The 56,573-nt window shown below is 48.1% G+C and carries 59 protein-coding genes and 2 pseudogenes; 34 read left to right on the forward strand and 27 right to left on the reverse strand.

The window, feature by feature from the left end; genetic code table 11:
• Positions 1 to 272: 272 nt before the first annotated feature.
• Entirely contained in the window at positions 273 to 1,235 is a 963-nt protein-coding gene (locus G5S52_RS19795; protein ID WP_165017767.1) for a transposase, read from the reverse strand.
• 372 nt (positions 1,236 to 1,607) lie between these two features.
• On the opposite strand from G5S52_RS19795, the gene G5S52_RS19800 reads away from it, so the two are divergent.
• Both G5S52_RS19800 and G5S52_RS19805 read left to right on the forward strand, forming a co-directional pair.
• Entirely contained in the window at positions 1,608 to 2,162 is a 555-nt protein-coding gene (locus tag G5S52_RS19800; protein WP_165017770.1) for a GNAT family N-acetyltransferase, read from the forward strand.
• A gap of 316 nt (positions 2,163 to 2,478) precedes the next feature.
• Positions 2,479 to 2,946 carry a hypothetical protein gene (locus G5S52_RS19805; protein WP_165017773.1) on the forward strand — a complete coding sequence of 156 codons (468 nt, stop codon included), beginning with the start codon at positions 2,479 to 2,481 and terminating at the stop codon, positions 2,944 to 2,946.
• 103 nt (positions 2,947 to 3,049) lie between these two features.
• Here the strand turns inward: G5S52_RS19805 and G5S52_RS19810 are convergent, their stop codons facing one another.
• The 8 genes from G5S52_RS19810 to G5S52_RS19845 form a co-directional block, all read right to left on the reverse strand.
• Complete coding sequence (locus tag G5S52_RS19810; RefSeq protein ID WP_165017776.1) at positions 3,050 to 3,799, reverse strand: hypothetical protein; 750 nt, start codon at positions 3,797 to 3,799, stop codon at positions 3,050 to 3,052.
• A 14-nt stretch (positions 3,800 to 3,813) separates the two neighbouring features.
• A complete protein-coding gene (locus tag G5S52_RS19815) occupies positions 3,814 to 4,569 on the reverse strand; it encodes an SDR family oxidoreductase (RefSeq protein WP_368737485.1) in 756 nt (251 codons plus the stop codon).
• A 6-nt stretch (positions 4,570 to 4,575) separates the two neighbouring features.
• Positions 4,576 to 5,055, reverse strand: a complete 480-nt coding sequence (locus G5S52_RS19820; RefSeq protein ID WP_165017783.1) for a cupin domain-containing protein — start codon at positions 5,053 to 5,055, stop codon at positions 4,576 to 4,578.
• Between the two features lie 144 nt (positions 5,056 to 5,199).
• Positions 5,200 to 5,541, reverse strand: a complete 342-nt coding sequence (locus G5S52_RS19825; protein ID WP_165017786.1) for a DUF1428 domain-containing protein — start codon at positions 5,539 to 5,541, stop codon at positions 5,200 to 5,202.
• A gap of 217 nt (positions 5,542 to 5,758) precedes the next feature.
• A complete protein-coding gene (locus tag G5S52_RS19830; RefSeq protein ID WP_235956418.1) occupies positions 5,759 to 6,220 on the reverse strand; it encodes a BLUF domain-containing protein in 462 nt (153 codons plus the stop codon).
• A gap of 33 nt (positions 6,221 to 6,253) precedes the next feature.
• Complete coding sequence (locus G5S52_RS19835) at positions 6,254 to 7,177, reverse strand: YeeE/YedE thiosulfate transporter family protein (protein WP_165017788.1); 924 nt, start codon at positions 7,175 to 7,177, stop codon at positions 6,254 to 6,256.
• A 155-nt stretch (positions 7,178 to 7,332) separates the two neighbouring features.
• Positions 7,333 to 7,596, reverse strand: a complete 264-nt coding sequence (locus G5S52_RS19840; RefSeq protein ID WP_002538979.1) for a hypothetical protein — start codon at positions 7,594 to 7,596, stop codon at positions 7,333 to 7,335.
• A gap of 72 nt (positions 7,597 to 7,668) precedes the next feature.
• On the reverse strand, positions 7,669 to 8,151 hold the full coding sequence (locus G5S52_RS19845) for a MarR family winged helix-turn-helix transcriptional regulator (RefSeq protein WP_165017791.1): 483 nt from the start codon (positions 8,149 to 8,151) through the stop codon (positions 7,669 to 7,671).
• 122 nt (positions 8,152 to 8,273) lie between these two features.
• On the opposite strand from G5S52_RS19845, the gene G5S52_RS19850 reads away from it, so the two are divergent.
• The 9 genes from G5S52_RS19850 to G5S52_RS19890 all read left to right on the forward strand — a co-directional run bounded on the left by G5S52_RS19850 (position 8,274) and on the right by G5S52_RS19890 (position 16,398).
• Positions 8,274 to 9,137: a DMT family transporter gene (locus tag G5S52_RS19850; RefSeq protein ID WP_165017794.1), complete on the forward strand. Its 864-nt coding sequence runs from the start codon at positions 8,274 to 8,276 to the stop codon at positions 9,135 to 9,137.
• 311 nt (positions 9,138 to 9,448) lie between these two features.
• Positions 9,449 to 9,922, forward strand: coding sequence for a GNAT family N-acetyltransferase (locus G5S52_RS19855; RefSeq protein ID WP_062665082.1), 474 nt, complete (start codon positions 9,449 to 9,451; stop codon positions 9,920 to 9,922).
• Between the two features lie 29 nt (positions 9,923 to 9,951).
• Positions 9,952 to 10,440, forward strand: a complete 489-nt coding sequence (locus G5S52_RS19860) for a GNAT family N-acetyltransferase (RefSeq protein ID WP_165017798.1) — start codon at positions 9,952 to 9,954, stop codon at positions 10,438 to 10,440.
• A gap of 101 nt (positions 10,441 to 10,541) precedes the next feature.
• Positions 10,542 to 11,390, forward strand: coding sequence for a type 2 periplasmic-binding domain-containing protein (locus tag G5S52_RS19865; protein WP_165017801.1), 849 nt, complete (start codon positions 10,542 to 10,544; stop codon positions 11,388 to 11,390).
• A gap of 452 nt (positions 11,391 to 11,842) precedes the next feature.
• Positions 11,843 to 12,334, forward strand: a complete 492-nt coding sequence (locus tag G5S52_RS19870) for an ATP-dependent zinc protease family protein (protein WP_002538971.1) — start codon at positions 11,843 to 11,845, stop codon at positions 12,332 to 12,334.
• A gap of 4 nt (positions 12,335 to 12,338) precedes the next feature.
• Positions 12,339 to 13,247, forward strand: a complete 909-nt coding sequence (gene rimK, locus G5S52_RS19875) for a 30S ribosomal protein S6--L-glutamate ligase (protein ID WP_002538970.1) — start codon at positions 12,339 to 12,341, stop codon at positions 13,245 to 13,247.
• Complete coding sequence (locus G5S52_RS19880; protein ID WP_165017804.1) at positions 13,231 to 14,295, forward strand: succinylglutamate desuccinylase/aspartoacylase family protein; 1,065 nt, start codon at positions 13,231 to 13,233, stop codon at positions 14,293 to 14,295. The genes rimK and G5S52_RS19880 overlap by 17 nt, the downstream gene beginning before the upstream one ends.
• Before the next feature lie 270 nt (positions 14,296 to 14,565).
• Complete coding sequence (locus G5S52_RS19885) at positions 14,566 to 15,507, forward strand: lipase family alpha/beta hydrolase (RefSeq protein WP_165017807.1); 942 nt, start codon at positions 14,566 to 14,568, stop codon at positions 15,505 to 15,507.
• Positions 15,508 to 15,522: 15 nt separating this feature from the next.
• On the forward strand, positions 15,523 to 16,398 hold the full coding sequence (locus G5S52_RS19890; RefSeq protein ID WP_165017810.1) for a lipase secretion chaperone: 876 nt from the start codon (positions 15,523 to 15,525) through the stop codon (positions 16,396 to 16,398).
• 15 nt (positions 16,399 to 16,413) lie between these two features.
• Here the strand turns inward: G5S52_RS19890 and G5S52_RS19895 are convergent, their stop codons facing one another.
• Entirely contained in the window at positions 16,414 to 17,085 is a 672-nt protein-coding gene (locus G5S52_RS19895; RefSeq protein ID WP_165017813.1) for an HAD family hydrolase, read from the reverse strand.
• Positions 17,086 to 17,210: 125 nt separating this feature from the next.
• Entirely contained in the window at positions 17,211 to 17,855 is a 645-nt protein-coding gene (locus tag G5S52_RS19900) for a hypothetical protein (protein WP_165017816.1), read from the reverse strand.
• A 140-nt stretch (positions 17,856 to 17,995) separates the two neighbouring features.
• Here G5S52_RS19900 and msrB point away from each other — a divergent pair, with 140 nt between their 5' ends.
• Both msrB and G5S52_RS19910 read left to right on the forward strand, forming a co-directional pair.
• A complete protein-coding gene (msrB, locus tag G5S52_RS19905) occupies positions 17,996 to 18,439 on the forward strand; it encodes a peptide-methionine (R)-S-oxide reductase MsrB (RefSeq protein WP_002542438.1) in 444 nt (147 codons plus the stop codon).
• A 268-nt stretch (positions 18,440 to 18,707) separates the two neighbouring features.
• Positions 18,708 to 20,087: a sensor domain-containing diguanylate cyclase gene (locus G5S52_RS19910; protein ID WP_165017819.1), complete on the forward strand. Its 1,380-nt coding sequence runs from the start codon at positions 18,708 to 18,710 to the stop codon at positions 20,085 to 20,087.
• A 7-nt stretch (positions 20,088 to 20,094) separates the two neighbouring features.
• Here G5S52_RS19910 and G5S52_RS19915 read toward each other — a convergent pair.
• Positions 20,095 to 21,485 (reverse strand): annotated as a pseudogene (locus G5S52_RS19915) (class II fumarate hydratase).
• Between the two features lie 188 nt (positions 21,486 to 21,673).
• Between G5S52_RS19915 and G5S52_RS19920 the strand changes: the two are divergent.
• Complete coding sequence (locus G5S52_RS19920; protein WP_002542441.1) at positions 21,674 to 21,946, forward strand: hypothetical protein; 273 nt, start codon at positions 21,674 to 21,676, stop codon at positions 21,944 to 21,946.
• An 86-nt stretch (positions 21,947 to 22,032) separates the two neighbouring features.
• On the opposite strand, the gene G5S52_RS19925 is transcribed toward G5S52_RS19920, so the two are convergent.
• Together G5S52_RS19925 and G5S52_RS19930 are read right to left on the reverse strand one after the other, a co-directional pair.
• Complete coding sequence (locus G5S52_RS19925) at positions 22,033 to 22,494, reverse strand: DUF3429 domain-containing protein (protein WP_165017822.1); 462 nt, start codon at positions 22,492 to 22,494, stop codon at positions 22,033 to 22,035.
• A gap of 59 nt (positions 22,495 to 22,553) precedes the next feature.
• Positions 22,554 to 22,817: a DUF5062 family protein gene (locus G5S52_RS19930; protein ID WP_039850626.1), complete on the reverse strand. Its 264-nt coding sequence runs from the start codon at positions 22,815 to 22,817 to the stop codon at positions 22,554 to 22,556.
• Between the two features lie 567 nt (positions 22,818 to 23,384).
• Here G5S52_RS19930 and G5S52_RS19935 point away from each other — a divergent pair.
• The 4 genes from G5S52_RS19935 (at position 23,385) to G5S52_RS19950 (ending at position 27,679) form a co-directional block, all read left to right on the forward strand.
• Positions 23,385 to 25,334 (forward strand): PTS mannitol transporter subunit IICBA, encoded by a 1,950-nt coding sequence (locus G5S52_RS19935; protein WP_165017825.1) that lies wholly within the window; start codon positions 23,385 to 23,387, stop codon positions 25,332 to 25,334.
• Positions 25,335 to 25,400: 66 nt separating this feature from the next.
• Positions 25,401 to 26,549 carry a mannitol-1-phosphate 5-dehydrogenase gene (locus tag G5S52_RS19940; RefSeq protein ID WP_165017958.1) on the forward strand — a complete coding sequence of 383 codons (1,149 nt, stop codon included), beginning with the start codon at positions 25,401 to 25,403 and terminating at the stop codon, positions 26,547 to 26,549.
• Positions 26,550 to 26,625: 76 nt separating this feature from the next.
• On the forward strand, positions 26,626 to 27,156 hold the full coding sequence (locus tag G5S52_RS19945; RefSeq protein ID WP_165017828.1) for an MltR family transcriptional regulator: 531 nt from the start codon (positions 26,626 to 26,628) through the stop codon (positions 27,154 to 27,156).
• A gap of 55 nt (positions 27,157 to 27,211) precedes the next feature.
• Complete coding sequence (locus G5S52_RS19950) at positions 27,212 to 27,679, forward strand: ASCH domain-containing protein (protein ID WP_165017831.1); 468 nt, start codon at positions 27,212 to 27,214, stop codon at positions 27,677 to 27,679.
• Between the two features lie 78 nt (positions 27,680 to 27,757).
• On the opposite strand, the gene G5S52_RS19955 is transcribed toward G5S52_RS19950, so the two are convergent.
• Entirely contained in the window at positions 27,758 to 28,975 is a 1,218-nt protein-coding gene (locus G5S52_RS19955) for a diguanylate cyclase (RefSeq protein ID WP_165017834.1), read from the reverse strand.
• A 476-nt stretch (positions 28,976 to 29,451) separates the two neighbouring features.
• Between G5S52_RS19955 and G5S52_RS19960 the strand changes: the two genes are divergently transcribed.
• Entirely contained in the window at positions 29,452 to 29,616 is a 165-nt protein-coding gene (locus G5S52_RS19960; protein WP_165017837.1) for a hypothetical protein, read from the forward strand.
• Positions 29,617 to 29,670: 54 nt separating this feature from the next.
• Here the strand turns inward: G5S52_RS19960 and pepT are convergent, their stop codons facing one another.
• Together pepT and dcuC are read right to left on the reverse strand one after the other, a co-directional pair.
• Positions 29,671 to 30,918, reverse strand: coding sequence for a peptidase T (gene pepT / locus G5S52_RS19965; RefSeq protein ID WP_165017840.1), 1,248 nt, complete (start codon positions 30,916 to 30,918; stop codon positions 29,671 to 29,673).
• 85 nt (positions 30,919 to 31,003) lie between these two features.
• Complete coding sequence (gene dcuC, locus G5S52_RS19970; RefSeq protein ID WP_165017866.1) at positions 31,004 to 32,365, reverse strand: C4-dicarboxylate transporter DcuC; 1,362 nt, start codon at positions 32,363 to 32,365, stop codon at positions 31,004 to 31,006.
• 469 nt (positions 32,366 to 32,834) lie between these two features.
• Between dcuC and G5S52_RS19975 the strand changes: the two genes are divergently transcribed.
• Both G5S52_RS19975 and G5S52_RS19980 read left to right on the forward strand, forming a co-directional pair.
• Positions 32,835 to 33,428, forward strand: a complete 594-nt coding sequence (locus G5S52_RS19975; protein WP_165017869.1) for a LysE family translocator — start codon at positions 32,835 to 32,837, stop codon at positions 33,426 to 33,428.
• A 14-nt stretch (positions 33,429 to 33,442) separates the two neighbouring features.
• Positions 33,443 to 34,273 (forward strand): helix-turn-helix domain-containing protein, encoded by an 831-nt coding sequence (locus G5S52_RS19980; RefSeq protein ID WP_165017872.1) that lies wholly within the window; start codon positions 33,443 to 33,445, stop codon positions 34,271 to 34,273.
• Here the strand turns inward: G5S52_RS19980 and G5S52_RS19985 are convergent, their stop codons facing one another.
• Positions 34,274 to 35,062: a DODA-type extradiol aromatic ring-opening family dioxygenase gene (locus G5S52_RS19985; RefSeq protein ID WP_165017875.1), complete on the reverse strand. Its 789-nt coding sequence runs from the start codon at positions 35,060 to 35,062 to the stop codon at positions 34,274 to 34,276.
• A gap of 149 nt (positions 35,063 to 35,211) precedes the next feature.
• Here G5S52_RS19985 and G5S52_RS19990 point away from each other — a divergent pair, with 149 nt between their 5' ends.
• The 3 genes from G5S52_RS19990 (at position 35,212) to G5S52_RS20000 (ending at position 37,917) form a co-directional block, all read left to right on the forward strand.
• Entirely contained in the window at positions 35,212 to 35,841 is a 630-nt protein-coding gene (locus G5S52_RS19990; RefSeq protein ID WP_165017877.1) for a LysE family translocator, read from the forward strand.
• Positions 35,842 to 35,927: 86 nt separating this feature from the next.
• Positions 35,928 to 36,587 (forward strand): response regulator transcription factor, encoded by a 660-nt coding sequence (locus tag G5S52_RS19995; RefSeq protein ID WP_002538405.1) that lies wholly within the window; start codon positions 35,928 to 35,930, stop codon positions 36,585 to 36,587.
• Entirely contained in the window at positions 36,577 to 37,917 is a 1,341-nt protein-coding gene (locus tag G5S52_RS20000) for an ATP-binding protein (protein WP_165017880.1), read from the forward strand. The genes G5S52_RS19995 and G5S52_RS20000 overlap by 11 nt, the downstream gene beginning before the upstream one ends.
• Before the next feature lie 87 nt (positions 37,918 to 38,004).
• On the opposite strand, the gene G5S52_RS20005 is transcribed toward G5S52_RS20000, so the two are convergent.
• Together G5S52_RS20005 and G5S52_RS20010 are read right to left on the reverse strand one after the other, a co-directional pair.
• Positions 38,005 to 39,282: an LssY C-terminal domain-containing protein gene (locus G5S52_RS20005; protein ID WP_165017882.1), complete on the reverse strand. Its 1,278-nt coding sequence runs from the start codon at positions 39,280 to 39,282 to the stop codon at positions 38,005 to 38,007.
• 41 nt (positions 39,283 to 39,323) lie between these two features.
• Entirely contained in the window at positions 39,324 to 40,055 is a 732-nt protein-coding gene (locus G5S52_RS20010; protein ID WP_039849897.1) for a glycosyltransferase family 2 protein, read from the reverse strand.
• A gap of 214 nt (positions 40,056 to 40,269) precedes the next feature.
• Between G5S52_RS20010 and G5S52_RS20015 the strand changes: the two genes are divergently transcribed.
• From G5S52_RS20015 to gltS, 3 genes and pseudogenes are all read left to right on the forward strand, one after another.
• Positions 40,270 to 41,052, forward strand: coding sequence for a class I SAM-dependent methyltransferase (locus G5S52_RS20015; protein ID WP_205744001.1), 783 nt, complete (start codon positions 40,270 to 40,272; stop codon positions 41,050 to 41,052).
• A 78-nt stretch (positions 41,053 to 41,130) separates the two neighbouring features.
• Positions 41,131 to 41,462, forward strand: a pseudogene (locus tag G5S52_RS20020) (DUF4144 family protein).
• 164 nt (positions 41,463 to 41,626) lie between these two features.
• Entirely contained in the window at positions 41,627 to 42,856 is a 1,230-nt protein-coding gene (gene gltS / locus G5S52_RS20025; protein ID WP_165017885.1) for a sodium/glutamate symporter, read from the forward strand.
• 70 nt (positions 42,857 to 42,926) lie between these two features.
• On the opposite strand, the gene G5S52_RS20030 is transcribed toward gltS, so the two are convergent.
• Positions 42,927 to 43,475, reverse strand: coding sequence for a YbhB/YbcL family Raf kinase inhibitor-like protein (locus tag G5S52_RS20030; protein WP_165017888.1), 549 nt, complete (start codon positions 43,473 to 43,475; stop codon positions 42,927 to 42,929).
• A 127-nt stretch (positions 43,476 to 43,602) separates the two neighbouring features.
• Here G5S52_RS20030 and yqfB point away from each other — a divergent pair, with 127 nt between their 5' ends.
• Positions 43,603 to 43,923 carry a N(4)-acetylcytidine aminohydrolase gene (gene yqfB, locus G5S52_RS20035; protein WP_165017964.1) on the forward strand — a complete coding sequence of 107 codons (321 nt, stop codon included), beginning with the start codon at positions 43,603 to 43,605 and terminating at the stop codon, positions 43,921 to 43,923.
• 57 nt (positions 43,924 to 43,980) lie between these two features.
• On the opposite strand, the gene G5S52_RS20040 is transcribed toward yqfB, so the two are convergent.
• Both G5S52_RS20040 and G5S52_RS20045 read right to left on the reverse strand, forming a co-directional pair.
• Positions 43,981 to 45,219: a cysteine desulfurase-like protein gene (locus G5S52_RS20040; RefSeq protein ID WP_165017891.1), complete on the reverse strand. Its 1,239-nt coding sequence runs from the start codon at positions 45,217 to 45,219 to the stop codon at positions 43,981 to 43,983.
• On the reverse strand, positions 45,197 to 45,832 hold the full coding sequence (locus G5S52_RS20045; RefSeq protein ID WP_165017894.1) for a 2OG-Fe dioxygenase family protein: 636 nt from the start codon (positions 45,830 to 45,832) through the stop codon (positions 45,197 to 45,199). Before G5S52_RS20045 ends, G5S52_RS20040 begins: the two co-directional genes overlap by 23 nt.
• Positions 45,833 to 46,156: 324 nt before the next feature.
• Between G5S52_RS20045 and G5S52_RS20050 the strand changes: the two genes are divergently transcribed.
• Positions 46,157 to 47,311 carry a GNAT family N-acetyltransferase gene (locus G5S52_RS20050; protein ID WP_165017897.1) on the forward strand — a complete coding sequence of 385 codons (1,155 nt, stop codon included), beginning with the start codon at positions 46,157 to 46,159 and terminating at the stop codon, positions 47,309 to 47,311.
• A 44-nt stretch (positions 47,312 to 47,355) separates the two neighbouring features.
• Complete coding sequence (locus tag G5S52_RS20055) at positions 47,356 to 47,931, forward strand: DUF6151 family protein (protein ID WP_165017900.1); 576 nt, start codon at positions 47,356 to 47,358, stop codon at positions 47,929 to 47,931.
• Between the two features lie 6 nt (positions 47,932 to 47,937).
• On the opposite strand, the gene G5S52_RS20060 is transcribed toward G5S52_RS20055, so the two are convergent.
• The 3 genes from G5S52_RS20060 to G5S52_RS20070 all read right to left on the reverse strand — a co-directional run bounded on the left by G5S52_RS20060 (position 47,938) and on the right by G5S52_RS20070 (position 51,034).
• A complete protein-coding gene (locus tag G5S52_RS20060; protein ID WP_165017903.1) occupies positions 47,938 to 49,464 on the reverse strand; it encodes a GGDEF domain-containing protein in 1,527 nt (508 codons plus the stop codon).
• 180 nt (positions 49,465 to 49,644) lie between these two features.
• Positions 49,645 to 50,013 carry an NADH:ubiquinone oxidoreductase gene (locus tag G5S52_RS20065; RefSeq protein WP_165017906.1) on the reverse strand — a complete coding sequence of 123 codons (369 nt, stop codon included), beginning with the start codon at positions 50,011 to 50,013 and terminating at the stop codon, positions 49,645 to 49,647.
• 673 nt (positions 50,014 to 50,686) lie between these two features.
• A complete protein-coding gene (locus G5S52_RS20070) occupies positions 50,687 to 51,034 on the reverse strand; it encodes a hypothetical protein (RefSeq protein WP_039849896.1) in 348 nt (115 codons plus the stop codon).
• Between the two features lie 1,005 nt (positions 51,035 to 52,039).
• Here G5S52_RS20070 and G5S52_RS20075 point away from each other — a divergent pair.
• The 4 genes from G5S52_RS20075 to G5S52_RS20085 all read left to right on the forward strand — a co-directional run bounded on the left by G5S52_RS20075 (position 52,040) and on the right by G5S52_RS20085 (position 55,821).
• Positions 52,040 to 53,887: a diguanylate cyclase domain-containing protein gene (locus tag G5S52_RS20075; protein WP_165017909.1), complete on the forward strand. Its 1,848-nt coding sequence runs from the start codon at positions 52,040 to 52,042 to the stop codon at positions 53,885 to 53,887.
• A 184-nt stretch (positions 53,888 to 54,071) separates the two neighbouring features.
• Entirely contained in the window at positions 54,072 to 55,286 is a 1,215-nt protein-coding gene (locus G5S52_RS20080) for a glycosyltransferase family 4 protein (RefSeq protein ID WP_235956420.1), read from the forward strand.
• A gap of 116 nt (positions 55,287 to 55,402) precedes the next feature.
• A complete protein-coding gene (locus G5S52_RS24065) occupies positions 55,403 to 55,549 on the forward strand; it encodes a response regulator (RefSeq protein ID WP_235956422.1) in 147 nt (48 codons plus the stop codon).
• The gene (locus G5S52_RS20085) at positions 55,504 to 55,821 is read left to right on the forward strand and encodes a response regulator (protein WP_235956424.1); all 318 of its coding nucleotides are present in this window, start codon (positions 55,504 to 55,506) and stop codon (positions 55,819 to 55,821) included. Before G5S52_RS24065 ends, G5S52_RS20085 begins: the two co-directional genes overlap by 46 nt.
• Here the strand turns inward: G5S52_RS20085 and G5S52_RS20090 are convergent.
• The gene (locus G5S52_RS20090) at positions 55,808 to 56,515 is read right to left on the reverse strand and encodes a UTRA domain-containing protein (protein ID WP_165017915.1); all 708 of its coding nucleotides are present in this window, start codon (positions 56,513 to 56,515) and stop codon (positions 55,808 to 55,810) included. The genes G5S52_RS20085 and G5S52_RS20090 overlap by 14 nt on opposite strands.
• Between the last annotated feature and the right edge of the window lie 58 nt (positions 56,516 to 56,573).

Genomic DNA, 56,573 nt, shown 5'->3' on the forward strand with positions numbered 1-56,573 from the left:
GGGACAGGCACCTTAAAAAAGACTCTGTCCATTCCCCTATCGGTTTATACCTCCTTTCCGAGAAATGCGAACTACCGGGAACTACAGGGACAGACACCTTAAAAAAGACTCTGTCCCTCACCCTATCGGCTTATGCCTCTCTCCTGATAAGTCCGGAAATCAGCACTAATTTCCAGTGTTTTTACCACTTTCAGTAGGATTAGCTCAATTTGCGGACAACAAAAACATCAGGCATTGGCCTGATGTTCAAGGTGCGGGTAGAAACAGGTAAATTAACTATCGGGCAAACGTATACCCGACGCTCTTTGACGATGAAGAAGTGGCAAAGCCGCTTTGACTGATGCCTCACTACCCACCATATTTCCGAGTTCAATATATGATGCTGTTTTTAGCCAAAGCTTAGGCTCAATCCCAAGCCGCTCCAGTAATGGCGGGAGGGTGGAATCGATTTGTCCCCGCTTATCATCACGAACTTGTCGGCCAGTCCAGTCGACTAACTCCAGATAATCCAATAAACGAAAGGGAACGCCTTCTGGCTGATCTTTGCGGGGATATCCTGCGAAAACATGCAGACCTTTGGGGGTAATTTGGTCATTTCTTAACGCTTCAATTCGAGCTTTAACCGACGTGTACTCAGAGGTTTCTGGAGCATCAGCAATTGCTGCTCGTATGGGGTTGAGATCTACATACGCCATGGCTGCCGCAAGAGCCTTTTCATCCAGCAATGCCTGGCTTTTAAAGCGACCTTCCCAGAAGTGTCCTGTGCATTGATCTTCTCGATTCGCTTCCGCCGCAATGTGTTGATTCAATAGCCGCATAAACCAACTGATGCTCGTCAGCCGCTCTCGCCAAATTTCAATGATTTCCATGCATCGTTCTTGTTCCGCTTCTGATAAAACCTCGCCGTGTATAAAACGTTGAATCAATAGAGGACCTTGATGGAACGTCAGCCAGCGTTCGATAACCTCAATCGGTGATAATGTTTTCGCGCAGCCCTCGTTAATGTGCAAAACAACATGATAGTGATTGCTCATGATGGCATAGGCACATACGTCGATGCAGAATGCGTTAGCTAGCTTCATCAGACGTTGCTCTATCCAGCCCCGCCTGTGTTCAAAACACTTCCCCTGTTCATCGTTATAGCCGCAAAGAAACGAGCGACGGACACAACGTGAAACGCAGTGATAATAGGGAGTAGCATCGACGTTAATCAGTGAAGCACGCGCTGTGGTCATCGTGGGTCAGAAAAATATGGCTTAAGGATAGATTTAACCTACCCCAGCAAATACATCATTGCATGTTGAATGGTTGGTAACAGGGAGATGTGCACGGATGTATGAAACTGATAAGTTGGTCTTTTTCTTAAAGTGTCTGTCCTCTCTTTGCCTGGCTTACTCAGCTGCACTTTCCCTCTACTCAGAAGACATTGAGAGGACTTGGTAGTCGGTCATCATCGGTTTTTTAATCGCTCAACACCGTCATTGAGACAACACCAATACGGTGCCAGATGATGTGATAACGCGTGTGAATGCATACAATGACAAAGATGCTGCTCTGCTCCATCACGACCAGCTCTAACGTTAATCATCATCAAGGGGAACAAAGTTGTGATCGAAACAAACCGGCTCATTTTGCGGGATTGGAAAGAAGAAGACTTTGCGCCTTTTGCTCAGTTAAATGCTGACCCAGAAGTGATGCGGTACTTCCCTTCTACCCTTTCCCTGGAAGAAAGTAATGAACAGGCGATGCGGATACAGTCGCTGATTACTGAGAGAGGCTGGGGGTTTTGGGCCGTTGAACTGAAAGCCACGGGGCAATTTATCGGTTTTGTTGGACTTCACAGCCAAGATGAACGAAGCGGTATTCCTTGTGCGCCCTTTGTAGAGATTGGCTGGCGATTATCTTCTGAATATTGGGGAAAAGGTTATGCCCCGGAAGCGGCACTTAGCGCGTTGGAGTTTGCTTTTTGTAAGCTGGGTTCCCCTTCGGTTTATGCATTTACCGCGCTACCCAATAAGCCTTCACAACGTGTTATGTCGAAGCTGGGTATGGAAAACGTTAACCAGAACTTTGACCACCCAAAACTCCCTCAAGGACACGATTTAGAAAGACATTGTCTTTATAAGATCTCACGAGAGCAATGGTTTCAGAAGTCTAAATAGCCCGGTTAAACATTCGCTTTCACTACCCGAAATATCTTCCCTCTCAGCGCAAGAAATCATTACCACCGTGAGCCTGCGGGTAAAGGGTGAGAAGCGACTCACGGTTTTGTGCTTCGTGCTCTTCTAGCCATCAGTTGAACATCTGGTTTACATCTCAATTGGGGCGACGTTCTACATTCCTCTGGTAATAATTCTCAATCGCTTTTGTCATGCTATGCCTTTGGTTTTTGCTGTGGCTTCGGCAGAGCGATACGCAATAGGCTGTCAGGCCACTTTGATGGGTGCCCACTAGTCAATGCATGTCAGGAGAAGATAGATGTACTTTTGGAATATTGAAGCGCTAAAAAGCAACATCAAGCAAGGCGGTTTCTCGGAGAAAGATCGCTTTCGCTATGTTTTGATATATATCGTGCTGGGTTTGTTTGGCATGTCATTTGGTGCTTACTTTCCTATGGAAAGCCCAAACCTTTGGGACAAAATTGATGACTTCGGTTTGCTTGTCATTACGATTGTAGGAACCTTTTTCGCTTATAAAGCCAATGGCGGAGACAAAGGTACAGACTTTCTTGGGCGCTATTTCAGTATCAATTTTGTCGTGACGCTGAGGTTATTGCCTTGGTTGATACCGATGCTGATTGGCTTAGGGGTTTACTATTTCTATGTGTTTCCTTTAGAGGAAGACATCGTCACGACTCCCTTTGAAGTGATACTTTTTCAAGTTTGGTATGCGCTTCTTTACTTCCGTATGTGTAAGCATATCGGTGATCTGAAAGAGGCAGGCTGAAACAGAGGATCGGGACAGACGCTATGAGAAAGGTCATGCCTAATTGCCTTAAAGGTTAATGGCTCCTCTTCAAAACAGTGTCTTTCCCGTTTAATTTCATTCTCTACCCCTCAAACTCTTCCATCTCAATCAAGAGCAACGTGATCTTTCTTTCGAGATCAACATCATAACTATTAATGCCTTGCATGCCTTTTGCTTCTATTTCGAGCTCTCTGACAATATCCACGACTTTTTGTGTCACATTGAAAACCTTGTTTGGGCTGCTGATCCTCAACTCACAAGCATTAACTCGGCATTCCGCTTTGTCTAACTGGGCGTCTTGGGAAACCACGTAAAGATCAAAGTAGTCCTGAAAGCCTTGGGCAATATGAGCATGTTCATCGGTCTTTTCTTGCTTGGCGAACTCTGCATGCCTCTCTTGGAAGCGATTGAAGACCTTATTGGACTCTGACGGCATGAGAAGCCGCTCGTAAGGGTCGTCACTTTCTTGGGCTTCGACATCAGCTTCTGGGGAATTGGCATATGCGTCAGAGGTTTCATCTCCTATGCCGTTTTCTTCAATGTTGTCATTGGCAGGTAAAAGGTCATCCGTTACTGGTTGCACGGAGGCGGGTTTAGCCGCAGACAAAGGTTCAGCATTAGGGAGTATTTCTGTAACGGGGTTGAGTACCTCGCTTGGCGCCAAAAGGATAGCGGGAGGAACCCCAATTGGCGCTTGCTGGCCGAGGTCTTTGTGGACTTCAGTCGTTTGAATGTGAGCACGGGTGGCGTGATAGGTGACCAAAGACCCGCCACTTGCCCCGATAACCACACCCAACAATAGGACAAGAAACCCGTTCGCTCTGTTTTTCATCTCTCAACTCAGTATCAAACCACTCCACCCGTGGCGTCCAAAATACTGCCTGTTGTGTAAGACGCATCTTCAGAAAGTAAAAAGCATATGGCTCTCGCAACTTCTTCTGGCTCTCCACCACGTTGCATAGGGATGCGCGGCGCAAGTCTCTCTACTCTGTTTGGCTCTCCGCCGTCGGCATGAATATCGGTGTGAATGAGACCCGGTCTGACACCGTTTACGCGAATACCTTCCGCCGCCACTTCTTTGGCAAGCCCAATGGTTAAGGTATCTACCGCACCTTTGCTGGCAGCATAGTCAACATATTCACCTGGTGAGCCAGTACGTGATGCGCCAGAGGAAACGTTAACAATCGCTCCGCCTTTTCCGCCGCGTTCGGTGCTCATGCGTTTTACCGCTTCGCGGGCGCAAAGAAAACTGCCGGTGACGTTGGCTGCCAGCACTTTGTTGATACGCTCTGCGGTTAGCTCCACCAGCTTGCTTTGTGTGAAAAGGATACCTGCGTTGTTCACCAATCCCGTCAGCGGCATTGTATTGGCATCTATCGCGGCAAAGAGCGAGGCAACGCCCTCTTCCGTTGAAATATCTGCTTTTACCGCAAAGGCGCTGCCGCCGTTCTCTTCAATTTCTTTGACCACTTGGTCTGCTGCATCAGTGCGGGAGTGATAATTCACGCACACGGTATAGCCCTGCGCTGCCAGCAATTTTGCGGTGACTGCCCCAATGCCGCGGCTCGCGCCTGTCACCAATGCAATTTCGTTTTTCTTTATCACGGCTTACTTCTTCCCTGCATTTGGAAAATCTATGTTGTCGATATCCACAACCTGCCAAGGGCGGTTTTTGTTTCTAAAGATACGTTTATTCTGCTTGGGGTAATCCGCTTCATCATGGTCGAGACGCTGACCCACCACAATGCAACGAAGGGTTTCGTTGCCTGTGTTGGTCATGATGTGTGGCATCCCGCCTGCCGGGTAACCAATGAAGTCGCCCTCACCCACCTCGAAGTCTTCATCATCAATCGTGACAGTCGCAGTGCCGGAAAGAATGTAGACACACTCATCCTCAAAGTAGTGAACGTGATATTCAGTCGAATCAAACCCCGGCTCAATCTCGACAATGTGGAAACCTAGACCGGTCAAGCCTGCCAGATCACCGAGGGATTTGCCCGTTCGCACCGCATTGGGGTTGAGGAAGTGGGTTTTGGTCTGCCCTTCCATGGATTCGATATCTTGCTTTTTGACGATGTACTGGCTCATTGCTTTCTCCTTTTTTTCATCACCATGCACTGCCCAACAGCAGGTGTAATGGATTCAAAGGGAGAATTGGGATCTTTGTCTCGCAGCAAAGGGAAAGAAACCCGCTAGAGGTTCAGCGGGTTATCTGGGTTAGTGTACTTTCGGTTAGTGAAAGCTGGGAATGAAATCTTCGTCTAAATCCAGCCTTTCACCGTTAAGCGAGACGGGATTCATTACGTCGTCGATGCGAGGATCAGACAGCATCCGCTCCATTCCTTCATCTCTCGCCTCTCTCGAAGGCCAGATGATCCAGGAAAACAGCACCACGGACGGGCTATTTTCGTAGCCGGATGACGCCACGTTTCTTGAAGATTCCTGCTCATTACAGTGAACCACATTGAGTGCACCGTACGCGCGCATCAAGGGGATCGCGTCCTGAACCAGACGCTTGTAGGCTTCTTTATTGGCAACAGGCAACGCTGTCACCAGTCCATCAACATATAGCATGATCTACTACCTCCGCCGATTCAGTTCCACTCCTATAGCGACCCTGCAAACGGCTTTATGATCAAGCCACTGACTTTTATATTATTGAAATTATGGTTTATTTGGTGAGCACTGAGGGAGTACCCAGCGCTTTACCATCACTGTTCCTTGTTACGCGAATAGTACCTTTTGGGACTTGTCAGTGGATGACTCAGAAAGGAGACATGCAAAAAGTTTCTTATTTGTGTTTGATATTGAGAGGAAAATTTTTTTGATCTTTGTCGTCAGCAAATCGAACGGAAATGATCGATGAGACCGACGATTTCGTCACCCATCTCACCAAACTCTTCAGGGGAAAGATCGCGATCCAAAAGTCGTTGTAGCCACGAAGTTGGGATTTATCGAACGTTTCCAAATTACGGAACCCCATCGACCAGTCAGGAAATGCCCGCTTTTTAATTTCGGAGCGATCAAGGACAACCACTCTGTTGTGGCGGTCGTCCTGCTCAATCTTTTGATAGAGCTTGTCGACGTTGTGTTCTTCGCCTTCCAATACCTGAAAGAAGTTGCCTTTCGCATAAAGTAAAAGGCCACTGACACCGAGCTCTCCGTTGTTTTGACGAGCCTTGCCAAGCAGTTGCATTAACTTACTTTCCGTAAATTCCACGGTCGCTGAACTGGCATAGATTAATCGAATCATCCTTCCCCCACGTTGCTTGTAAGCAATGGATTATCAACTCACTATAGTTGTTCTTCTCAGTAGTCGGGGGGCACGTAAGCCTATGAATATACCGAACAACATACTCATAACAGCAGCAAAACCTGATAAGGAGAAAGCAGGCAGGGACAATAGCAATTGGCTATCGTTTCCGCCTCCGGCGAGAGAAGCACCAATGCCCATCAAGACACCCGCAAACAAGTGCCGCCAATACATATAGAAGGGTTGGAGGTTGAGTTTGAAGGAACGTGTTATCAGCGCCGCAGATGCCATGCCCGCCACCAGAGCAAAAAGCAGTAGGGAACGTTCAAAAGAAGGCATTCGTTCATCGGTTTCTTCCCAAACGGAAAGACTCAAATCTGAAAGATACCCGCTGGGTGTCCATTTGGGTTCGTAGAGAAACGTCAGGCTGCCCATCAACCCAATCGCCAACATGCTTAGCCAGAGCCGTGTATCCCATCTTTTGATCAGAAGAATGCCAGCGCCAATTAACAAGGAACTCACCAACAGGGCTGTAAAGTGCCATTGCGGTAAGGCAGAGGAAAGCCTTGGAGGAAGGCTATCGTCGACACTCGCCAGCAGAATCCAACCTATCAGCCAACCGGAAACGGTCGCAATCATCAGGGTGTCACCCCGTGACAATTTGCTGATGGTAGAAACACCGCAGCCCTGATTCATGGCTGCGCCGAAACCAAACAGCACGCCACCGATCAGCGCGGTCCACTGTATGGCATAAACGCGAAAAGGCACTTCAATGGTCATCATGTCTGCAACCAACAAAGAAACCCAAGCTAGTACGCCGCTGGTCAGAATAGCGATAAGAAACTGGGGGCGTTTATCTAACGCTTGATTGACCCCTTTCACCAGGCAAAGCCCCGTGGTCTGGGCGAGATAGCCGAGAACGAAAAGAAAAAAGATGGCAATGAGAAAGAAGGTCACGGACTGCTGAAACCTGAAAAATTTTCTTGGTGGTAGCCTTGATTGTAGTGAATAACAGGCGCTGGGTTTGGCTCAATGTTTAGATGAAAAACAAAGGACTACGCCGTATTAAGTACGGTTAAAATGCGCTGCGTTCGGAGCCAAAGAAGCATCCATTAAGGAATGGAGGATTGAAACAGGTTCACCGGAATGTCGATGTCTTTTCCTGTGTCCTGATAGATTTTAAACGCGGCACTGATTCGGTGACCACCGTCTTGCAACACGTAAGTTTTCCCGCAGGCACATCGGATAAGTTGGATCGCTTCGTTAATGTCTGCGCCCTGCTTCAGTTCTTTCAAGATGGATTTGAACCGGGCATCTTCTCCCCGCACCCAGTTCAAATTCATGGCGACCAGCTTGCTGACTTTCATCAATTCCATTCGCATACTCCTTTCTACTGAGAGTATGCACCGAAGGAACCAGGTTTTGCGTCTCAGCTTCAGTGCAAAGCACTATTCATTCGCCGCCAGCCATTTTCGTAACAGACCAGCCAACTGCTTTTGCTCATCGGTTGTCAGCGCTTCCAGAATGTGTCGTTCGTTGTCGATGTGCTGCTCCACCACCTTGTCGATCAGTGTCTGTCCTTCTTCGGTCAGGGTGACCAGACAGCTTCTTCTGTCGGTTTCGCTGGCTTGTCGAATCACAAGACCACGCTTCACCAAGCCATCGACGCGCGTGCTCATGGCTCCGGATGAGAGCATCAGGGTTTGATATAGGTCAGTCGGGGTAACAGGTTCGCCGGCACGGCGGAGAGAAGCCAGAATATCGAATTCGATATTGCTGAGGTCATTTTGCTTAAATACTTCTTCCAGTTTCGGGGTGATGATTTGTTTCGCCCTTCCAAGTCGCCCAATCACGCCCATTGGTGAGCAGTCTAAGTCCGGTCTTTGCGTCGCCCATTGGGCAATGATGGTATCTACATGATCGGCTTTCATTACGTCTTTCACTTCGGAACTGAATTTATCTTTTTCAAAAGATACTTGATCATAAGAGACAAAGTGAATACTTTATCTTTTGTAAAAGATACTTTTTGAAAAAACTTTGACCGGAGACACACGTGGCAAATTACCTGTTAGCTGCACTCGTTCCTATTTTATGGGGGAGCACTTACGCAGCCGTTAGCCTTTTCTTGCATGATCTCTCCCCTTTCTGGGTGGCGGTATGGCGAGCATTGCCAGCAGGTTTATTGCTTCTGTTATTGAAACCGGGTCGTCCACCGCTTCCGTGGTCCAAAATGACTTTGCTCAGCGTGTTTAACATTGCAGCTTTCTTTCCACTCCTGTTTATCGCAGCTTATCGCCTGCCCGGCTCTGTGGCAGGTACGCTTGGCGCAACATTGCCACTTCAACTGATGTTGATGCAGTGGCTCGTTGAAGGAAAACAGCCACAACTTAAAATGCTGCTGTTGGCATTGGTCGGCTTCTCAGGGATTGTGATGATCCTGAATCCTAGTGCTGACATTGACCCGATTGGTGCTGCTGCCGCCCTGGCGGCGACCGCGTTGGTCGCAAGGGCATCACTCTGGCTGAAAGACTGGCCTGTTACCGATATTTTCCGCCTGACAGCCTGGCAGTTAACACTGGGCGGTTTATTGCTGGTGCCATTGGCATTTATTGTGGAAGGCGCACCAAAACCCATTACCACCCATGAATTACCGGGTCTAATTTGGGTGAGCTTGCTCAACAGCTCATTTGCATACTGGGCGTTTTCACGCTCGATTAAGAAGATTGGCGCAGACAGCATGGCAATGATCAGCATGCTAAACCCCGTAGCCGCCGTGACGCTGGGTATTTTCCTTGTGGGTGAAGTGTTGGGGCCTTATCAATGGCTCGGTATTGCCATGGTGATGATGAGTTTGGTACTCATGGTTTACAGCAAACAAAGAACGCAACGAAAGCTGGCGTTGAAGCCCGCTCAGTAATCAAGTTTCCAAAGCCCCAGCAAAGGGGCTTTTTTATAGATAAGACAGCAGGGTGATTGAGATACATAAAAGGTTGAAGCAAATCTAATATTTACCCTCAAGCGGATGCATATCCCTCTAATGCTTTTTTGGATAAATACTCCTTCATATATATTAAATGCAGAATGAAAATTCACCCAACGTAAAACAGGTGGCGATTTAGCCCTATTAAGCTTCAGAACAACACACCAATACGCTTTTCAGCTCAACTTGAACAGCGCCTAAAGCCAATGCTAAATGTTCTTTCACTCAAAGGAATGGAGGAAGACATCATGGAAATTCGTATCGACGATCTCAGCGGCCCGGAAATCAAAGGCCTCCTCCAGGAACACTTGAATAATATGCACGAAATCAGCCCGCCGGAAAGTGTGCATGCACTGGACCTCAGCGCCCTGAAATCACCAGATGTGACGCTGTGGAGTGTGTGGATCGAGGGGGAGCTTGCGGGTTGTGGCGCATTGAAGAAAATTGGCCCTTCTCATGGTGAAATCAAATCTATGCGCACTTCACAAAATCACCTGAGAAAAGGTGTCGCTGCGAACTTGCTCGCACATATTCTCCAAGAATCACGCAGGCGTCAGTACACGCGTCTAAGTTTAGAGACAGGTACTGAACCAGAATTTCAGCCAGCGCATCGTCTCTACGAACGTTTCGGCTTCGAAGCTTGCTCGCCATTCGGGGAATATGTGGAAGACCCTAACAGCGTCTTTTATACCCGAGCACTGCAACAGTTCAGTCCTGCCTAACGTTACGGACAACGTAGATTCAGGGTTATATGAACAAAAGAATAGAAATTATTGATTACCACCCGCGCTACACAGAACAAACCATTTCCATGTGGCGCGCCAGCAAAGAGAGAGCCTTGGGTATTCCCGAGGTTCATGATTTTGAAGCGCACCGCTACTATCTCAACCGTATCCTTACCACGAGCAACCGCGTTTATCTCGCTGTCGAAAAACGCGCTGAACGGGTACTCGGTATGATTGCTTTTGATGAGAACTTTATTACCCAGCTTTATGTCGACTGCGATCACCAGAATCAGGGGATTGGCAGCACCTTGGTAGATCTGGCAAAAGAGACCACCAGCCAGAACCTTCAGTTATACACTTTCGAGATGAATGCCCCTGCCCGATGCTTTTGGCAAAAACACGGTTTTGAAGAGAAGCAGATTGGCCAGCATGACAATGAAGAAGGCTTAACCGACGTGCTTTGCGAATGGCAGCGCGAAGACGACTACTCAGAACTCCGCTACGCCTTTAGCTAACCTGTCGCGTTCCGTTTAGCTATCGACGATTTATCACTACTTCTGCTGAGAAAACTCACCTAATCTGAATGAAGATTCCATCAGGTTGGTGAGTTTACTTTATGCACGTCTCTCCCGTTCAGGGTTCGTTGGATGAAACCCAGCGAAGCGAAAGGTTGTTTCAAGGGGAGTTGCTAGTTTTCCAAGAACAGGAAGCCTGTAATCCATTGGTAAGCATTGCTCGGCAAATCATTCGCAAACACTTCGTTGTGCCAGATCCAGAACTTGCACACCTTTATCTCTCGCCGGAGCAATATCTAGACCTCGCCGCCGCCACACAGGATGCATTTAAACAAAGCACGGAAGTCAAAGAGGCAATCAATCATTTACTGCAAGCCTGTGGCGTGAACCCAGAACACAATTACATCGACTCGCGTGTGCTTCGCATCGTCCCTTGTCTCGATGCCTTCGATAAAGGAAACAATGCGACACTTCGCCATCACAGAGATACATGGGGCGCGAATATTTACTGCCAGCAGAATTGGTGGCTGCCTATATTCGAATTAGAAACGGGACGCAGCATGGCGTTTTACCCTGACTATTGGCGTCAACCCATCGCCAATACCACGGATAGCTGGTCGTTTTCTGACTTCTTACAAACAAGAAAATCCACACCATTACACACAAAAGTACCTTATCCCAGCTCACCACAAGCCACAGAAACTGTGGATGAAAGCAACCGATTCTGTCCGGTTATCGAACCCGGTGAGATCCTCTGTTTCTCTTCTGCACACCTTCACGCCAGCAGAATTAACCGAACGGGAAAAATACGCTTCAGTGTGGAGTGGCGAACCATCAATAAAAACGACATTCTCGCAAATCGCTACGCGCCAAATATCGATAATGCGGCTTCCACGCCTATGTATCAATGGTTTAAGCGAATCAGCGATGGTGAAACCCTGCGCATTTGAATCTTTGGCTGGAACGCGCGCTATACCGCTATTCCGCGTAGCTTCCCCTGTTTTAATCTCACTCTCAGGACACAAATTTCCCGTAAAACGTCCAATAAACCGACAAGCCAAGCACATGATATTTCATGAAATTGACGCCAATCATTCATCAATATCTTTTATCGTCACGAACGACAAATTGACTTGTCGCTAGCTTCGCAAAGCTGTAACTTGCGCGCTCTTTGGTGCGGTGCCGAGTAAGTGGAAGAAATGAGCGCCGCCGGAGCCTGGTACGCTGAGCAGTCGCCCTGTCTGGGCATTCAGCGATAACGATAGTCTTGATTATTCAATCAGTTCTTACAAATGTGAGCGGCATGTTCCCGCCGAGCTACTATCGTTTACTTGAGTTAGTGTCAACGACTGATGCGCTCACTCCATCCGTTCGAAAATCACTACCTGGGGCATTGACAGCGATGACTGACAAAAACACAGCTCGACCAGCAGTCGAGGACAATAACCAAGCTTTATCAAATGACCGATTGCTTGTTGGCTGGCGTGAATGGGTTGCCTTACCAGATCTGGGTATCACTGCGATCAAAGCGAAAGTGGACACTGGCGCGAGGACGTCGTGTTTACACACTTTCGGCATTACCGAATATGAAAAAGATGGCGAGAAATGGGTGAAGTTTATGATCCACCCAATTCAAGACGACAACATGACCGAAAAAGAGTGTCACGCAAAAGTGAAAGACATGCGCAAAGTACGCGACTCTGGCGGTCATGAGACCTTGCGTTATGTCATCGAAACAACACTGGTGGTTGGTAACTTGTCATACCCTATCGAAATGACACTGACCAAACGCGACACCATGGTATTTAGAATGTTGCTGGGTCGTACCGCAATGGAAAATCGACTGTTGGTCGATCCGGTTAAATCTTTCCTCGTTCAGGCGCAACAAGGTTAATTATATGAAAATTGGAATTCTCTCTCGTAACGAAAATCTTTATTCCACTCGCCGCCTGATCGAGGCGTGTGAGCAACGCGGCCACGAATATAAAATTATTGACGCGCTGCGTTGTTACATGAACATTAACTCTACCCAGCCTTCTATCCATTTGATGGGTGAAGACCTGGTGGGTTTTGATGCCATTATTCCACGCATCGGCGCCTCTGTGACCTTCTATGGCTGTGCAGTTTTGCGCCAGTTCGAGATGATGGGAATCTACACCCTGAACGATTCAGTGGCGATTTCCCGGTCACGTGACAAGCTGCGTTCACTACAGCTGCTGTCTCGTAAGAATATTGGTATGCCAATCACAGGTTTTGCGAGCAAACCGGGCGATATTAAAGACCTTCTGAACATGGTGGGCGGTACCCCTGTGGTCATCAAACTGCTGGAAGGAACCCAAGGTATTGGTGTGGTTCTGGCAGAAACCCGTAAAGCGGCAGAGAGTGTTATCGAAGCCTTTATGGGCCTGAAAGCCAACATCATGGTTCAGGAGTACATCAAAGAAGCGGGCGGCGCGGATATTCGCTGTTTCGTTATCGGCGATAAAGTGATTGCAGCGATGAAGCGTCAGGCACTGCCAGGCGAATTCCGCTCTAATCTGCACCGCGGCGGCAGCGCGTCTCTGGTACGCATTACCCCAACGGAACGTAAAACAGCGGTTGCTGCTGCGAAGGCGATGGGCCTTCACGTAGCAGGCGTTGATTTGCTGCGCTCTGAGCGCGGACCTCTGGTGATGGAAGTGAACTCTTCACCGGGTCTTGAAGGGATCGAGACTGCTACCGGTAAAGACGTGGCAGGCCTGATCATTGAACATATAGAGAAAATAGTCTCTTCTCCGAGGACAAGGACACGTGTCAAAAGCAAATAACAAAAATAATGCATTCGAAATTGGCGGGACGAGTATCCCGCCAGGTCAACGCGCAAGTGTTGAATTTGAAGTTGCTAAGCTTTACACACACTCTCCGCTATCTGTAACAGCGGAAGTTATTCATGGTAAGAAGCCCGGCCCTGTTTTGATGATAAATGCGGCCATTCATGGTGATGAGCTAAATGGCGTTGAAGTCGTTCGCCAAATCTTGGATCGTCTGAACCCTGCCACTTTGAAAGGCACGGTGATTGCGATCCCCGTGGTGAACGTTTTCGGTTTCATTCATAAATCGCGTTACCTTCCAGACCGCCGTGACCTGAACCGTTGTTTCCCGGGTTCTGAGCGTGGTTCTATTGCCGGTCGTATGGCGTACCAGATCTTCGAACAAATCGTTCGTCGCTGCACTCATATTCTTGACCTGCACACGGCTGCGATTTATCGCACCAACCTGCCACAAATCCGTGCGAACCTTTCCAACGAAGAAACCTATGACATGGCGTTGGCTTTCGGCACCCCTGTGGTTATCGATGCTGCACTGCGCGAAGGTTCTCTGCGTTCTGAAGCGGAAAAGATTGGTATTCCGGTACTGACTTATGAAGCCGGTGAAGCGCTGCGTTTCGAGCCTTACGCCATTACTGCAGGTGTGAAAGGTGTGAAGCGCGTGATGCAGCACCTTGGCATGATCCGCAAGGCAAGTAAAAAGACCAATGTCGAGCCTGTGATTGCCCGTGCCACCCGTTGGGTACGTGCAGAAGCCGACGGTATTCTGCGTTCCCATGTGCTGCTTGGACAGCGCGTGAGCAAAGGTCAGTCCCTGGCTTCAATCAGTGCGCCTACCGGTAGCGAAGAAATTCAAATCTACGCGCCACAAGGCGGCATTATCATTGGTCAGCAAACCCTGCCACTGGTGAACGAAGGTGATGCCATCTATCACATCGCTTTCTTTGAAGAGCCAGACAAACTGGTCGAGCAGCAAGTTGGAAACTACCTCGATGAAGTGGTTGACGACTCAAGCAATGAAATCAAATGGGGCATTGGCGTGCAATAAGCGCGGCGGTTCCCAGCGAGAAAGGAGCGCTATGCGCTCCTTTCTTATTTATCTAAAAAACCGAAATTTCAGCATGTTAAGACAATTCCACCTGCATTTTCCTTCCTTTGTCCGGTAAATCAGTTCTTCGCCTTTTCGATGCTTTCCCAACCACACAGATTTTACCTCGATTTAACAAAGTCCTTTCATTCTCATTTTTGAAACCTGACTCAAAGTTAACCACTGACTAAGATTTAATCGACATCAGAGGACTGACCAGAGGAAATTGAAATGAAGGGAATCGTTATAGCGATGTTGTTCACCATCACGTCGTTTTCAGTATTTGCTGGCTCCACCACATCAGGCACAACCACCACGGGTTACACCCAAACCAAATACCCTATCGTGCTTGTTCATGGCTTGTTCGGCTTTGACAGCATTGCGGGGATGGATTACTTCCACGCCATTCCACAAGCACTGACCCGCAGTGGCGCAAAAGTGTTTGTAGCGCAGGTGTCGGCGACCAACAGCTCCGAAAAACGCGGCGAGCAGTTGCTGCGTCAGGTACGTTGGGTGAAGGCTGTAACAGGGGCAAGGAAGGTGAACCTGATTGGTCATAGTCATGGCAGTCCAACCGCACGCTATGTGGCATCTGTTGCGCCACAGCACGTGGCTTCAGTCACCAGCGTCGGCGGTGTTAACAAAGGCTCTGAGTTCGCTGATGTTGTTCGCGGCACTTTCCCTCCCGGCTCGGCAGGCGAAGCGTTAGCCGTTACCGCTGCCCGCACCCTTTCTGGCTTAATCAGCCTGCTTTCAGGGGGGTCTAGCTTGCCGCAAGATCCGTTAGCTTCACTGCATTCGCTAACCACTAAAGGTTCTTTGGCGTTCAATGCCAAATACCCTGAAGGTGTGCCAACCAGCCGTTGTGGAGAGGGTTCTTACCGTGCAGCAAACGGTGTGTATTACTACTCCTGGTCTGGTACCAGCACTGTCACTAACGTATTCGATATCAGTGATCCCGTCCTTTTCGCCACTGGCCTTTTCTTCTCAGAAGCTAACGATGGCCTTGTAGGACGATGCTCAACCCATCTCGGTAAAGTTATTCGCAGTAACTACCGAATGAATCATCTTGACGAAGTAAATCAGCTGTTTGGCCTTCATCATCTTTTCGAAACCGACCCCGTTACCCTTTATCGTCAGCACGCCAATCGCCTTAAGCGTCAGGGGTTGTAAATAAGGAGACGTCTCATGCGTATCACGTTCACCAGCTATAAAATCGCAATTCTGATCATCGCCGGGATTTTGCTGTTCGCCGCGCTTTATCTTTTCTCCGGTTCAACGGAGCAAAACACGGTCGCGAGAGCACCTTCACACGAAGGGACAGAGGTCGATATATCTTCCGATCGTGATACGTTTGAGTACTTTCTTTCTACCTTGGGCGAGCGCGATCTCGCCCAGATCACCACAGATTACGAAGCCTTTGCTGACACCCTCAGTTTTGGCGAGAAGCAGAAGGTTCTTTTTGAAAAATACCAAGCCTATCGCCAGTCACTGGTGGGAATATCAATGCCTGATGGTTTATCCGGATTGAATTACCTGACATTCATTCATGAACAAACGCAGAAACTGCAATCCGAACACTTTTCCGATGCCGAGCGCCAACGCATTTTCTATGAGGAAAACCTCGCCAGAGAAATGACCATCAAACGCATGCAGTTAGAATCCATGGGGCTCGACCGGGATGCAATGAATGCACAGTGGCAGGCCGAGTTGGACCAACTGCCACCGGACATGAAAGAGAGTTACCAAAACGCGGCTTTACTGGGCGAGATGAATGCCCTATCAGCACTGGATGACGGCGAAAAAAATCAACGCTTGAATGAGTTAGTTGGGGAGGAAGCCACAATCAGGTTGCAGGCCTTTGAGCAAGAAGAGGCAGAATTTAACAATCAATTCCAGCAATACCTGACTGAGCGCCAGGGCTTACTGGAAGAGAGTTATTTGTCTGACACCGAACGCGAGCAGGCACTCAGTGCGCTGAGAGAATCCTATTTTTCCGATGAGGAAAGACGCCGTGCTGCCGCCTTAGAGCGCATTCACGACGACGAATCCAACGCTATTTAATTTGCCCGGGGCTCCTTATTCCGCGTGCGAGCCCCACTTCAGCACAGGCCATTGATATTCACCCGCCTTTTTGAAGAGCTGACTGCAAGGATTCACCACGTACACTTCATCGGCAAACAGACACATCGGCAGATCATTGATTGAATCCGAATAGAAGCTGATGTGCTCGAAATCCTCTTCTAGCGTTGCTATCCATTGCGCCAGACGGTGCACCTTGCCTTCACGAAAGGATGGAATGCCATCAGGCTTTGGTTGATATTGATCGTTCTCCACCGCCAAATCGACCCCCATCGACACATCCGCCCCCAGCACTTTAGCAATGGGATGCACAAGAAAACCGAGTGATGCCGAAATGATGGCAATACACGCACCCGCTTCCCTCAAGGTTTCAAATCGTGCTTTGGCTTCGGGATAGATATGTTCCAACATCCGCTCTTGGACAAAGCGCGCTGCCAGCGCATCTACATCCGCGACAGAGCAAGATGCTAACGGCGACAGGCTATACGCTAAATACCCATCGAGCTCCAACGTGCCTGCGAAGTAGGCATCCATGTACTCTTCATCTTTCTTGAGAAAATCAGGATCGCTCACCATGCCAATATCAATCAGATATTGGTGCCAGCGGGACATGGAATCGCCTTCCACCAGTGTGTCGTCCAAATCAAACACAGCAAGATGTGCGGCCATGGTTATCTCCTTGATTTAATGGGCAATGAATGGCGTGCTGCTGACAATCATCTTGGCACAATTTGATGACAGTGTGGCTACCGAGTGCACGATTGTGAGAAGTGAGTGAGTTAAAACCTAGGGGCTCAACGAAAGTAAGCTTCCTTGGCCATCAGCGAGACGCGTGGCCGAACTGATGTACCAAATCTACGTTGGAATGTTGCAATAGCTGACACGGACTCATCGACCACTTCCAATGCCACTATCTGATCAAACTCGTCCACATAGAGCCTGAGATTGCCAATGTAAATGGCTCTGTCATCAACGCGCACCAGATACTTCATCACTTCCGGTAAAGCTAAGGGCAAGTAAACAAGTTCATCGACTTCCCCCTTTGCGCGCTCAAGTTCCGTTACCTGCATAGTTTGCCTGGGCAACGCAAAATAGAAGGGCTGACCCCAGTCAGCCAATATGCCTATGCTTTCTCCGTTGTTTCCGACATCGGCAGAAAGCCACAAAAGTACCCTTTCGTTCGCGAAAGGCTTAAAAGTATCAGTCTCTTGCTTAAGATCTTGCGCTATCACGGCAGGGATTATCGATATTTCCCCCACTATCATCACTTGATCATCTTTGATCTGAGAAAAGTCCACCAGCGTATCTGATCTAGTGTTATTCGACGCGCAACCAGAAAGCAGGAACAGCGGAAAAACCAGCCATACCAAGCTTCGACGGAGCAAGGTTGCAGCCAGCTCGAGGTATTTGGGTTGAGGAATGTAATGTTCTAAAGCCATGGTTCAACCTTAGTACACGCACACTAAAACGCCGCCTAATTGGTGAGATGAAATTAATTTCTGGTACTTGCGGTCAATTACTCCACTAACGTGGACTTTCTCCATGTTGGTCGCTCAAAAACTACGATAAGGTAACGATTATGCTTAACTGGGATTCTGTGATTACCACTGCCAAAAATGGCAACCCTGTTCCACCCCGCCGGGTTGAAAAATCAGAGGTGGAGTGGCAGGCCGAGCTAAGCCAAGAGCAGTTTTATGTGACCCGAAAACATGGCACCGAACGCCCTTTCAGTTCTGAAATGTGCGGCCTGTTTGAACCGGGCATTTACACCTGTGTGTGCTGCGGAGAACGACTGTTCAACGCGAATGAGAAGTTTGACTCAGGCACAGGCTGGCCTTCTTTCACTGCACCACTCGAAGACAATGTGGTGGCCTACAACATGGATATTTCTCACGGTATGACGCGGGTAGAAGTCACCTGCAATGTGTGTGACGCGCACCTTGGGCATGTGTTCCCAGATGGACCACTTCCAACCCGTTTGCGTTACTGCATCAATGCCGTGGCTCTCGCAAAAGAGAAGTAAGAATATCAGCACAAATAACGGGGCGCCCTTAGGGTCTGTTGACTTTGGGTGGGCGCCCTTTTATTACCAGACAGACAAACCAGCTTGTGCATAACTTCCCATACACAACCTCATCAAGTTCAAATAATTCCCTACTTTTCATGATGTTTTCGCACTAAAGCCACACTTCGACAGCCTTAAGGCTCTTATAATGAAACAATTCAATTTGATAACCATTTCCTTGCTGGGAAAGCATTGCACACTTATTAGCACGTGGAGTAGTTGATTCATGACAAGAGGTTCATCGGCATGGTCAGCGATCGTCATATTCATTTTCTTTGTTGCCACCTTTACCGGCACAACGCCATTTAATCTTCATGATGCAAATATCGCTCAGGTGAGCATTGCCTCCGGAATTGGGATGATTGGCTGCCTCTATGGCGGCATTCGCACCCTCGTCGCGTTGATTGCAGCTTCCACATTGGCCTTTGGTCTCGCGATATACCGCTGGGATCCGAGCGCGCCTCTCGCACCTGCGCTGATCACTGGCGCCATCACGCCCATGGCCTGTTACCTTTCAGCGCAAATCTGGGAAAGGCTGTTCATAGGTAGCGGCGTACGGTTTGAAACGCTAAAACATTATGTGCTGCAAGTGTGTATTCTGCCGGGCTTTCTCGTGGCACTCGTTACTGCTTCCGACTCGCTGTACGGCGGTTACACGGGTGACGGCAACTACTTTTACGACCTTTACGAACTCACTTCGACCTATGCCCTTGGCATTCTGCTTGTCGCGCCTTTCTATCAACTCTGGCGGCTCGAAAGGAAACCTTTCAGGCAATTTACGCGCAACACTATGCTGGCAATCATCTCCTATCTGGCGTTAACCGTTCTTGCTTTTGTTGGCAGCGCACCGGGGCTGATATTCGTTGCTCCTGTCATCCCCGTTATTTTGGCCTTTAAAGGGGAAGAACTGGCGTCGTTAGCTGCCCTTTTTGGTATGGGCATCATCGTCACCACCATTGCCCCCTACAATCTCGGCCCCTTTGATTTGCCTGACAAGGTGGAAGGCCATGCTTCGTTGATGACCTATGTGCTAATGAGTGTGATCATGCCGTTAGCTATTGGCCTTCACGTCCGACGATTGAATGTGGTTTCACGCTCAAGGGATAAATGGCAAACCAAAGCCAATACTGACCAACTGACTAGGCTGCCAAACCGCTATGCGTTTTTCCCTGAACTCGCGAAACAGTTTGAAGATGCTGCCCAGAATCAGGGGAAATTGGTGGTCGCCATGATCGACGTAGATAACTTCAAAATGGTGAATGACACCTATGGTCATGCGGTGGGTGATGTGGTGCTAATGGAAATCGCCTTACTGATGCAAGAAGAAATGCGCGATTCAGATTTGGTTGCGCGGATTGGTGGTGAAGAGTTTGCCATCCTGTTTCCCGGCAGCAATGAGGAGCAGGCACTCAAGGCACTCGAACGTTTACGCCTGCGCTGCGAAAACCACATTTTCCGTTATCAGGAGTTTGAACTGAGTGTCACCATCAGTATTGGTGCCGCGGTGTATCAATCACCTGAATCAAAAGATGCGCTTTTGGGTCGCGCAGACGGCCTGCTTTACCAAGCCAAACATGGCGGAAGAAACAGGACTGAGATCGCGTAAGCTGGCATCAACGATCAGCAATGCCGCCGCGGGTCAGAAGATAAGGATCCAATAACGCTTCAAGCTTTTCGCGCGACAGCTCGGTTTCTTCTTCAGCCACATCAATAATCGGACGGTTCTCCGCATACGCTTTTTGGCAATCGCTGCCGCTTTGGCATAACCGATCACCGGGTTCAATGCCGTTACCAAAATCGGGTTTCTCGCCAACGCGGCTTCTACTTCATCTTCTCTGACTTTGAAGGTAGAAATCGCTTTTGTAGCAAGCATGGTTAAGCCGTTTGAAAGCAGGTTGATACTCTCCAACAGCTTATCTGCCACCAACGGTAGCATAACGTTCAGCTCGAAATGCCCTGACTGACCCGCCAAACCCAGCGTTGTGTCATTCCCCATCACTTGAGCAGCCACCATAGCAGTTGACTCAGGAATGACTGGGTTCACTTTCCCCGGCATGATAGACGAACCAGGTTGCAAGCCTTCCAGCTCAATTTCTCCCAGCCCAGCCAAGGGACCAGAGTTCATCCAGCGTAAGTCATTACTCACTTTCATCAACGCCACTGCCAGATTTCTCAGCTCGCCCGAAAGTGCCATGGTCGCATCCAGACTTCCCATGGCGTTAAAGGGGTGCGGGTTGGCTTCAAACCGGATACCGGTAAGTGCAGACACTTCGGTCGCAAACAATGCGGCAAATTGCGGATGTGCATTCACACCGGTCCCTACAGCTGTGCCTCCCTGAGCCAGTTTCTTCATCCCTTTCAGGCTGAATACAACGCCTTCGTAGCAGCCTTCGAATTGATGTCGCCAAGCCTTAAGCTCTTGCCCAAAGGTGACGGGCATTGCGTCCATCAGATGGGTGCGACCCGTTTTGACGATATGCCCAATCTCATCTTCTTTCACGCTGATGGCATCCATCAACACACTAATAGCTGGCAACAAACGGCTTTCTGCTTCAAGAACAGTGCTGATTTGAATAGCAGTCGGAATGGAATCATTGCTGCTTTGGCTCATGTTCACATGATCATTCGGCGACACCGCCATCCCACATTTAATGGCTGACAGTGTAGCGACCACTTCATTCATGTTCATGTTGGAGCTGGTACCTGAGCCTGTCTGGTACACGTCGACCGGAAAATGCTTCAGGTGATCACCCGCGATGACTTCATCACAACTCTCGGTTATCGCTTCGGCGATCTGTGGGTCAAGTAATCCCAGACTGCTGTTGATACTGGCGGCACAATATTTCACCATCGCCAGTGCTTGGATAAATGGCACCGGCATGGTGCGTCCGCTAACGTTGAAATTATCCACTGCACGTTGAGTCTGCGCCTGATAGAGCGCATTCTGCGGTACATCGACCACACCCATACTGTCCCGCTCGGTGCGGGTAGCGTTGTTCTTCATCGCGTTATCCCTACAGACTGGATCTCAATACCAGGATGACCCCTAACTTCCAGTATGACCCCAATACTGAAATTTACTGTCTCACTGGCGCATGGCACTTTCTTTCTGACATTGGAAAGCCCTGTGAAAGACACATTATTTCGCTTAACATACGCCGTAATCTCGACTCTAACGCAAGGCGTAAAAACATGAATGATGACGATATCCTGACCAGTGAGAATCTGATTGAGATCGTTGAAAACCAATTGGCCGACAACAACCCGAAGAAAGTGAAAGAAACGCTGATGCGTCTTCGCATGACAGGCTCAACACAAGAAGAAGCGCTGGAATACATCGCCTGCGCGCTGATGGTTGAGATTTATGACGTGGCAAAAGGCGAAGGGGAATTTAACCTCAAGCGCTACGAAGAACACTTGGACATGCTGCCAGAAATGCCTTGGCAGGATGATCTGGAAGACTAAGGTCTTTACATTCATTACCTCCAACACTAAAAAAAGCGCCCTCTGGCGCTTTTTCGTTATTTGGTGGTAGTAACGACGATGTGTGCCTAAACCTGCATGGGTGAAGAAATTACGCTCAGATCATTCAGCCAGTACAACAAGAAGATATGGCAAACCACCACTACTGCCGTCAACATCGCACGCATCATTGTGTACCAGAAGGGGTAAATACCTTTAAACATCAGCACCACTTCCAGAATAAACAGCACGGCAAACGACACAATCAATAAATAGATGGAATAAGGCAACGGCATCAGCAATGCACCGACTGCCACCAGTGAAAAGACGATACCTACCGTTAAGCCGTTGGTTGGTTTATCCGGTCTGGCGCCGCTGATGGTCATGCCCCAAACGGCACCAGAAAGGAATGCCAGAATCATTGCACTGTAGCTATTAAAGGCATACACCAGCCCGTGCTGCCAGGCATCCGGCCAGACAGGGAGTAAAATGCCGAAAGCAATGAACGGGATAAGTCCCAATGCACCGTATATCAAAGCTGTTTTCTTCATATTTGGCTCGCTCGTTTCTATTCCTTGTTTCTCGCTACGCAATGGGAGAAGTAAACCGATCAGTCCTGAAGCAATGGGTGTCCTTCGGGAAGCTGTTTGTGGATCCAAAGCACCAGTTTGTGCTTCATATTCGGTCCATCTTCTTTATCCGACGCCAGGGGCGTTAGCACCTTATCTTCCACTAACAACCTGTAAATGCACTCAATTTTTATTTTATTCGACGTTCCCTCGTCGAAGGTTGCGAAACCACGTTTACGGGCATATTGCTCACCGATCTGGAGCGCTTTTTTGAGCAACTGTGCCTCATGCTTAATTTTTTTCATGGTGTTACTCCGCTGTTGTTTTCGCCAGCATAGCAGAGTCACTTCTTCAAAACGGTCTCAAGATGCACGTTTTGGAAGACAAAAAGGGTATGCGCTTAGTGACAATAAACGTGTCCCGGATCACTAAATCTGAGGCGTATAAAAATTACAGAAAGATTAATGCGGGCAAGTTCAATTTATTCGAGAGGTGAATTAACAATTTTAATGTGACTTAAATCACTTTAAATTTTCATGAAGGATTTGAATTAATCAATTAAGTGATCTTTATCACAATAAATATTAAGTGGCGCAGTGTGAAAAAAGAGACTTAGATCATCATTAGTTATGACGGTTTTTATTGACTTTTAAAATAGTTGCAATTTGAAAGAAAACTACAGGGTCAATGTGAGATTGTTCTCACTTTTTTGGTGGGGTGTCACTGAGGTTTTAGAGATCAAAGTCACAAAAAACCCGTCATCAGTGCCTTCGGAGAAGAGTGTGGTAATTTGTAGTTGTGCAAAAACAAACCAGCGGTTTTGGCGAACCGCTCCACACAAATTCTAAAGAGACTTCAGACGGGTAATTCTTATGATATCACCAGATGCGAAGATCAAAGTACAAAATTTTGGTCGGTTTCTCTCAAACATGGTTATGCCCAACATTGGCGCGTTTATCGCGTGGGGTATTATCACAGCGCTTTTTATTCCAACAGGTTGGTGGCCAAATGAAACATTGGCGGCACTTGTTGGCCCAATGATCACCTACCTGCTGCCATTGCTCATCGGTTATACCGGTGGTCGACTGGTTGGCGGCGAGCGCGGCGCTGTAGTGGGTGCCGTCACCACGATGGGTGTGATTGTCGGTTCTGACATTCCCATGTTCATGGGTGCAATGATTGTTGGTCCTATGGGTGGTCTGGCAATTAAAACCTTCGACAAAAAGATGGAAGGCAAAGTCAAAAGCGGCTTTGAAATGTTGGTTAACAACTTTTCGTCAGGCATCATCGGCATGCTGTGTGCGATTGTGGCCTTCTTCCTGATTGGTCCATTCGTCAAAGTCGTTTCCGACATGCTGGCGTCAGGCGTTAACTTCCTCGTTGAAGCGCACCTGCTCCCTCTCACTTCTATCCTTGTTGAGCCAGCAAAAATCCTGTTCCTGAACAATGCTATCAACCACGGTATTTTCTCACCTCTCGGTATTCAGCAAGCTGCAGAAACGGGCAAATCGATCTTCTTCCTGATTGAAGCTAACCCTGGTCCCGGTCTTGGCATTCTGTTGGCCTACATGTTCTTTGGTAAAGGCACGGCAAAACAAACCGCGGGCGGCGCATCTATCATTCAGATTTTCGGTGGTATCCACGAAATCTACTTCCCTTACGTGCTGATGAATCCGCGCCTTCTGTTGGCAGCGATTGCTGGCGGTATGACAGGTGTATTTATCCTGACAGTGTTCAACGCTGGTCTGGTGTCACCTGCTTCTCCTGGTTCTATCTTCGCGATTCTGTTGATGACACCGAAAAGCTCTCTGGTCGGCGTGCTGCTGTCGGTTGCCGCTTCAACTGGCGTATCCTTCTTTGTCGCTTCAGTACTACTGAAAGCTCAACGTACGGAAGATGAAGATGGTGACGAAGACGCACTGACCAAAGCAACATCACAAATGAAAGACATGAAGGCCACATCTAAAGGCATGGTTGCAGAGAAGAACACCAACAACCGTGTTGATATGGCTAACGTGAAGAGCATCATTGTTGCGTGTGATGCGGGCATGGGTTCTAGCGCCATGGGTGCGGGCTTGCTGCGCAAGAAAGTGCAAGATGCAGGGTTAGATATCAAAGTCACCAATGTGGCCATCAACAATCTGCCGCAGGATGTGGATATTGTTATCACCCACTCCGATCTCACAGACCGTGCACGTACTCATGCTGAAAATGCCCAGCATATTTCACTGCAAAACTTCCTCGACAGCGGCGTTTACAGCGACCTAGTGACCCAGCTGATGGCAGCACAAGGCCCAAAGGCCGCTAACGACGCGGAATACATCAAAAAGCCATTATTGGCCGCGAATGATGAAACGCTTGAACCACAGCCAACGCCGGCTTTCCAGCTTGAGAAAAAGAACGTACATCTTGGCCTTCAAGCCACCAATAAAGAAGAAGCTATCCGCTTTGCTGGCGAACAGCTTGTCGCACTCGGCTATGTTGAGCCTGAGTATGTCGATGCCATGTTCGAGCGCGAGAAACTGGTATCTACTTACCTTGGCGAATCCATCGCTGTACCGCACGGTACTATTGAGGCGAAGGACAAAGTGAAGAAAACCGGCATCGTGATCTGCCAATACCCACAAGGTGTGCAGTTTACCGATGACGAAGACGACGTCGCCAAACTGGTTATTGGCATCGCCGCGAAGAACGACGAACACATTCAGGTTATTACCTCCATCACCAACGCACTGGATGACGACAGCGCCATTGAACGACTTGCCTCCACGCAAGACGTCAGTGAAGTGCTCGAAATCCTATCTGCGACAGAGGCGGCATAACGCCCCTGAAAGATTGGAGCCAGGCAGTTCTGGCTCCCCTTTAATTTTGTTGGTGAGGTAATGATGATGAAAAAAGCTGTCCATTTTGGTGCAGGCAATATCGGCCGCGGTTTTATCGGTAAATTGCTTGCAGATTCAGACGTCGCAGTGACATTTGCAGACGTGAATGGTCCTTTGATTGACCAATTGAGCCACGAGCAAAAATACAATGTTCGAGTGGTAGGAAAAGACAGCAAGATAGATGTGGTGAAACACATCACTGCGGTCAACTCCATGAGCAAAGACGTGGTTGACCAAATCGCGAATACTGACATGGTCACCACCGCAGTTGGCGCAAATGTGCTGGACAAGATTGCCCGCACGATTGCAGAAGGTTTGGTGAAACGCTTTGAGCAAGGTAATGAGTCACCTCTGAATATCATTGCCTGCGAAAACATGGTGCGTGGCAGTACACACCTGAAAGCCGAAGTTTATGCTCACCTCAATGAGGAGCAGCAAGCCAAGGCAGACGAGTACGTTGGGTTCGTCGATTCTGCCGTAGACCGTATCGTTCCCCCGATGGATGCGGCGAACGACGACCCACTTGAAGTCACCGTTGAAAGCTTCAGCGAGTGGATTGTGGACGACCAGCAGTTTAAGGGAGAAATCCCTTCTATTGTGGGTATGGAACGCACCAGCAACCTGATGGCGTATGTAGAACGCAAACTGTTCACGCTGAACACTGGGCACTGCATTACCGCCTATCTGGGATGCATGGCAGGCTACCGCACCATTCGTGAAGCAATTGGCGACCCTATCATCCGCATGGATGTGACGGAGGCGATGAAAGAAAGCGGTGAGGTGTTGATTCAGCGCTACGGTTTTGACCGCGAATTGCACTACGCCTACATAGAGAAAATCATTGAGCGCTTCTCCAATCCGTTCTTAGTAGATGAAGTCGCAAGGGTTGGACGAGAGCCCATCAGAAAACTTGGCAGGAATGATAGATTAATCAGACCGTTACTCGGTACAATTGAGTACGGTACGGCAAACGATGCGTTGCTCAAGGGCATAGCAGCGGCACTCAAATATGAAAACGCCACTGACCCCCAAGCCGTCGAGTTGCAGGCTTATTTGCAAGAGCATGGTGTGATGAAAACCCTCACCCACTATTGCGGCCTAGAGGCAACCAGCAAAGAGGCTCAGAGCATTGAATCAATCTTCAGCCAGCTTTAAACCTGTCCCTTTGCTGGAAGGGAAACCAAAAGGAGGGCGAAAGCCCTCCCCAAAGAGAAAACCAACTAAGGCAAAAATGGTAGCGCCGGTAAACGAAACGAACATACTAGAAAAGCTGAATGCTGCGCTGACTGTGCGAGGGTTCTTTATTGCCTCCGTTGATGTATTCACAGACGCTATCGACCAGCTCATCCAACGCATTTTCCGTAAGGACGATTTCGCGGTGAAGTCAGTGGTCGGTCCCCTGCTTGATGACACTGGACCACTGGGCGATCTCTCGGTCCGCCTCAAACTGCTTTATGGCTTGGGTGTGCTACCTGATCCTGTTTATCAGGACATCAATGAAATCATCAAACTTCGCAACCAGCTTAACAGCGATGGCGAAGAGTACACTTTCACGGATCCATTCATTATCAACGCGATCAAGTCACTCAACCTGGTTGAGAAAATGGGAATGGTGAAGCTGGAAGTCATGCAGCCAGATGACGATGTAGACCTTGAGTTCTACCAACTTCAACTTAAACGCCAGCAACAAATGATCGTCTCAGGCCTTTCTCTTGCCATTGTGGAAATCTGTAACGAACTTAACAAAGAGAGCCCCTTCTAAACCCATTGGAAGCGATATACTTCCGGCACGCACTACCCGCCAGAAGTTAAAAAGCATGGACGCTCGCTCTCAAGAATATCTCAATGCATTTCTCAACACTCTCTCCCCGGAAAAGCGCGACAGCTACACCAGCTTTTCAGCAGACTATTTCTGCGCCGACGAACACAACGCCAATACGTGTGCGGAACTGATTAAGAAAGGAGAAAAACGCGCAAGTTGTAGCATGGCGCTTTGGTACAGCCAGGAAGGTGAAGAACGCCCACAAGTCGGCCACCTGCATGTTGTGACCGATTGGTATGGCAACCCACACTGCATTATCGAAATCACTGACGTTTCCGATTGCCCGTTTAATGAAGTCACCGCGGAATTTGCTGCTTCAGAAGGTGAAGGGGACAAAAGTTACGCGTGGTGGCGGGAAGCCCATTGGAACTTCTTCAGCAAGGAATGCGAAGAGCTGGGTATCGAAATGAAAGAGGATATGCTGTTGGTGTTGGAGAGGTTTGAAGTGGTTTACCCACGCTGAGCAAACCACTTCATTTTCATCTCCCAAACGACCTGAAAAAAAGTATCAGCCGCGTTGGCAGTCGTTAAAGCCTTGAGTTTATTGGTACACCACTTGGTTACGTCCATTACCCTTCGCTTCATACAATCGGTCATCGGCGACTTTGATTTGTTGGTCAAGATTCCCCATCACATTTGATACGCCAATACTGATAGTCACCTGTATATTTTCCTGTTGGTGCGGTATTGGCGTTCTCTCAATGCGCTGACGCATTTTTTCTAAACTGGCGACAAAGTCTTCGAACTGACCATCTGCCTGAATGCAAAACTCCTCCCCGCCAAATCGCGCCACCACCTCATTCGGGAAATAAATTTTGAGGATGTTTGCGACCATGACAATCGTGGCATCGCCGACATCATGACCATAGTTATCGTTGACCTTCTTAAAGAAATCGATATCCAACATGGCGATGTTACGTATTCTCTCGTTGCAGCCAGACGCTTCTCCAAACAGAAACCTACGGTTCCACAACCCAGTTAACGCATCCTGATTTGCCATTCGGAATAGGTCTGAATTGGCCTCTTTCATCTCAAGAACCTGATGAACACGGCAGTAGAACTCTTCTTGGTTAAAAGGTTTTTTAAGGAAGTCATTTGCACCCGCTTTTAGAAAACGGGCTGTGAGAGTGTTTGCGTCGCTTCCGGAAATTCCAAGTATCGCTAATTGGTTTTTATCAATCTTTTGGCGGACATCGTGAATCATGGAGATCCCGTCTTTAACCGGCATATCGTGATCAGTGAGCACCAAGGTGATATCCGGGTGTTGTTGAATGAGTTCTAGCGCTTGTAGTCCATTCTCCGCTTGCAACGTTTGAATATACTGGTGCTCTAACAAGTGCACCAAGTGATGGCGAACCGTCATCGAATCATCCACGACAAGACATTTATGTTGTTGATTGTTCGTCAGGCGCTGAATCAGTGGCAATAGATAAGAGACTGACGCCATGCTGTCTTTCAGAATGTAGTCCAGCACCCCTTTCGCCAGCATTTTCTCACGGATGTCATCCTGAAACATGGCGGTAAGAACAATGACTCTCTCATTTTTCTCCAACAAGAGGTCAATAATTTCACCGTCTTGGGCGTCTGGTAAACAATAATCCAACACGGCGCATAATAGGTTTGGTTCTGATTTTAAGATCGTTTCTGCGGCGTCGTAACTTTCAGCCAAAAGAACCTCATAACCTGAATGAGTTAAGATTTGATTCAAATAATTTCTAAAAGCGCGACTGTCCTCTACGACCAGTATTTTTCTGCTCAAGGTCGTACCCTTATTCCCCCACAAGTAACATTTTTAACAATAGCCAACAATTCATACAGGGTTATTAAAATTTTCGACTACGACAATGCAAATCGCGCTTCCACATTCATACACCATTCAAATAGACATCACCGTTGCTCTTTAGCTGTCAATCGGCCTCATGATTTAACGAGGCTTAAAAATCTTATACAAACAATAAGAAAGGGATAATTCACCATTTAGAAAGTCGCCAAAAAACCAGCATGACCACTGCGTTTCTGGGAGGTCACCACAGTGCTTTATATGGTGTAAAAAATGTTATTTTAGCGATCTTATATATGAGAGGGTTTGTACGTATTTATTACAGAAAACGGAATATAACTTTGGAACGATATCCATGAGAAAATAAAAGGCGACAACAGCTTACTGGATTAATCATTGTGGAAAACCGAAAAATCGCGAACACTGTATAAAAATTAAACGAAAAAGGTTAAGTCATGACTTTGGTTCTTACCGTGATTATTTTTCTGGTGTGTATCGTTTTGCTGGCGATTGGCGTGGTATTTTCCCGCAAGCCAATCAAGAGCAGTTGCTGCGCGTCTTCTGAACTTGATAAAGACAAACCTTCCTGCGCTGTTACTCCTCGTGATACCGAGAAATAATGGCAACAAAAAGGCGAACCATCAGGCTCGCCTTCCTTAGATCTGAACGCCCTGTCAGCCGCGTTCAGCGGTAATCTTGATAACTTCCACTACCACAGCGCTGGCCGCTTTCAGTGACTTCACCGGCAGGTATTCGTAGATCGAGTGGAAGTTATGCGCACCAGTGAAAATGTTCGGACATGGCAATCCCTTCTGGGAAAGCACTGCGCCGTCATAACCTCCACGCATTGGAATGGCCTTCATCTCAATGTCGTTGCGCGCGTAAGCCAGCTTGGCAATATCAATCGGGAAGCCAGCATCACCTTCCAAACTGTTTGCCACGTTCTCATAGCGATCCGCCAGCGTGATAGAAACACTTCCCTCACCCCATAAAGAACCACAGCTTTCAGCAAGGTTTTTCAGGAAGTTCATGCGGGTTTGATAACCGTCTTTGGTAAAATCACGCACGTCCATTTTCAGCACGGTTTTTGCGCTGTTACCGGACATCTCCTTCACCCAGTAGTAACCTTCCGTGCCTTCGGTATATTGTGGCGCTTCGCCTTCCGGCAGCATGCTGATGAACTTGTGTGCCATCAGCAGCGAGTTTTTCAACTTGCCCTTGGCGGACATAGGGTGCGCAGATTGGCCTGTGAAGGTGACAACCACATCACCCGCATTCCAGTTTTCATGCACAAACTCGCCAATGCCACAACAATCCAGGGTGTAGCCAAAATCAGCGCCAAATGCCTCTACATCAAATGCTTTTGCGCCGCGAAGTCCTTGTTCCTCATCTGGCACGAAGGCCACTTTCACGTCACCATGCGGGATGTCAGGGTTAGCGACGAGGTAACTTACAGCATCCATAATCGCAGCAATCGCGGCTTTGTCATCTGCGCCCAACAGGCTGGTGCCATCTGTGACTAGAATGTCATCGCCGACATAATTCGCCAGTTCCGGAAACTCTGCCAATTTCAGGGTAATGCCCAGCGCTTCGTTCAGGCTGATGTCTCCGCCTTTGTAGCTGACAATTTTCGCTTTGGTGTCGTTGGTTTGTTCTGCACTGGTATCGAGGTGCGCAAAGAAGGACACGGTTTTAACCTTATCTTTCTGCTCCGCGGGCAAATTGGAAGGCAAGGTTGCGGTCAAAATGGCGGTATCTCGCAGTTCGATATCCACAAGGCCCAGAACTTCAAGTTCGGATTTAATCAGGCGTGCCAGTTCCATTTGCCCCTCAGACGACGGCATGATGCCCGCTGCGCCTTTCTCGCGGCTGGTGGTGGTGTTGATGCGGGTGTATTGCAAAAATCGGTCGACGATATTCATTTTTCTATCCATTCCATACCACTGAGGCCATGAACAATTCGCCCACAGCCTCAGTAAAATTATCGTTATTGGTTAGCGTTGATGTCTAAACAAGGAATTGCGAACAAACCAACGCCGTCACCAGACCACCCACCATTGGGATCATGGTGCGTTTTGCCAGTTCAATTGGCGATACGTTTGCGGTCGCCGCACAGGCAATGACCACACCCGCCACTGGTGATGCAGAACGCATGATGCCCGCCGCCAACTGCATTGGCATCGCAACGTGTGCTGCGGTAGTACCCACTTGCGCTGCCACATCCGGTGCCAGGTTAGAGAAGCTGAAGAATGAAGCGTTACCCGAGCCAGACAGCATGGTCACCACAACAATAATGGCCACAAGGATCAGCACCATTGCCATGTAGCCCAAGCCAAGGTTTGCCGCGCTGCCCAACAGCAGGTCGATAAAACCGATAGTTGTCAGACCGACGACGAATACCTGTGCGGAGATAATCAGGCTCACCACACTGGTGAACACGTTGCCCATCCCTTCCAGATACACTTTAAGTGACGCCGCAACTTGCTTGCCATCACGGGTGTAAATGAAGTCAGCAACCATGGCAACAAACAGCGCGATAAACATGGCCGTCACCACGTCCATTCGCACACTGGTAACCGCAAACTTACTGAACACCAGCAGCAACATCAGTGGCAAAACAGGCAGGATCGCAAACCATTTTGGCGCTTCACGCTGTTCTTTCGCATCAATGTTGAATTCATAGGTCACGCCTTTTTCCGCATCTTTCTTATCGAAATAACGCTGACTGAAGAAGTGCAGAACCGCAATCACAATCATGGTCACGATAGCGACAGGCAGCTGATAGCTTGCAAAGTAGGTCGCCACATCAATGCCTGACACTTCTGCGGCTTTGTTCGCCGCCGAAGACGCCGGGCCCAAGTCCAAACAACCTGTGGTTGCAACAACCGCCGCCGCAGCAGCAGGGTTACAGCCTACGCCGACCAATACAGGGTACATCGCCACCAACAGCAAGAGCGCAAGACCGGTTGCACTAGGAATGAAGATGTTGATGAGCTGGCCGATAACGTAGGCCATCGCCAATACCAGATAAGGGTTTTTAATGTGCGAAAGCGGTTTGGTGGCGATTTGTACCATGGCATTGGCCGCGCCAATATGGCCCATGTACTTAGAGAAACCGCCAACAGCCATGATGATTAAACCCAGCTTCGCCAGTGTGGAAGAAGAAAGCACCTTGATGACTTCGAAGAAGTCGACAATCACCGAACCGGTTGTTTTACCCCCTTTCGGAATAAAGTCAGTCGCACCGTCCATGACGCCAAGTGCAATCATTAACAAACCGGCAAGAAATAAAACAGCTTGGGTATTATATTTTTTAACAATGAAGTAGCCGACACCAAATATTATTGGCAAGGCAAGAAAAGTAACCATTTAGACCCTCATCTGATACTGCAAAATGTCATCATTTCAAAACGAGAATTTCTAAAGACACTGAGATAGTGGCAATCTGGCAGAACACCAAAAACCCTAAGACAATGAAAATAAAACAATTAATTAACAATGTTTAATGAGGGATTTTCGTATCTAGTGCAGAAAAACCCCTCAAAAGCATACTCCCACTGCCACTAGGGGAGTTCAAGGGAAATGGAATTCTGGTGATAGGTTCTGTGATTGGAATTAGTTATTTAAAAATGAGTCAGACCAATAATAATATTTCAATCAATTAATTGATTAATGTCTATTCTTTGAACCGGGAAATAATATTGGCACACCAATATTTGTGTGTAATTCATCCTATTTGTGGTTATTGCTTGTCCTCCCCTCTATGAATCGCTGCAATATCGTTCAATAACTTCCCTTCTGGCTTTGCTAACGTCTTCTTCATCAGAAAGGAGAAGCAATGAACAGTCTGATTCTGGCGATGACCACCTTTGCCTTGGTCGGTGCCGTCACACCCGGCCCAGTGAATATTCTCGCCACCAGCACGGCGATCACCCAAGGGCTAAAAGAAGCCATTAAACATGTCGTCGCGGCTTCGCTGGCGTATGCATTGGTAGTGATTCTTTGTGGAGGAGTGATGCAAAGTTTACTGTCGTTGATCCCTTCGCTGGAAACCACCATGCAACTCCTTGGTAGCGCATTTCTTTTGTATCTTGCCTACAAAATTTTCATGGCACCTGTCTCCGCCATTGAGAAAAACGCTCAGACGCAATCAGGTTGGTGGACAGGTTCCATCACCCAGCTTCTCAATCCCAAGGCGTGGTTATATGCCCTTTCCGGCGTGAGCATTTATGTGGTTGGCAGGGAAAACGAAGTGTATTGGCTGGGGATGTATACTTTCGTTTCTTTGCTGGTGTGTCTGATTAGCATCGGCTTTTGGGCTGTGCTTGGACACATTTTGTCCAGCAAGCTTGAAAACCCCGCTCATCAGCGCCAGTTTAATAGAGTGATGGCGATTGTATTGGCATTGTCTGTCGCGGCTATATGGATTTAGTCAGGGAACGAACAATGAAAAAGGACACCTCCACACAGTTCAAACAAAGCACGCTGTTGCCTTGGGTGGAAATGCGCGTCGCCAATCAAAGCCGCGCCTGTTATGAAGCCCACTCCCACGATGAGTTTTCGTTTGGCATTATTGAGCAGGGCCATTCTGACTATAAAAACCGTCATCGCGTGAATGATGTTCGCATTGGCGATATCGTCACCATTAATCCCGCTGATGTGCATTCCTGCAATCCAAAAGGCAACACCTGGTCTTACAGCATGTTGTTCGTCGATACGCTGAAAATGGGCGAAATCCAACGGGACATTCTTCAACATACACACCGTGGTTACAGTCAGGACTACACACCTTTCAAGAACGATTTGGAGCGCAATCCGCTCATTCAAACCCGTTTTCTGGCGTTGTTGGAAGCATTGATAGATGACAACAGCCCGCTAAAGGCACAGGTGGCGTTTTACGACTTTATTGAATCCAGCTTTTGGCAGCACAAATTGAGCGCAGAGAAAACTCAGCGTGAGGGCGATGTTGTGCGAGTCAGGGAAAAAATGCTGGATGAGCTCACCGAAATACATCAGCTCGACAGTTTGGCAGAAGAAGCGGGAATGAGCCGCTATCAATTAATTCGTGCATTCAGACAGCGTTTTGGTCTGCCACCCCACGCTTACCTGATGGATGAAAAAATCAAACGTGCGAAAGTGCTGCTTCGTGAAGGGAAGGAAATTTCAGAAGTGGCTTTCGAACTCGGCTTTTCCGATCAGGCGCATTTTCAGCGCCACTTCAAAAAGAAACTGGCAGTGACACCTAAGTACTACCAGTCCCATTTTATCGACGACTAATCAGCCGAATCGATAAGCATCCATCGCCAGCAGTTTGTCATCTTGCCAGCTTTGGTGAATGCGCACTGCGTCGTCTTCCCCGCTTGCACCAAGCGCCGCGACCAATGGCAGGAAATGGTCATCCGTCGGGTGATTAAAGCGAGCATTCGGCGCGTCAGTCAGATAATTCACTACCGCTTCGTGGTCTTTGTTTTCCAGCTTGTGCGCAATCCAATCCGTAAACGCTTCCGCCATCGCAGAGCCATTCGGCGTTTTCTGACGACTGAAAATTTCACGAAGGTTGTGGGTTATCGCGCCTGAACCAATCAGCAGAACGTTTTCTTTTCTTAGCGGCGCGAGCATTTTCCCGAGCTCGTAGTTCATCTTTGCGCCTTGCTTACTGCTGATAGATACCTGCACCACAGGAATGTCCGCATCGGGATAAATCAGCCGTAGCGGTATCCAAACACCGTGGTCCCATCCTAAATCCTCATCTAACACTGCGCTATACCCAGAAGCTGACACCATATCTGCAATTTTGTAGGCCAGATCAGGTGCGCCCGGTGCGGGATAGGTCAGTTCATAAAGCGGCTTTGGAAAGCCGTAAAAGTCGTAGATCACCGAAGGCGAGGCACCGGAAGTGATCACGACATCATCATCACTGTCGAGATGACCTGAAAAAATGACGATCGCTTTAGGTTTGTTGAGTGTGCCACCCAGCGATTTCATAAACCGGGAAGCATCACTGTTATCAACTGCCAGCGTTGGACCACCGTGCGATAAAAATAGAACAGGTTGGGTCTTATTCATTGATGTGTCTCCTTTTTCTAACCTCCCGCGAAGTTTCTCGTTTCTGTCTCTCAGCGGTATCGATATCTAACGTTACAGCAGATATAGTCGAAGAATTAACCGCTTGAATTTGACAATCTCGTTCAAAAAAATCGAACAGAGGCGCTGATATGGAAATCCAAACCTTATTACTGTTTGTGGTGGCTTCACTTTCTATCAATCTGATCCCCGGTCAGGATGTGGTTTATATCGTGTCCAACACCATGGCAGGAAAACTAAAGATGGGGCTTCGCGCTGCAATGGGTTTAGGTGTGGGCTATTTCGTACATACCTTCGCAGCGGTGTTTGGCCTATCGGCGATTATCGTCAATTCCGCTGTCGCCTTTATGGCGGTGAAGTATCTGGGAGCCGCTTACCTTTTGTATTTGGGTATTTGTGCGCTGAGAAACTTCTTTTCGGGCAATTCGAAGATCACTATCAGCGCTTCCGATGCGGGCAATAACATTAACGTTTTCAAACAAGGCGTGATGGTGGCGGTGTTGAACCCCAAAGTCGCATTGTTTTTCCTGTCATTTCTTCCCCAGTTCATTGACCCGACAGCGGTCTCCCCCGAATACCAACTTCTGGTTCTTGGCGTCGTCTTTTGCATCACCGCCACACTTTGCAATCTCTCATATGCCATTGTGGGAAGCTGGTTGTTCTCGTCGGCAAAATCCCAACGATTCTCGCGTGTGATTGAAGGGACCTCAGGTGTTCTCTTGATTGGTTTGGCAGGAAAAATCGCCTTGAACAGAGAGTAGACTCCTATTCATAGCTCGCTGTTTTACCTAAATTTCACTTTTCCTCGACCATACTTCTGATAGTTCGAGATCAAACAGGATAAGAAATGAAAATATTAGTGGTAGAAGATGAACCACAGTTAAGTGAACAAATACTCGATACCTTAGAAAAGAATGGATGGGTGCCGGAGCTCTCTGAAGATGGCATCGACGCCCTGTATCGCGCTACCTCAGAGCCTTGGGATGCCATTGTGCTCGATTTAGGGCTGCCGAAAATCGATGGCCTGACAGTACTGAAAAGCATCCGCGACGAGAATATCAACACCCCGGTTATCATCCTTAGCGCGCGTGATACCCTTTCGCAGCGCGTTGAAGGTCTGAATGCCGGTGCTGATGACTACCTCACCAAGCCGTTCGAAATGCTCGAACTCATTGCCAGACTTCGTGCTCATCTAAGACGTGCTTCCGGCAGTGCATCGCCTGTACTACAAATGGGTGATTTGAGCCTGGATACACGAACGTCGACCGTGCTTTGGCAAGGTCAGGCAGTCACGCTGACCGCGCTGGAATACAAAGTGGTTGCTTACTTCATGCATAACCCTGAGAAGATGATTTCCAAAACAGAACTGGTTGAGCATATCTACAAGCAGGATTTCGAGCGCGACTCCAACACCGTCGAAGTTTTCATTGGGCGAATACGCAAGAAGATAGCGCCAGACATTATCAAAACCGTACGCGGGTTGGGGTATCAACTCAATGCGCAGTAGAGTCAGCTATATCGGCAAACTGAGCCTGAAAAGCCGCCTGCTTTTGGCAACCGTGATTTGGGCAACCGTCATGATTTCTATTGCCGGGATCGGAATCCCAGTGCTGATGAACGATTATCTCGTCACGGCGACCAAAGAGCGCTTACAGCTGTCGATGGATGAAATCTCCAACAACTTGCAGCTTGATGAAAATCAACAGTTGGTGTTGGCTCAGCCTCTGTCAGACGCCCGTTTTGAACGTCCTTTCAGTGGGCTGTATTGGCGTATGACTCAGGGAACGACGGTATTGCGTTCACCATCGCTGGCGGACAAAGATTTCAAACTCTCTGACGGGCCCATCAAAGAAATGCTGGGGGCGAGGAAAGAACCTCTCATCACCATTACCCAGACCTTCGTACCCAAAGGCGGAACAGCACCAGTCACCGTCAAAATTGGTATCGATGAAGATCCCACCGAAGACGTATTGCAAAGCCTCTCCAGTAAGCTTTGGGTGATTTTGTCCATGCTGTTCGTGGGCGTGATTGTGTTGGTTGGCTTGCAAGTCGCGTGGTCGCTGCTGCCGCTAAATGATATGCAACGGGAGTTGGTAAAACTTAAAGAAGGCAAACAAGATGCCCTCAGCACTAACTACCCGCAGGAAGTCTCGCCGCTGGTGTCCGATCTCAATGCCTTACTGTTTCACTATCACGAGTTACTTTCCCGTGCCCGACAACATGCGGGCAACCTTTCCCACGCGCTCAAAACGCCTTTATCCGTGCTTAAAAATGACGTGCTTTCACTGGATGAGGAAAGCCAGAAAAAGCTGCTGCCCTCGATTGAGCGTATCCAGAACCAGATTGACTACCACCTTGGTCGCGCCCGGGTCGCAGGCTCAATGAATATCCTCGCGGTGAAGTCCAACCCCAGCACACGGGTGGATGCGATCACGCTGGCATTCGACAAGGTTTATGCTTCTCGTGAAGTCATTGTCATTAACGAGCTTGATGATGAATTTGATGTTGCCGTCGACCCTGCTGATTTGGATGAAATGCTGGGGAATCTCATCGAGAACGCTTATAAATGGGCAAACACCTTGGTGCGGATTTATGCTATCGATGCGGGAAAAGAAACCGTTCAAATCTGTGTTGAAGATGATGGAGAAGGCATTCCCGACGAAGAGCTAACCAACGTGCTCAAACGCAGCTTCCGACTCGATGAATCCACGCCAGGCACGGGCCTTGGACTCAATATCGTCAATGAAATTGCCCACAGTTATCGTGGGAGCCTCGAGTTAACTAAAGGAAGCATGGGCGGATTGAAAGCAGTGCTGACAGTGAAGCTCGCCCGCTAGAGGCTGTTGACACTATGGGAAGAAGAGTTTGGACTATTGTGAGCCGCCAATCATGGCGGTTCTTTTTCATCTAAGGGCTAACTTCATCTAAGGGCTAACATTCGCTAGCGATATCTCATTGTCGCTAACCACCAGCACCCTCCCATCGCTGTAATAATCGTGGTGGTCATCCACCGCTAGCGGGGTCAATGCCTGATAATACTCTGTTGAAAGCTGGGGAAGCTGCGTATTGATCATGTTCGCCAGTTCATCGCGCTCTGCGTCGATATTCGGGTCAATGCTGTGTAGTACGGTGATAATCCCTGAATACATGGTCAGCTTTAACCCATCGTCATAGCTAATGGCACCTACCCACAGTGGCTGATTCAAATCTTTATCAATCCCGGCCTGCCACCAGCGAATATGTGAGCGTTTCAGTAAGTCGCCCGGCAATTGGAACGCCATATCCTGAGGACGTTCATTCCAGAATAAATCGGATACAGGTGGTGTCTGACCTTTCAGCAGATCAACATAGTCAGCCCAATCAATATCGTTACGGGAGAAAGTTTGATTCTCCAGCCAACCTAATTCATTCATCATGGTTCTTGGCGACTCACCAACATAAAGCACATTCACCCCTTGCGCATCAAAGAATGGCGATTTGCCAGGGTAAACTTTGTAGGTCAATGAAACCGGCGTTACCGTCTCTGTCGGCACCGCATCGACAAAGTTGTCGGCATACCAGAAGTAATGGCTGTAATTTACGCCAAGCATGGCGATCAGAAAGAAGGCACTGACTTTTGGCACTAACTTCTTCCATTGGAAGGCATAGCCTATCCATGCAAGAATCGCGGTCGCCGCGATGGCCATTAAGCTATATTGGTGCTCGCTGACCATCGAGACAATGGTGTCCAACAGAGGAAATTGCTCAACGCCTGCGGCCAACAAATAACCCCAGAGGATGAACTGCCCTGCGCCCAGAATCAGACCGATTGTCGAGTAGAGCGTGAAACGTCCCCATGAGACCTTCTGTGAACCAGCCATAAAGGGAACCACCCACGCAACCGGCCCCAATAGTCGGGCGAAGGTCATCGCATAGGCCCCTTTTGTCGCCATCAAACGTCGGCAACGTGCAAATGCTCTGCGGGTTTTTGGCTGCCACTTCATCAGTTTTTGCTGCACTGGTTTACCGAATTTCCGTCCTGCCAGATAGCTGAGTTGGTCGCCGAGAAAACCGCCCAGCAAGACCATGATCACACCTGTGATAATGCCGTCATAAAGCTGGTAACCCGCGGCCAGCAGGAAAGGCTCTGCTGGCACAAATAAGTTGGGGCCTATCAGCGCGTCAAAAAAAGCGCCTAGAAATAAACCGATAGACTCAAACATGATGGCCTCTTAATCCTTCGCTTTGATTCATTCCGTTGGGCTTACTTTTGGTCCTGATAGTGACCAAAGCGGTATTCCATTTCGTTATTGCGCATCTCACCGAAGAAGAAACGTCGGAAGTTGGCCTTCAGGTATACAAAGCCTGTTGCAACCATGCCGTCTTGATCCAATCGGCGCGGGTCGAACTGGAAAGCCTGATTAATGAAGCGAAAGCGCATCAGCTTGCTGGCACGGCGAACGTAATCACAGTCTTCACATAGGGTGATTTTTTCATCAAAGCCTTCGAGCTGTTTGTGTGCCGTGCGGGTTGAGAAAATACATGCCCCCACGGCTGTCGGAAAGAAGAACTGTGTGGCAAACATGCCGCCATTAAATGCTGCGTAGCACACCTTCTGGACCGCTGGCAGCGCCTTGGCACCCATGTAAACACCAGCTACCTGAAGATTCTTTTCATTCAGTTCTTTCAATGATTTTTCGAGGAATTCTGGTTCTAAACGCACATCGGCATCCAGAAACAACACGCGTTCATGGTTAGCAATGGAAGCGCCCGTGTTACGACCAAGGCTGACACCACGGGTTTCCATGCGATGCACAGTCAATGCTGGCAGATGCTTTTCAAATGAGCGGGCAACATCGCGGGTCGCATCGTCGCTGTTTGAATCCACCAACACCACTTCGAAGTCTTGATGAGTCTGGTTGACCAAGTCATCCAGCAGTCGACCAATACGCTTTTCTTCATTGAGGGTAATAATGACTACGCTGATAGGTTCCATTTCTTTCTCCTTCATTTGATTGATAGAGAGAGAATAAAGAACCCACACTTAACGCCCGGTGAGTGCGATGTTCAGATTCAGTTCATGTTAGAACCTGGAAAAGAAAAAGAGAGAAGCATATCCAGTTTATGAGTGAATATCTGGCGCTGCTTGGCAATGGGATATAGGGTCAGTCCAGATTTGTTTTCGAAAGCCACATTAATGGTGAACAGCGATGGAATTGGATTATTTAAGACTCAACAAAGAAGCGTGGGACAAGCGAACGGCGGTTCACATTGAATCAAAGTTCTATGACGTTGAAGCGTTCAAGCAGGGGAAGTCTTCACTCAATGCCATCGAGCTAGAACAAGTCGGAAACGTAGAAGGTAAATCCTTGCTTCATCTCCAATGTCACTTTGGCCAGGATACCCTTTCCTGGGCGCGTTTGGGCGCAAAAGTCACTGGCGTAGACCTGTCACCCGCTGCGATTGAACAAGCCCAATGCCTCAGTCGCGATTTGGGCCTCGAAGCAAGGTTTATTGAAAGCGATATCTACGAATTTGAGGAGAGCAACACAGAGCAATACGATGTCGTTTTCACCTCTTACGGCGTGCTTTGTTGGCTACCGGATCTTTCGCGCTGGGCAAAGACCGTCGCAGGCGCACTGAAAGTGGGCGGGGAATTCCACATCATCGAGTTCCATACTTTTAATGACTTACTCTACGGTTACTCCTACTTTCCAAGTGAGGAACCAGATATTGAAGAGGAAGGCACTTACACAGAAAACTGCGATGGCACCACATCGACCATGGCTACCTGGCCACATCCTCTCAGCGAAGTCATCAATGCGCTGATTCAGGCAGGCCTTCGAATTGATGCTTTTGCTGAGTATCCATATAGCCCCTATAACTGCTTCGAAGGTTTGGAGTATGTAGAGCAAAAAGGCTATCAATTACTTCACAAAGGCCAGCAAGTACCATTGCTATATGCCATCAAAGCCACGAAAGACGCTCGCTGACTTCCGAGAAATGGTTGTCAGTGAACCAATGGTGGGTGTTTAATTCGCTGGTCATTATCAATTCAAAGAGAAACAACAATGTCCTCTACCCCAGTTTGGCCAGCCATTTTAAAACTCGATGGAGACGACGAACTGCTTTTTTTGCCAGTCAAAGCCAGTTTGAAGATGAAGCAACAGACATGATTTTCAGCGACGAAGATATTCTGATTGATTCCGAAGGTGCCAGCTTTTTACTGTCGATGGAAAGCCGACAAATTTCACTGGTTCCACACACTAAGCAATTCGAGGCCATCACGGTTTCTGCACTGGTTCAAGCCCATGAATTTTGCAAAGCAGAAGTCTGTCTGACCAAAATTCATTTCCCCACCGTGAGGGAGGCCATTGCAGCGTTAGCATCATTCAAGCGATGAGTACTCTCGATGAAAAACAGACATGCCCTGTGTGAGATCCACCGCAATTGATCTGCGTATCTTCAGTCATTTACGCTTACAACCCCATCACTACTGTTCCTTGTCATAACCCTATGTTTAGCTAGCCTCACTCGACGCTAAAAACAACTAATGGGTGAGATAACGTGGAATTCCTGCTTGAACAAAACCTGATTCAGGTAAGCTCTTTTTTCGCCGTAACGCTCGGCATTTTGGTTCTGTTTATCGGACGGAGACTGAACCAAGCCGTTCCTGTATTGAAAGAGTTCAGCATTCCTGAGCCTGTTACTGGCGGCATCCTATTCTCCGTGTTGTTTTCACTTTTTTATGCCTTCACAAGTATCGAAATCTCCTTCAATCTCGTCGCAAGGGACATATTGCTGGTCTATTTCTTTACCACTATCGGCATCAACTCCAGCCTTGGAGATTTGATGAAAGGCGGACGACCCCTGGTGGTTCTCCTGCTCATCACGATAGGCTATATGGTGGTGCAGAATCTGACGGGGATTACCGTTGCAGGGTTGTTTGGTCTTGAAACCCCTGTTGGTTTGTTAGGCGGCAGCGTTTCCCTGATTGGCGGACATGGCACAGCGATCGCTTGGTCTCCAAGAATTGCTGAGGAATACGGTATTTCCAATGCGATGGAAATTGGTATCGCCAGCGCCACCTTTGGCCTTATCCTCGCCAGCTTAATGGGTGGCCCCATCGCCAAGTTCCTTATTCAAAAGCACCAGCTAAAACCACAAACCGTTGAACCTTTAGATATCGGCTCAGAAGAAAACCAAGCGCCAAAGCAAATCAACAGCTTCGATTTCCTTGATGCCGTTCTGGCGATTCATATCTGTATCATTCTGGGTTTTGTTATTAATGAAGGGATATCGGAGCTTGGTCTGCAACTGCCGCTGTTTGTCAGTTGTTTGTTTGCTGGCATCATCATGACCAATCTCGTCCCCAAGTCTTTCCCAAGGCTAACAGGCACGCAATGGCCATCACGCAAGCCTGCCGTTGCTTTGCTGGCAGACATTTCACTGGGTACATTTTTGGCAATGTCTTTGATGAGCATGCAACTTTGGACGCTCATCGATTTAGCAGGCCCGATATTTACCATCCTCGCCGCCCAATTCCTCGTTGCGGTATTGATCAATATTTATCTGGTGTTCCCAGCCATGGGTAAGAATTTTGATGCTGCAGTGATTTGTAGTGGCTTTGGTGGTATCTCGCTGGGTTCTACGCCAACCGCAATGGCGAACATGTCAGCCGTATCTCAGCGCTACGGTAACTCGCATTTGGCATTCATTATCGTGCCTTTGGTGTGTGCTTTCTTTATCGATTTGGTTAACGCACTGATGATTCCCTTCTTCTTGGCGAACTTTTAATTGGCTTAAATTGGCACTTGGACCAAGTGCCAATCATCCTCATCTCGTGTTTTCTCTCGTTACCCTCTTTTCAGTCTCTGGCATTCGTTGGTGCAATGAGTTGTGCTTCTCCAATTCGGTGTTGGAGGATGTTATATCCAGCCAATGCTGGAGAGCCTTCGGCGGGTACATCCAGTTTCTCCACATCTAACGCAAAGACAGTAATCTCGTAGTTATGTTTGGATGCTTTGGGTGGAGGACATGCCCCGCCAAAACCGACAACACCAAAATCGTTGCGCTGCATTTGCGCACCTTTTGGCATGAGGCTTCCCCCTTCTTTTCCGGCATTAAGTTTTAGATATTGCACATCGGCAGGGATGTTAATCATCACCCAATGCCACCAGCCGCTGCCAGTTGGTGCATCCGGGTCATACATGGTCACCGCATAACTTTTGGTGCCTTCCGGTGGGTCGACCCATTTCAGCTCTGGCGAATGATTGTTTCCCGTGCAGCCCCAGCTATTAAAGATCTGACCTTTCTTGAGCGACTCTCCTTCTGTGATCTGCGGGCTTGTCAGCGTCATGGCAGATGCACTCGTCGCTACAAACAGCGAAAAAGCCGCCATCAATTTAGGATTCATTGTGGTGTCCTTCTTTATGGATGAACCCCAAGTATTGTCGGGTATAGCGCGGCTAAATGTTTTCTTTGTGAGATGCAAAAACACGAATATACTCGCGCTCTGTTATCAGCTAAATGCAGGTATGACTGTGAATCAGGCACCAACAAAAATCACTTTCTTTGAATGGCTGACGCCGCTTGTCGCATCAGGAAAGAAAACCATCACCATTCGCGATGAATCAGAAAGTCACTATGTGCCGGGAACGCGCGTCGATGTTCACACGCTGGAAAAGGACAAGTACGTCTGCCAGATTGATATCGTGTCAGTAGAAAAAATTGGTTTTGATGACATCAACGAAGAGCACGCCGCTCAGGAATTCATTCCGCTGGAAGAATTAAAGCCATTGATCCGCGAAATCTACCCAAACGATGAAGATTTCTATGTGATCACCTATACGCTGGTCGCCTAACTTCTGGCAGACGATGATATGCAAAGGCCACCCGAGGGGGTGGCCTTTCTGTTTCTGCTACAGAATACTTTTCAGCGCATGAAAGAAACGGTCAATTTCCTCGAAGGTGTTGTAGTGCATCAGCCCGACACGAAGGATGCCGCCTTTCTCTGTCACGCCAAACGCATCGGTCAGTTTGTCTGCGTAGAGATGGCCACTCCAGACATAGATTTGCTGCTTGCCCAGAGCTTCTGCAATCTCCATGGGATCACGGTCGCCGAACCGCAAGGCAAATGTCGCCGTTCGTCCTTCCACTCCATCAATGCCATAGAGTTCTGCGCTCTCGACGCTCTGAAGTTTCTCAAGGAAGTAAGCCAAAAGTGCAGACTCGTATTGATGGAGGTTGTCATAGCCCTTCGCCAATCGGCTGCGTAAGGTGTCACCGTCCCCCAAGGACGCCAAATACTCAACAGACGCAACAAAGGCACTCAGTGCTTCGAAGTTCAATGTACCGGTTTCAAAACAATTAGGGGCAAAGCCTGGGGCTGGCTCCACTTTGTAAGGCGTCACAGCTGAGAGCAGATCGAATTTCCCGTAAAGAAAGCCAAGGTGAGGCCCGTAAAACTTGTAGGCAGACCCCGCGAGGAAATCAACATCCAGCGCTTTCACATCCACCAGTTGGTGAGGAAGCAAATGCACGGCATCAACAAACACTTTTGCACCCACTGCATGACTTTTGGCAATCACGGCTTCTAGGTCAGTAATGGTGCCCGTAATATTGCTGGCTGCCGTAACAGCCACCAGCTTGGTTTTCTCGCTAAGTAGGGTCTCAAGCGTATTTAAATCCAGTGTACCGGAACGATCTTTAATCGGCAGATGATGAACCGTCACACCACGATCTTGGGCGGCCATGATCCAGCTTGATCGGTTGGCACCATGATCCGCGACAGACACGATCACTTCATCGCCTTCCTCCCATTGCTGGCTCAATGCGCGGCTAAAGCTGAACGTCACTGACGTCATGTTCGCCCCGAAGAAGACTTCATTTGGCGCTGAACCCAACAAAGCCGCGGCACATTCCCTGGCTTGTGTAACCAAATCCACCGTTTCCTCACTAACCTGGAATTTCCCGCCAAGGTTTGAGTTGCCGCCTTTCAGGTACGCGCTGAACGCATCAATAACGGAATCTGGCATTTGTGTGCCACCGGGACCATCAAGGTAAACCGGAGTGACGCCCTTTACTTCTCGCTGCAACGCAGGAAATTTGGCTCTTAATGCATCGATATTGTTACGGTTAAGCGGTGAATACGAAGACATCGCGCACTCCCTCCTCGCCTCGGTTACTCGACAGTGTTTCTGAGATGTGGTGATAGTATCGTTGGTCATCCAGAATGATGAATTGGTTTGGTTCCAGCACTGTATTCAGATGCGGATGCTGATCCACAGGTGATGAGAAAATCTGAGTGAAACCACCAGCAATGTTTTTGCGTTGCACACAAAAAATGCCCACAAAGCGGAAGCCGTCTTGGTGAATACCTTCAGGAGCAGGCGCACTGGTGTCGTTGGCTGAGCAAGTTACGCGGATTTGATGAACGTCGATGTTAGCGCCGGTGTGCTCAAGCCCAGTGGCGCTGGCAAAGGATTTCAGCAGATGGTGAAACTCCGGCAAATCAATCATGTCATCAGACATAGGTTCAAAGTGGCGTTCAATATCACCCACTACCCGGTTTACCTCGGATGACTGCATGAACGGCGCATGGGGTAAACGGACAATATCGCCTTTGTCTGAGAGCGAAAAACGGGCATAGCTTCGGAAACGGACATCGCTATCGACATAGGGATCTTTGGGTAGCTCACCGAAGTAAGGGAGCAAGGTCGAAGCAACATTCTCGGGGGTTTGGAAGGCTTCAATCAGAAACTTGTTTTGCATATCTCATTCCTTGTGGATTGGTCTGACAAAACCCAATCTGTTACTAGATTGTTAAAAGAATCTTATGCCACCCAAATACATTTCATCAATAGCAAAAACCAAATAAAGTTTGATATGCCAGTATTAAATCTCGTCACTTTCCGAATTTAGAATATCTGATTGCATTTAAAGAACAGCGTGGAATTAATCTCCGTGATCTAGATCGTCCATAGTGAAATAAGTCTGTCTATGGAGGTTGCTATCAATCACCTAGTGAGTGTGGGTTGATCTTTCATTAAGGTCAGTCACTATTTATTCCATCACTTAAAGGAAGTTAGAGAATCCATGACATTGGAATGCCGGGTTGTCGCCCACATTGAAGAGTTTGGTGAAAAAGCCTGGGATGCGCTGCTCGCTGACGACTACCCTTTTCTACGCTATGCCTTCCTGAAGACGTTTGAAACCAGTCAAACCATTGGTGGGAAAAGCGGCTGGTACGCTCAATATATTGGTGTTTTCCGCGGCGATGAACTGATTGGAGCGGCACCTTGCTACCTCAAAACTCACCCTTATGGAGAGTATGTCTTTGACTGGTCGTGGGCGGAAGCATACGAAGATGCGGGCTTGGAATACTACCCTAAGGTTATTTGTGCCGTGCCGTTTACTCCGGCATCTGGCCCGCGCCTTTTAGTTTCACAGAGTGAAGATGACGTAGAAATTCGCCGATACCTAATGGGGGCTATGCATTCACTCGCCGAGCAGCTGGAATGTTCCGGTATTCACATTCTTTTCCCGCCAAAAAACTTGCTGGAAGAGCGGCACGCTGGCGGCTTTCTCGAGCGACGCGCTGTCCAGTTCCACTGGTTCAACCGCGACTACAGCACGTTTGATGACTTTCTGAATGCCCTCACTTCCCGCAAACGCAAGAACATCCGTAAAGAGCGCAAAAGCATCGCCGAGCAAGGTGTTTCAGTGGAAGTTGTTGAAGGACATGAGGTGACAGCAGAACAGCTGAGCCGGTTCTATCAATTCTACCAACGCACTTACCTCAAACGCTCAGGCCATACGGGCTACCTGAATCAGGACTTCTTTGAACAACTGATGATGGCAATACCCGACGCATTGGTATTGGTGTTTGCTTTGGTCGACGGAGAACGTGTTGCTGGTTCGTTGTATTTTCGTTCTGAAGAAACCTTGTATGGGCGTTACTGGGGGTGTCTATCGGAGTTTGAAAACCTTCACTTTGAGCTGTGCTATTACCAAGGTATTGAGTATTGCATTGCCAATCAGATAGCCCGTTTCGATGCTGGCGCACAAGGCGAACACAAGCTGCTTAGGGGATTTGAGCCAGTCATCACCCATTCTCTTCATCATTTGCGTCACCAAGGCTTCCATCAAGCGATTGATGACTACCTGCAACGCGAGCACGGATTGATTCAGGGTTACTACGAGGATGCGCTGGCCCACCTGCCATTCAAACAAATCTCAGACTCACAATGAGTTAGATGATGCTTAAATAAAAGAAAAGGCAAAAAGAGGTTTCCATGACAGATCTCACTCTACGCTGCGAATGTGGCGAACTGGAAGGCACGTTAAAACGCGTATCGCCTCAATCTGGTAATCACATGGTCTGCTACTGTGATGACTGCCAAGGTTTCGCAAAACATGTCGGCAGTGAAGAGAAGTGGCTGGATGAATGGGGCGGAACAGACATTTTCCAATTAGCACCCGCAGACATTGTGATCCACAAAGGGGCCGATCAGCTCCGCTGTGTCAGAATGACTCCGGGTGGCATTTATCGCTTTTACACGGCTTGTTGCCACACCCCAATTGCCAACACTATCAGTCGAAAACACCCTTTTGTCGGCATCCCTACCGCCGCTATCCAAGATGCGAAAAAAGAAGAAGCGATTGGGCCTGTGAAATGTTATGTCATGGGCACTTTTGCGAAAGGCAACCCACCGACAAAACCCCACCCAAAGTTCTCGATGAAGTCATTAGTCGCGGTCATGGGTTTTATGCTGAAAAACAAAATCAAGGGCACTAACGTACCGACGCCGTTTTTCAAAGAGGATGGTAAGTCTGTCGCAGTACCGGACCAAACGGTGAATCGGGGCTGAAGAGTTTCATTTAATGCGTTTCGGGCGCATGAGATCAGCGAAATGCTCAACGCGGTTTCTTCCGCGCTCTTTGGCGCTGTATAAAGCCTTATCAGCTTCATCAAACAGGTTTTGCGTGGTGACGTTGGCGGAGTTGGTTTGAAGTGTCGAGATGCCAATGCTCATGGTCACATCACACCCCCAAGGGAAATGGATTTCTTCGAAACGTCTGCGTATACGATCCGCAATTTCTGTCGCGTCACCCTGGCTGATTTCTGGGCATACCACCAAAAACTCATCGCCGCCCCAGCGGCCGACAAAGTCGTGTTTTCTCAACTGCTGACGAAGGTGTTCTGCCGCGACGACCAGCCCCCTATCACCCGCTCTGTGGCCCTCAGTGTCGTTCAGTCTTTTGAAATTATCCAGATCGACAAGAAGTACCGACAGCCCGCGGCCATAGCGCTTTGCTCGCTTCACTTCCTCATCCAGTTTCGCTTCAATATAACGTCGGTTATAGACAGTAGTCAGTGCATCGTGCGACGAGTCTAACTCCATTTGCTTTAGCGCCGTCATATCACGGGCGATGGCAATCACCCCTTTATGGGGGCCAAAAACGAACGAAGAAATGGCGACATTAAGCGGAACCAGCCTACCGGACTTCGTTTGCCCTTTGATCTCGGCATTATTACCGCCCATCACACGACTGCCTTTGTTGGCGATAAATCGTTCTCTGAGCTTAACATGGCGATCTTTGACGGTCGGGTCGACGAGGTCTTCAATCTTCATTTCTTTCAACTCGGATTCGCTGTATCCGAATACTTTCGACGCCATCACATTGGCTCTCAGAATTTTCCCTTCGGTATCTGAGTAGATGAAAGCATCAGGAGAAGCATTGAAAATTGTGTCGATTTCCTTAGCCCGCATTAACACTTTTCTGCTCACTAAAGAGATCGTAAAAGCAAAGGCCAAGATGATAAACAGAGGGTAGGTACTGCTGACGAGGGTCCAAAAAGCATTGGTTTGATTACTGACCAGCGTTTCGTTGTATTGCTCAAGAGGACTCGGAATCAGATCTGCACGCAGCCTCACCAGCGCTTCACGGGTTTGACTATCGTCTACCCTGAACAATCTGTCAGCCTCCTCGGCGGGCAGATGTGCGTGATGAAGGTACAGGTCATTTAGATTACGAAAGTATTCGTTTAGGGTTGCCTGGACTATCAGCAAATCCTGTTGGTCATATTCAGGCAATTCCGAAGACATGACTCGCTTCAAAGCATCCGTGGTTTCCCAATAGCTTTCGGTGGCATCTCTGTAGTAAACATCTTCACGACGAATCACATAGTTTTTGAAGTGGTGAATGAAACCAACATAGCCAAATGCCCTTTCCAGTTCAGCCAAGTCCAGAGCGATCTGAATGTTTTGTACTGACGCCTTATTCCATGACTCATTCATCTCGTTCAAGTACTCAGCCTGACGAACATTATGAAACACCAAAATGGCGCAGACCGAGAGAGTCAGCGCACTCAGAAGTATGTTTAGCTTCCGGAATGTCATGGCCATGTTGCCTGATAAGAAGATCGTCTGTCTTCTAGTTTAGACATCACTAACAGTTGTGATTCATTACATCAACGATATGTGAAACTGGACGAATATTTGAGGTGCCTGACGACAAATACTTTTTACCCCAAAAAAGAAAAAGGCAGCCGAAGCTGCCTTTTATCGAAATCTAGCGTGTTAGGTTGTCTGCAGTTTTGCTTTGACGGCGTCCATACGCTTGTTCCAAAACTCTCTGTATTTGAAGTAGCCATATGTCGCGACCAAAGAGAAGAACAAGTAAGACAATGCAAAGATAAAGGGTGAAGTAATCAACTCCCTTTCCAGACTCCACATGACACCAAACACCGTGATACCCAGCTTAACCGCGAATCCAGAGATCAACAGTAGAAGAGCGAGTTGAGGGTACTTAGTGTGTCTGAAGCTTAGCCAGTAACAACACCCTACAGCTACCGTCGCTAACGAAAAGCCCACCATGTATGAGTGGAAGTGATCGCCAGCCAGGATGCCACCAACAACTGAAAGAAAAATAACCGCGAAAAAGGCCATTTCTACTCCAATAAGCAAGGTTAATGAAAAGATTGAGCGATTTTTGCTCACCTGCGGCTATTTTCACACACTTCGTTTTAAAGTGCTAAAAATTAAAATATTACAAACCTGTAACATATAAGCCATTAATCAGAGGGTTAGTGTGTCCAATTTGACGATATTTCCATCACTTAGCGAGAGATCAGCAGGTTAAAAACTTGTTGTTTTGTTACCAATGGAAATATTTCGTTACGAATTAGATGTGAAAATATGCGAAGTGAATTTGATTAGGTGGGGGTGTCAGACCATTTAACACGTTTTTATGTGAGCGGCTGATGTGCGGTATAACAGTTAGGCCGTCTTTGTGAAAAATTGGATTATACCCAAACGACCTGAAGATGCTCGCATTCAGAGGTCATCAATGCGCTCAATTCGAGGCAAATTTCGCGAGAAATAGTCGCTCTATTTCCGTGGAATTTAACGATGAAGTGGGCGCATTGAGGGCCTCCCTTCGGGCGAGTGACTGACGCCGTGCTCTTTGTTGTTCCTTTTTGATGGAGGTGACTACACCGGCAAAGGAACGCCGCGATCACAACGCCAGTCAATCTCGCTGAATCCTGCATCTTCAGGTTGTTTGGGTATACAAGACATAAAAAAAGCCGGGCAAAAACGTCCGGCTTTTTTCGAGGCTGTTTTACGCAACAGATGAAAACTTTTCTTCCAGCAGTTTCTTGTCGAGATAGGCTTGGTTCAACGCACCGACTTCTACTACCGGACCCAACATTTTTACGCGCATCAGCGTACCGTGGGATCCGGCAACTTCCGCAATACGGCCTTCTGAGTAGTCGTTCACGTATTGGAACGTTTCAATAGCCAAATGCAGTAAGTTGAAGTCCTGACGGCGGACAGAAAGGTAAGAGCGCCACATTAGCGCATCGAAAACTTCAGCCGCACTGTAAGCTCTGATAACAAACCGCCAACCTCTATCTTCACCATAGAAGTCCAATGGGAAAAACTTGCGGATTCGTTTTGTCGTTTTCAATGTGATTTCTCTTATTCCATGTGAAAACCCGTTGCACTTGATTAGCACTGCCACATCAAGCACATACAGATTGAGTATAGAAGCTGATTTCATAGCTGCCACAGCAAAAAATGAAATAAATTGCTGTTTTTATTTTTGTTTTTTTTGAAAACAGGTCTAAGTAATAACTCGCTAATGCTGCGCTCTTACCGTTATTCAGAATATTGTTCTGGGTAATGCTGACACAAAACCTAAGAATCTGTGCAAACCCTTGGGTTCATATCAGTAATAACGCAACACAACCGAGCAGCCTAAACTACGCTTATAGGTCGTTTTCAAGGGCGGGCAGTTTACATGAAATTGAAGATTTTCCGATGGATAATCGTTGTTGTGATGATAATTGGTGCTTTTATATTCGGCGTGGAGTATCAAAAGTTCACCTACCTCGATGCCTGCCTGGATATGGGTCAACAAACTAACGTGGGGAGCCACCGTGTTTGTGTCAGCAGGCACGATTAGGGAAACAAACCGCCAGAAACGATCCGCTATACCCAAACAACCTAAACACGCATGGCTCATGCGAGTTTGACTTACGTGCTACATCTCTTTTTCATTTGACTGATTTATATCCAAACGGCATTCAATAACGGTAACAGGCTATTGTTTGCGCTATTTTTGAGTCACTTTTCCTGTAAAATGCACACAACTGACAAATTTATTGATAAACCAATGAAACGTCGGTCTGGGAGTGAGAAGCAGAACAAGCAGACTTATCCACTTGATATTCGGGCTCATTGACTTCTAAGAGCACGGTGGAATGCTGTTTATCTCTTCCTCACAATGCGTGCCGTCTTACGCTTTTATCAAGACCGTTCTCGCAGCCTGCTTTTGTTTAACAAAACCATGACATATTCATTCACTATCTTTGAACATGTTGTCATATTTTGTGTCATATATGCTAAGACGCATCCTATTCGAGAATGTCGTCTTACTCATTAAGAGCCGTCGAAACGATAAGAGCCTTGAATGCTAAAAAGTTTTCATAAATCACGTCAGAGCATACAGACCAAGCTTTCCGCCATTGTACTTGGCATCAGTCTTATCTTTGCTTTCGTGTCTGTGACAGTTCAACTTGGCATCAATTACAGCAACACGGTTGACTGGACGACAAAGTCTCTCGAAAAACGCATCAAGAGCACCATCAGCACAATTGGCTATTCCCTTAAGCAGGATGATCTCACTCTTCTCGTTCGCCAAATGCAGCAACTGGCGGATATGCCGTATGTCAGCAACGTCTATCTGGTCGGTGATGACGGCCAGCAGTATTGGGCTGATAACGCTTCCATGAATAAAACTGATGAACATTTCATGCGGCAGGATTTGTTCTATCAGGGAAAAGATATTGGTGATCTTGAGATCTATCTGGATTTCGAAGCTATCAAACAAGACGCTTTCAAGAGCGCGACACCCTCAGCATTCGTTTATCTCTTCGAAGCACTGTTGGTTGCTTTCCTGTTGATTGTGATTGTTCGCAGAACCTTCACCCGCAGAATCCGATCATTGGTCGACACTGTCGATCGTATCGACTTGAATACAGTAAGAAAATTTGCGATTCCAGAAAAGCTGACCCGAAGCGAAGATGAGCTTGGGCAGGTTGCCCGCTCAATCCAAGAGCTGTACATGCGAATCCGCGGCGATTTCGTGCAAAACAAATTGAAAGAACGGACGCTAAAGCAACACAAAACCTTGCTGGCAGAAGAAGTGACCGTGCGCGCACAGGAGCTTGAATGGCAAAGTCTGGCGAACAAACTTCTCGCCGATCTTTCTCTTCGTCTGCTGAAAGGCCACAAAACCAACGTTGAACATGACGTTCGTATTTGTATGCCGACCCTCGCCAAATTGTTCGAGTCAGACCATGTGTTCTGGCTATCTATCGACCAGGAAAAAGTCTCATACCGCGCTTCCTATCCTGTCGACAGTGATGAACCGTCTATCGATTTTAGCGACAACTACAAAGTGAAACGTTGGTTGATGGAAGCGCAGAATGTCGCCACTGTAGACATTAACAACCTTGATGAAAATGCCATTGCCGAGCGGGACTTTCTTGAACATTTGGGTGTACATAGCCTTGCGATGTTCCCGTTGACGGATGGCCGCAAGAGTTTTGGTTTGGTCGCCGCCACCACGAATCACCGCTCTATACGCTGGAACGAGAATAAAAGTCTTCTGCTCAAACGCTTCGCTACCATGCTGAGTGAATTGACGATTCGAGAGCGTGATCATCTGGCAATGACTGAACTCCAAGAAGAGCTCATCATGGCTAACGAACGACTGCGCTTGGAAGCAGAAACCGATGAGTTGACGCGCTTATTGAACCGACGCCCATTTAGCCGTCTATTCAGCACCGCTCTGTATGATGCCGTTGATGATGACACCGCCGTCACGATCATGATGATCGACATTGACCATTTCAAAGCCTACAACGATATTTACGGTCACCTGCAAGGCGACAAGGTACTCAGTTACGTCGCACGCGCCATGAACAAAGTGGCGAATGAATATTCTGCGCCGCTGGCACGGTTTGGTGGGGAAGAGTTCGCCCTGCTGTTGCCAAAAACCGATTTTGACTTCGCCCAGCAAGTCGCATGGGAACTTTGCCAGACCGTGCGTGACCTTTGCATTCCTCATCAGGGAAGTGCGAACAGTGGCATTATTACTATCAGTATCGGCGGTATTATCTGTAAACCGACACAGGATACCCAACCAAACCAGTTGCTTGAATCAGCCGATCAATGCCTCTATAAAGCCAAACGCGCTGGCAGAAACCGCGCCGAACTTAAGCACTACAGTGTGTACACCGAAGAAATAATGTAGTGTCAGTCAATCGTGATTCAAGGGCAGTCATTCACTGCCCTTTTCTTTTTATTTCATGACCTTATTCAATAACACCACGTCTTAGTGACGCTTTTTCACGCTTTGTCTCTTAAATCAGAAACTCAGAATTTCCCAACTATGCAAACATTAGGCATCGATAAACCGCATGTGCAAGGGGTTCAGTATGGTGCCTGTCAAATCACCCAGACAAATTTGCCATATCGTCAGTTCGCTGAACGATACAGCGCAAAATGATCTGGTTTTTGCCAACATCCGTCAGTTTCCTCTTCCTCACTATGAGCACACGTTGGTTGTTTTGAAGAAGTCAAAAGTGCAACCGGTCAAACTGCCGCGTCAGGTCAGCTGTTTGGAATTGGCATTGAAAGGCTCGTTGCCCCGCCGCCTTCGTACGTGCAATAGAGCGCTCTCTGCGCTCAAACCGGATATTTGCCAAACCTATGGCGACACGACGTTTCCGATACAGTGGTTGGCGCACCGTCTCGATATTCCAGTGAAACTGCATATTCACATTAACAATGACAGCCATTGTGGTTTTTGGCGTGAGCTTCTGCGACCTTGGAAATACCGTTTACTCGCTCACTCGGCCGATTTTGTCATTACACCTGAAGATGAAAGCCTGAATTGGCTTGAGGAGAAGGTAGGACTGGAGCCAGGTAAGGCGCACCTTATCCGCACGGGTATTGATAACCGTCATTACTGCCCGCCCCTACGCGAGATAGACCCCAACATCACTAATCATTTTATTGGCACCGTCCCTATCCCGACACAACGTTTTGTTGTCGGTGTGCCAGTTTCCGGTTTCTGCAAATCAACCGTACTGGCCTTTCTTGATGAATACATGGCAGCGAGAAAACAGTCACCGGCATTTGCCCGTGATTGCCTGCTCTTGTTGCTGGGCAATAGTCCAAACCTTCGTGCTTATCGTAACGTTTTGGACAGTTTCAAGATCACCGAGGAGAGCGTTCGGTTTTACAGCCATCTTTCAGACAATGAGCGTTTCTATAGCCATATTGATGCTATTATCAGCCTGAATGATGACACCCACACTCCGGTCTCTTTGCTGGAAGCGATGTCGATGGGTCTCCCGGTGATCACCCATCGTTCTGACACTGACAATTCAGATGAGGAACATCCGCTTCGCTGGCAAGTGGCGAACAGCGAACCGCTGATTCAGCATCAACTCCTCACCCTGTGTTCCGACAGCCATTTGCGCCTAAAACTTGGCCAGGCTTCCCGTGCGTATGTGATACACAAACATAACCACCACGAACACAGAATCCGCTACCGCGCGCTCTACAAAATGGCTCAACGTAGGGTTGCTGTCGAAGAAGATGTACCAGCAGCGCCTACGATCGCGCCTTCTCAACTCAATCGCTGAACGATCATCTTCAGGTTATTTGGGTGCATCACAACCCCGACGCATTGATTGTCGCAAATTCAAGAATATGTGAACTATTATTTAGTCAGGCTCGTGATTAAAGGCAGCGACTGACGATGAAAATTCTGGTTGTCGACGACATGACTTCCATGCGACATGTAATGCTGAACCTGCTTCGAAGCATCGGGTATTTGGATTTGGAGGAAGCCACCAACGGTTGGCAAGCCTTCCAAATGCTGCAAAAACACCTTACGATTTGCTGATCACTGACCTCAATATGCCAAAAATGGATGGCCGTGAGTTGCTGAAAGAAGTACGTGGCAACGAAAAGCTAGCCAAAACCCCCGTATTGATTGTCTCTTGCGAACAAGACAAAGATAAGGTGAAAGAGCTAATTCAACACGGCGTCAACGGCTTTGTGGTCAAGCCTTTCAACGGCGTCACCCTGCAAAAACAAATCAATCGCATCGAACGCCAACAGGAGATGCAAAAAGAAAAAACAGACGAAAAGAAGAGTTGGATTAACGGAGAGTAAACGCTGCTTCCATTTCCAGCTCAATCGCACTGCATCGCCAATACTCAAATATCACTTCCTGTGCCACGCCCGATTCATCAACATTCACTTTGGTGATCTTTATTGCCGGAGAACCCGTAGTTGAGCGGGTAGCGAGAGCGATATCTTGGTCAAAAGTGGTCGATATAATACGGTACTTTGCCTGCGTGGCGTTGAGTTGCCACTCGCTTTGATAAAGCTCAGACAAATTTCCCTCCAAAGCATGCTGCAATAGGTTAGGAACACGTTCTGCACGAATCACATGTTCTGCATACATCACCGGCCTACCATCCAGGCTATGGACCCTTTCAAATCGGAATACGTCAGAGAATGGAGGAAGGGACAGTGCCTCAGTGCTTTCTTTGTTCGCCATCATGCTGTCGCAGGACAGCACTTCCGTAGTGGGTTTTCTCCCCTGAGACAAAGCGACTGATGAGAACTCATAAGGTTTGGAGAGATTGATCACCAGAGGCCGCTGAGAAATAAACCAGCCACGACGATCTTCGCGGAAAATCAGTCCATCCGCTTCCAGCAATGACAGTGCTTCTCTCAAGGTCACACGGGTTGTCTTGAATGCTTCTGCCAGCTTTCTTTCTGATGGGAGTTTAGTGCCAGCAGCAAGCTGGCCACTTTGAATTTGTTCGCGGATAGCGTCAGTGATTTTGATGTATTGCAAGTGCGGCCATTCGAAAGCAATCAGAGATAAACCTCAGCATACCGCACTAACCGTGAGA

Source organism: Grimontia sedimenti (genome assembly GCF_011045095.1).
In the GTDB taxonomy this organism is placed as follows: domain Bacteria; phylum Pseudomonadota; class Gammaproteobacteria; order Enterobacterales; family Vibrionaceae; genus Enterovibrio; species Enterovibrio sedimenti.

Excerpts from the sequence above, each read along its gene's own strand:
- G5S52_RS19795 (WP_165017767.1), bottom strand. The coding sequence starts at position 1,235 with ATGACCACAGCGCGTGCTTCACTGATTAACGTCGATGCTACTCCCTAT.
- G5S52_RS19805 (WP_165017773.1), top strand. The coding sequence starts at position 2,479 with ATGTACTTTTGGAATATTGAAGCGCTAAAAAGCAACATCAAGCAAGGC.
- G5S52_RS19810 (WP_165017776.1), bottom strand. The coding sequence starts at position 3,799 with ATGAAAAACAGAGCGAACGGGTTTCTTGTCCTATTGTTGGGTGTGGTT.
- G5S52_RS19820 (WP_165017783.1), bottom strand. The coding sequence starts at position 5,055 with ATGAGCCAGTACATCGTCAAAAAGCAAGATATCGAATCCATGGAAGGG.
- G5S52_RS19825 (WP_165017786.1), bottom strand. The coding sequence starts at position 5,541 with ATGCTATATGTTGATGGACTGGTGACAGCGTTGCCTGTTGCCAATAAA.
- G5S52_RS19830 (WP_235956418.1), bottom strand. The coding sequence starts at position 6,220 with ATGATTCGATTAATCTATGCCAGTTCAGCGACCGTGGAATTTACGGAA.
- G5S52_RS19840 (WP_002538979.1), bottom strand. The coding sequence starts at position 7,596 with ATGGAATTGATGAAAGTCAGCAAGCTGGTCGCCATGAATTTGAACTGG.
- G5S52_RS19845 (WP_165017791.1), bottom strand. The coding sequence starts at position 8,151 with ATGAAAGCCGATCATGTAGATACCATCATTGCCCAATGGGCGACGCAA.
- G5S52_RS19855 (WP_062665082.1), top strand. The coding sequence starts at position 9,449 with ATGGAAATTCGTATCGACGATCTCAGCGGCCCGGAAATCAAAGGCCTC.
- G5S52_RS19860 (WP_165017798.1), top strand. The coding sequence starts at position 9,952 with ATGAACAAAAGAATAGAAATTATTGATTACCACCCGCGCTACACAGAA.
- G5S52_RS19865 (WP_165017801.1), top strand. The coding sequence starts at position 10,542 with ATGCACGTCTCTCCCGTTCAGGGTTCGTTGGATGAAACCCAGCGAAGC.
- G5S52_RS19870 (WP_002538971.1), top strand. The coding sequence starts at position 11,843 with ATGACTGACAAAAACACAGCTCGACCAGCAGTCGAGGACAATAACCAA.
- rimK (WP_002538970.1), top strand. The coding sequence starts at position 12,339 with ATGAAAATTGGAATTCTCTCTCGTAACGAAAATCTTTATTCCACTCGC.
- G5S52_RS19885 (WP_165017807.1), top strand. The coding sequence starts at position 14,566 with ATGAAGGGAATCGTTATAGCGATGTTGTTCACCATCACGTCGTTTTCA.
- G5S52_RS19890 (WP_165017810.1), top strand. The coding sequence starts at position 15,523 with ATGCGTATCACGTTCACCAGCTATAAAATCGCAATTCTGATCATCGCC.
- G5S52_RS19895 (WP_165017813.1), bottom strand. The coding sequence starts at position 17,085 with ATGGCCGCACATCTTGCTGTGTTTGATTTGGACGACACACTGGTGGAA.
- G5S52_RS19900 (WP_165017816.1), bottom strand. The coding sequence starts at position 17,855 with ATGGCTTTAGAACATTACATTCCTCAACCCAAATACCTCGAGCTGGCT.
- msrB (WP_002542438.1), top strand. The coding sequence starts at position 17,996 with ATGCTTAACTGGGATTCTGTGATTACCACTGCCAAAAATGGCAACCCT.
- G5S52_RS19910 (WP_165017819.1), top strand. The coding sequence starts at position 18,708 with ATGACAAGAGGTTCATCGGCATGGTCAGCGATCGTCATATTCATTTTC.
- G5S52_RS19920 (WP_002542441.1), top strand. The coding sequence starts at position 21,674 with ATGAATGATGACGATATCCTGACCAGTGAGAATCTGATTGAGATCGTT.
- G5S52_RS19925 (WP_165017822.1), bottom strand. The coding sequence starts at position 22,494 with ATGAAGAAAACAGCTTTGATATACGGTGCATTGGGACTTATCCCGTTC.
- G5S52_RS19930 (WP_039850626.1), bottom strand. The coding sequence starts at position 22,817 with ATGAAAAAAATTAAGCATGAGGCACAGTTGCTCAAAAAAGCGCTCCAG.
- G5S52_RS19935 (WP_165017825.1), top strand. The coding sequence starts at position 23,385 with ATGATATCACCAGATGCGAAGATCAAAGTACAAAATTTTGGTCGGTTT.
- G5S52_RS19940 (WP_165017958.1), top strand. The coding sequence starts at position 25,401 with ATGAAAAAAGCTGTCCATTTTGGTGCAGGCAATATCGGCCGCGGTTTT.
- G5S52_RS19945 (WP_165017828.1), top strand. The coding sequence starts at position 26,626 with ATGGTAGCGCCGGTAAACGAAACGAACATACTAGAAAAGCTGAATGCT.
- G5S52_RS19950 (WP_165017831.1), top strand. The coding sequence starts at position 27,212 with ATGGACGCTCGCTCTCAAGAATATCTCAATGCATTTCTCAACACTCTC.
- G5S52_RS19960 (WP_165017837.1), top strand. The coding sequence starts at position 29,452 with ATGACTTTGGTTCTTACCGTGATTATTTTTCTGGTGTGTATCGTTTTG.
- pepT (WP_165017840.1), bottom strand. The coding sequence starts at position 30,918 with ATGAATATCGTCGACCGATTTTTGCAATACACCCGCATCAACACCACC.
- dcuC (WP_165017866.1), bottom strand. The coding sequence starts at position 32,365 with ATGGTTACTTTTCTTGCCTTGCCAATAATATTTGGTGTCGGCTACTTC.
- G5S52_RS19975 (WP_165017869.1), top strand. The coding sequence starts at position 32,835 with ATGAACAGTCTGATTCTGGCGATGACCACCTTTGCCTTGGTCGGTGCC.
- G5S52_RS19980 (WP_165017872.1), top strand. The coding sequence starts at position 33,443 with ATGAAAAAGGACACCTCCACACAGTTCAAACAAAGCACGCTGTTGCCT.
- G5S52_RS19985 (WP_165017875.1), bottom strand. The coding sequence starts at position 35,062 with ATGAATAAGACCCAACCTGTTCTATTTTTATCGCACGGTGGTCCAACG.
- G5S52_RS19990 (WP_165017877.1), top strand. The coding sequence starts at position 35,212 with ATGGAAATCCAAACCTTATTACTGTTTGTGGTGGCTTCACTTTCTATC.
- G5S52_RS19995 (WP_002538405.1), top strand. The coding sequence starts at position 35,928 with ATGAAAATATTAGTGGTAGAAGATGAACCACAGTTAAGTGAACAAATA.
- G5S52_RS20000 (WP_165017880.1), top strand. The coding sequence starts at position 36,577 with ATGCGCAGTAGAGTCAGCTATATCGGCAAACTGAGCCTGAAAAGCCGC.
- G5S52_RS20005 (WP_165017882.1), bottom strand. The coding sequence starts at position 39,282 with ATGTTTGAGTCTATCGGTTTATTTCTAGGCGCTTTTTTTGACGCGCTG.
- G5S52_RS20010 (WP_039849897.1), bottom strand. The coding sequence starts at position 40,055 with ATGGAACCTATCAGCGTAGTCATTATTACCCTCAATGAAGAAAAGCGT.
- G5S52_RS20015 (WP_205744001.1), top strand. The coding sequence starts at position 40,270 with ATGGAATTGGATTATTTAAGACTCAACAAAGAAGCGTGGGACAAGCGA.
- G5S52_RS20030 (WP_165017888.1), bottom strand. The coding sequence starts at position 43,475 with ATGAATCCTAAATTGATGGCGGCTTTTTCGCTGTTTGTAGCGACGAGT.
- G5S52_RS20040 (WP_165017891.1), bottom strand. The coding sequence starts at position 45,219 with ATGTCTTCGTATTCACCGCTTAACCGTAACAATATCGATGCATTAAGA.
- G5S52_RS20045 (WP_165017894.1), bottom strand. The coding sequence starts at position 45,832 with ATGCAAAACAAGTTTCTGATTGAAGCCTTCCAAACCCCCGAGAATGTT.
- G5S52_RS20050 (WP_165017897.1), top strand. The coding sequence starts at position 46,157 with ATGACATTGGAATGCCGGGTTGTCGCCCACATTGAAGAGTTTGGTGAA.
- G5S52_RS20055 (WP_165017900.1), top strand. The coding sequence starts at position 47,356 with ATGACAGATCTCACTCTACGCTGCGAATGTGGCGAACTGGAAGGCACG.
- G5S52_RS20060 (WP_165017903.1), bottom strand. The coding sequence starts at position 49,464 with ATGACATTCCGGAAGCTAAACATACTTCTGAGTGCGCTGACTCTCTCG.
- G5S52_RS20065 (WP_165017906.1), bottom strand. The coding sequence starts at position 50,013 with ATGGCCTTTTTCGCGGTTATTTTTCTTTCAGTTGTTGGTGGCATCCTG.
- G5S52_RS20075 (WP_165017909.1), top strand. The coding sequence starts at position 52,040 with ATGCTAAAAAGTTTTCATAAATCACGTCAGAGCATACAGACCAAGCTT.
- G5S52_RS20080 (WP_235956420.1), top strand. The coding sequence starts at position 54,072 with ATGGTGCCTGTCAAATCACCCAGACAAATTTGCCATATCGTCAGTTCG.
- G5S52_RS24065 (WP_235956422.1), top strand. The coding sequence starts at position 55,403 with ATGAAAATTCTGGTTGTCGACGACATGACTTCCATGCGACATGTAATG.